A 57,671-nucleotide genomic window follows, 5' to 3' on the forward strand; every position below is an offset into this window, starting at 1 on the left:
CAATGCTAAAATTAAAAATAGGCAACTGTAGTTGTTTGATATTTTCCCCATAAGTTGCATCTGCTAATACTTGTTTATGTGCATAATCTATAGAAAAATTAGAGAGTGTTAGACTCTTTTCTGTTCCATCATCTTGATGGCGTGAGTAGACCATGGTTGTACCTTTTGCTCGTCCAAGTACAACTTTCATTTTGGAACCAATCACTATACTTGTCACAGGGTAATTAAACTCACTTGAATTTCCACCGATACTTGGTTGATCTAATGCTATTGCTGTACCTTTCGCTTGTGCTTTTATCCCAAATTTATCCCAAAAATCATGCCTTAACGCTTCTGGAAAAGTATGAATTGAATCTGATGCTGTAAAACCAACTGGGACTGTTAATCCAGCTTGTACTTTTGCTGTACCAATGAGGGCTAGAATAACAAAGCTTAATTTAGTGAATAATGCTTTCATATATGCTCCAACGAGAGTTTTTTGGTCATATGTGAGTAGATTTTCTACTCCGCTTGAAAGGCATCTTACTACTCGCAAAATTTTAGCTGTAGTGGCAAACTAACCCTATATTATTGTCATTTGTGGCCATGTTGTTTTAAAGGAATTGAAAATGAAAGGGGAGCATAGGTTAAAGATTTCAGGGGTTTTTCCTGTAGAATACTTAATGATAGCTAAAGAACAAGGTGTAGATATCAATCACTTATTAAGTTCTTTGGGTATGAGCCCCAACGTTAATATTTTAAGAGAACATGGGATATTGTTTGAGCAGATGTTGCAAATGATGCATGCATTATGGCAGGTGACTAACCATGACTTATCTATTGGTTTCCAAGCAGGATGTCGTATTACACCAACCGCATTTGGTTATTTTGGGCAAGCAATATTAAGCTGTAACACATTTCAAGAAGCGATTGTATTTTGTACTCAATATTGGGAATTGATTGGAAAAGGTATACAAACCACTCATCAAGAAAACGATAAAGAACATCTCATTATTATTGAAACTGAAATGCCGACAGAAGGGTATTTACAACAGTGGATGATTGAATCTGCAATATTTTCCTTTTGGCGTACGTTGGTTGCTATACTACCAAATGCGAAACATGAACTAAAAATAACCTTAACTTTTGCTGAACCACCCCATGCTATAGACGTTTATAAAGAGGTTGGTAACGTTAAATATAACTATCCAATCAACAGTATACAAATCCCCATTCAATATTTGTCAGATAAACTCCCTCTCAGGAGCTCATCAGCTTTTACTATTGCAATAGCACAATGTGATGCACAGTTAAACTTTGAAGATCAATATTCTATATTAACAAAAAAAATTAAAAATATTATAGGTTTGGATAAAAATGGATATCTTTCATTAGATGAAATGGCTGCATATTTATCTATGTCAGCGCGAACTTTAAGAAGAAATTTAGCTGACGAAGGGAGTAAATATTCTGAATTACTCAAGCAAGTAAAACTAAAAGATGCGACTCGCCTATTGCAAAATACACAATTAAGCATTGATGAAATCGCTAGTAAAATGGGTTATGAGGATGATGCTAACTTTTGCAGGGCCTTTAGAAAATGGTTTGGGCAAACACCAAGTGAAGTTCGTAAAATTAATTAATCTGAATCTTGGATAAAATTTAATTTGAAAGAAGATAACTGAACTTCGACTAACAAACTGAATTTTATATATTTTTGATATTGATTTGGAATGTTGTAGATCAAAATAAACCATAAAATGGTGCGCCCTGCGGGACTCGAACCCACGTCGGTCGCTTAGGAGGCAACTGCTCTATCCAGTTAAGCTAAGGGCGCAAAGGTGGGGTTAATGTAGCTGATTTTATTCAAAAAAAATAGTTATTGCCGAAACAATAACTATTTTAAAGTGGCTCAAGTATAGATTTTAAGCTTTATTTTTGTTTAAAGACTTAAACAGTACCAACATGGCGATAATCCAGATCGGAATCATATAGACAGATTCTTTGAAACCTTGAGTCCACATGATGTAGAGCACAGTCAAAATAAATGCCAATACAACATAGTTACTTACAGGTGCCCAAAGTGCAGGGAAGCTGGTCTTTAAGCCTTTTTGCTTCATTGCTTGCATGAACTTTAAGTGCGTCAAGCTAATCATGGCCCAGTTGAGAACCAAAGCACCGACGACGACATACATTAAGTGACCTAAAGCATCTTCTGGAACAAAATAGTTCAACAACACGCAACCAAAAATCAGGACAGCAGAGAATAACACCGCAGGAATAGGCACGCCTTGTTTATTCACTTTTAGGAAAACTTTAGGTGCATTGCCTTGTTCAGCCAAACCAAACAACATACGGCTATTGGCATACATACCACTGTTATACACAGACAGTGCAGCAGTTAAGATAATGAAGTTCAGTAAATGAGCTGCCCAACCTATGCCTAATTGACTAAAGATCATCACAAATGGACTTTTATCTAAACCGCCCAAATCTAGTTGATTCCAAGGCACTAAAGACAACAGAATAGTCAATGAACCTACATAGAAAATCAGGATACGGAACACAACCTGATTAATGGCTTTAGGAATCGTCTTTTCCGGATCTTTTGCTTCAGCCGCAGCCATACCAATCAGCTCAATACCACCAAAAGCGAACATGAGGAAGGCTAACATATAGAACAAGCCATCAAAGCCATTCGGGAAGAATCCGCCATGACTCCATAGGTTGCTAAATGAAGCGGTAGAACCTGCATCTGCGGTAAATAATAAATATAAACCGAAAACAATCATGGAGATAACAGCTGCAACTTTAATGATGGCTAACCAGAACTCAGATTCACCATAGAATTTAACATTGCCTAAGTTAATTAAGGTAATGACAATAAAGAAGAACAGTACAGATGACCAAGCAGGAATATGAGGCCACCAGTAATTAATATATTTGGCAACTGCTGTGAGTTCGGTCATGGCAACAAGGATATATAAAATCCAATAGTTCCAACCTGCCAAAAAGCCCGGAAATTTGCCCCAGTATTTGTTTGCAAAATGACTGAATGAACCAGCAACTGGCTCATGTACAATCATTTCCCCGAGTTGACGCATAATTAAAAATGCAATCAAGCCACCAATAGCATAGCCCAGAATAATGGATGGACCAGCAGATTGGATGACCTGTGCGGAACCTAAAAATAAGCCAGTACCAATTGCACCACCCATGGCAATCAATTGAATATGACGGTTCTTTAAGCCACGCTGAAGTTGAGACGACTCTTTATTCAAGTTATTTCAGCCCGACAATGGATAAGTGTTTCCGATTGTAATAGATCGAGAAGAAATCGCATAGTAGCTCAAAATGCATGAAAAAAAGTTATTATTCATATGAAAAATAATGTGTGAAAAATAGTAAATAAAAAAGATACGAATCAATATATTAATTTTATTTAAATTGTCGGATTGTGGATTATTTTAGGAAACTCTCCGTTCACAAATGATGTTTTTTTATACTTGTTTAGACTTAAGTCCTGTATTTTACGCATGGATCTGGAAAAAAGGTATGATGAAGCTGAGTTAAATCAGGTTGTTTGACTTAACACAATGATAAATATGAAGGATTCAATAAAAATGAGTTTTGCACCGCAAATCAAGATTCCAGCAACCTATATGCGTGGAGGAACCAGTAAGGGCGTATTCTTTAAACTTGATGATCTTCCTGAGGCTGCGCAACAAGTAGGTCGCGTTCGAGATCAGCTTTTACTTCGTGTGATTGGTAGTCCGGATCCTTATGCAAAGCAGATTGATGGCATGGGAGGTGCGACATCAAGCACCAGTAAAACGGTGATTCTAGCCAAAAGCCAGCAAGCAGAACATGATGTTGATTATTTGTTTGGTCAGGTTTCAATTGATCAGCCTTTTGTCGACTGGAGTGGAAACTGTGGCAACTTAACGGCAGCAGTGGGCTCATTTGCAATCTCAAATGGTTTGGTCGATGCTGCGCGTATTCCAGAAAGTGGCATCTGCACAGTCCGCATTTGGCAGGTGAATATTCAAAAAACTATTATTGCTCATGTACCTGTTACAAATGGACAAGTTCAAGAAACAGGTGATTTTGAACTTGATGGTGTGACATTTCCTGCTGCGGAAGTGCAAATTGAATTTTTAGATCCGGCCGACGATGGTGAAGATGGTGGTGCAATGTTCCCTACAGGGAATTTGGTCGATATTTTAGAGGTACCTGAGATTGGTCGTTTCCAAGCCACATTTATCAATGCGGGTATTCCCACGATTTTTTTAAATGCAGAAGACATTGGTTATACAGGTACTGAATTACAAGACGCAATTAATGGCGATGCCAAAGCTTTAGCACGCTTTGAAACTATTCGAGCTTATGGTGCAAAACAGATGGGGCTGATTCAAGATATTTCTGAAGCTGCCAGCCGTCAACACACGCCTAAAATTGCCTTTGTTTCTCAACCAAAACAATATGTATCTTCAAGTGGTAAAACCATCACAGCGCAGGACACGGATTTATTGGTTCGTGCACTGTCTATGGGTAAACTCCATCATGCCATGATGGGTACAGCAGCTGTTGCTATTGGCACCGCAGCAGCGATACCAGGAACCTTAGTTAATTTGGCTGCAGGTGGCGGTGAGCGCGAGGCAGTACGATTTGGTCATCCGTCAGGGACATTACGTGTAGGGGCGCAAGCGATACAAGAAAATGGTCAATGGGTCGTGAAAAAAGCGGTCATGAGTCGTAGTGCCCGCGTGCTGATGGAAGGTTGGGTCAGAATTCCTGCTGAAAGCATAGATTAATCTTGTGTAAGCTATGTAAAAGCCTCTATGTTTAGAGGCTTTTTATATTTCTCCTAATTTTAAAGTGCGAAAGGCTAAAACAATGAATTGGGGTGGGGAGTTTTGGATCTAATTTCTCAGAGCCATTTTTTAGCGTAGTCGCTGTTTAAAACAGCCAAAAAGGGCTTCATATTGATCAGTATGTGAAATTTAATAGATTAGCGCATATTGTTTGAGGTTTCGGCGTAGAGAAAGCGGGCAGAAAGCAGTATGATGCCAACAGATCATGTTCATGTTTAACTCAGTGTAAACTGAGCTTTAAATCATTTTATTCTATTGTTATTCGAGGCGAATGTGTCAGTACTAACCGACGTATCAGCAAATGCGCTCCAACAGGCTCAACAACGTATTCACGATGATTTATTGACTGCACTGGATGCTTTTTCAATTCCTGAACCGTTAAAAAGTGCCGTGCATCATGCTGTAATGTTAGGCGGAAAGCGTGTGCGCCCCGCACTGTGCTATGCCACGGCCCATTTGAACCCAAACTTCAATTGGGCTGCTGTACGCCGTGCTGCTGTGGCAGTAGAATTGATTCACTGTTATTCCTTGGCACACGATGATTTGCCATGTATGGACAATGACCTATTACGTCGTGGTCAGCCGACTTGTCATGTGGCTTATGGTGAGGATACCGCTTTACTGGCAGGTGACATTTTACAGTCTATGGCTTTTGAAATTCTAGCTAGCCGACTATTTGATGCGGGTCCTATGGTGGATCAAGGTATTGTATTAAAGCAGATGCAAATTTTAGCAACAGCCAGTTCTAAAATGGTGTGTGGTCAAGTCCTCGATTTACAAGCAGAAGGTAAGCGGGTTGATCAAACTGCACTAGAAACCATTCACCGTAATAAAACGGGTGCATTGATTTCAGCAGCAGTGATGATGGCTGCGGTCACAGTCTTTGAGGGTGGTGATCAATCGATTCCAAAGTTACGTGAATATGCACAGGCGATAGGCCTCGCTTTTCAAGTACAAGATGACATTTTAGATATTACGTCAAATACAGATGTACTGGGTAAAACTGCGGGCAAAGATGAGCAAGTTGAAAAGTCGACCTATCCAGCTTTGATGGGGCTTGAAGCTGCGCAGAACTATGCGAAAACGCTACATGATCAAGCTTTTGCAGCGTTAGCTTATTTCTCAAGTGACGCGGCTTCCGAATTGAATCAAATTTCCCAATTTTTATTGGCGCGTCAAAGTTGAGTTTGGGTTTTGTTGAATAATTGCAGTCGTCTTTGTTGTATAAACCTTCAAAGAGCTAAGGTTCGGCTAAGTGACTTAAGGTTTAAGTAATGACATTGGTAATGTAATCTACTAGATTTGGTGAATCTTTGTATTTTTACTAGCTGAGCTGGCTGCATCTGTCAGATACCCAGCAGATATGTAGGTTAGTTTTTCTTATGTTTCGATATACATTGCTAGAATTTTCAAACCATTCTTGTAAATGAGTAGATGAAGCTAGGCACTATTTTTTAGATAGCTAAGCCCAGTATTCGTCTATTTAGGCTTTTTAACAAAGGCATGAAAACCGCAGGCTTTATGAAATTCTGAATATAGCCAGTGATTATATCTACAGATAGGCGAAATAAAAATTCAATTCCCAAATAACATTAGGTCATTGTGTCTGGATCATTGCGATTTTAACCATGTTGACTTTGTGATTTAGCATAGTACTTATGAGTATGCAACCAAATCACATATCTCTCATTTGATTCGAACTTACGTATACGCATAACCACCGACTAGTAGTCTGCTAAATTTCAGGTTCGAGTGTATTTGTGTTGCAAGTGTAGGGTTGAATCAGTATTTATCAGATGATTTATATAGCAAGGATGAGTTTTCTAGTAACGAACTTATTTGCTTAACTCACTTGCATATTTTTTCACATCTTGTAAATTGGGTATATCGGTCTACCTACATAAAGCATTATGAATACCAAAACAGCAAAACAGAAAATTTTAGATGCAGCTGCAATTTTGTTTTATAACGATGGCATTACAAATACTGGCATTAATACCATTACGGACAAAGCGAAAGTTGCCAAAATGTCTTTATATAATAATTTCCCGACCAAGTCGGATTTGATCAGTTCTTATATTGAAGCGCGGCATCAAGAATGGCTAGAGCTGTACGCTGTGCGAAATCATGATGCACATACACCAGTGGATAAAATTATTGCGGTTTTTGAAGCCTACCAAGATCATGCTGAATTTGCCTATGAGAAGGGCTTCCGCGGATGTGGTTTGTTGAATGCTGCGGCCGAGTTTCCTGCACACAGTGCTGAGCGTTTGGCGGTGAAGCAGCATAAAGATGAAATTGAAAGGATTATCTCCACACAACTGGTGCTGTTAATTGAAGAGCCAGAGCGAGTACAGCAAATTGCTTTGATGCTGTCTTTTTTACTCGAAGGTTCAATTGCTCGTGCGGGGCTTGAGAGTTCCAGTGAAAAAGTTTTAGCTGCAACGCAAATGGTAAAAACGATTTTAGCGCGAGAGATCATAGCGTGAGTCAGTCTATTTCTGCTGTTCCAAATTATGGTTTCATTGCGGTTCTTCTAGCCGCTTTTTTGTGGGGAACTACAGGAACGGTGGCATCCTTTGCACCTCATTTGAGTCCGCTGACAATTGGGGCTGCCGCGATGGGTGGTGGTGGTTTATTACAAGCACTGTTAGCACGTAAAAGTATCATCAGCCATCTGCCACACATCAAAGCCAATAGTGTGATGCTTAGTGTTGGTGTGATTTCTGTGTTTGTTTATCCTCTGGCTTTTTATTCGTCGATGCACTATGCGGGGATCACTATTGGCACGGTGGTTTCGATTGGCACAGCACCATTATTTACTGCGCTTTTAGAACGGGTATTTGACAGAAAACCGCTTTCCATGGCGTGGTTGGTGAGTTTTGTTTTGGGGGTAACGGGGGTGGTATTGTTGTCTTTGGGAGAGTCGGATACTACAGCAAATACAGAAGGCTTATCTCAACATAGACAGATATTGGGTATCGGCTTGGGTGGAGTGGCAGGCTTAACTTATGCTTTATATTCTTGGGCTGCAAAAAGAATGATTGACCAAGGATTAGATGCAAAAGCCACTATGGGAATGATTTTTGGACTCGGTGCTTTATTATTACTTCCCACTTTATGGATGACAGGCTCAAACTTGTTTGAAGAAAACATCAACCTGTATGTCGTTGGTTATATGATGCTTATTCCGATGTTTTTGGGTTATGTCTTGTTTGGTTATGGTTTAAAAACCGTGCCTGCCAGTAAAGCCATTACCTTAACTTTATTTGAGCCTTTGGTGGCTGCGGTATTGGCAATTCTGTTGGTGGGAGAGCAAATTGCACCAATTGGCTGGTTCGGGATGTTGCTAATTTCGATTTGCTTGGCACTGCTGAGCAAAGCAAAGTAAGTTTTTTGAAGCAGCCTGAAACAAAGAACAGCACTCAGTCATGCTATTGTAAATTTTAGCTTCAGAAATTTACTGGTGTAAAAAACATTTTAGTTAGGTGTTGGAAAAGCCGATACCCATTGATGCTTAGTTGAGCTAAGCATCAAGATGTGTACGGTAAATTTTATGATGCTTTATCCATAATTATAGATATTTCAAAATACGGATATGCTTGTTTTTATGTTTAAATGCGGAGAATTTCAACATCAAAGGATAAAGTGCCACAGTCAAAATAATTGAGATCAGCCAAAGGGTAGAAACGTGATCTACACCAAAATATTCACCATGAGTTTTGCCAAATAGTGCGAGGGCAATGAGATAGAGGGCTTTAAGTGCATATAAATGGACGATATAAAAGAACATAGGTACGGAACCAAATACAATCAAGGGCTTGATCCAACCTTTACTTTCAAGTTTTTGAAGTAACACTAACAGGACTAGCCCTAGCCCGACATTCCATAAAATAAACAGTAGTGATGGTGGGTACTTGGTCAGATTCATAAAACTCATAATCGTTTCAATATTGGTCGGCATGCTAGACCATGCTTGATCGCCATAGATATTGAGCATTCTTAAAACGATAAATAAAGCAACACTGCCAAGTCCGAAGAACAAGAGGGTTTGATTTCTTTTTGTGATGTCTTGAGTCGTATTAAATACGCTATAGCCGATACAATAACCCAAAGTAATCACGCCAACCCAAGGTAGTACAGGGTAAGAGGTTCTAAAACGAATTAGATTTCCAAACTCAATCCAACCGCGTTCATGCAAAATAAACCAAAGGTTCTGTACGATAGGCAGATGTGGAAATGACACTTGATCGAGTAAATTATGTCCAAAAATAATGCTGAGACTGATCACCCAGAGCCATTTTTGCGACAAGCCAATTAAGCCCGCCAAGGCCACCATACTTAAACCGATAGCCCAAATTACCTGTAAATAGATGACATCGGGCGGGAACTGTCCTGTCCAAGCGAAATTAATCACAATCAGTTCGAGAAAAATCAAGAAGAGTCCACGCTTGAGTAAAAATTCGCGAGTCATTTGAACGCTGTTGTTTTTTGCTTGATAGAGATAAGCCGATAGACCCGTTAAGACCACAAAAACAGGAGCACATAAGTGAGCCAAAATTCGGCTAAAGAACAGGGGTTCTTCAGTGCCAGGGATTAGCATCGGGTCGGGGACTTGTTGATGGAGATAAAAAGTTTCTCGGACATGATCGACCATCATGATCAAAATGACGAGTCCTCTGAGGGCATCAATGGCTTGTAAACGTTGTGAAGGTGTAGACATAAATAAAGTTGAAAATGTTGTTATGGTATAATGTAACATTTGTTTTAATTCTTTGTAACTTAAATATCATCATTAAAACTTATATGTATGAACTAAATGGATTATTTAGAACGAAAATTTTTCTATTATTTTTTATAGACGACTGGTCTATTATTGATTTATAGTGTGGACATGAAACGATCAGACAAAAGTGAAGCCACACGACAACATATTTTAAATAGCAGTTTCGAACTGGTATTACAGAAAGGTTTTGTTGGCGTAGGCTTACAGGAAATTCTCAAAAACTGTGATGTGCCGAAAGGTTCATTTTATTATTACTTTGCTTCAAAAGAGGCATTTGGCTGTGCGCTTCTGGAACAGTACCTTGCTGACTATAAAGTCAAAATTGACCAACTGATGCAGCAAGAGCAAGGATGTGCTTATGCCCGTTTGGTTGCGCTTTGGCAGGCATGGATTGATAACCCATCTCATATTGAAAGTGATGTTGAACATCATAGCGATGGGGGATGGGCGCAGAACTGTCTGATCGTCAAATTGGCAGCAGAAGTCTCAGATTTATCTGAAGATATGCGTCGGATTTTGAACTTCGGGGTACGTAAGTTAACAGAACGCATATCAGGTCTAATCAAAGCAGGGCAACAAGACGGTTCAATTCCATCGCATATTGATGCTGAAAAGATGGCACAGACGATGTATCAGCTGTGGTTGGGCGCAGCTTTATTGGCAAGACTTGCACAAGATAAGCAGCCCCTTTATTTGGCTATGGAAACTACTCAACAACTCTTACAACCCATCAAGGAATAAATAGATGCAAAGTATTATACATCATCATTTTGGTGAGCCTGTCGACGTATTGGAAGCAGCAGATATGCCAATGCCTGAGCCAAAAGCAGGTGAAGTGCGTATTAAAATGATTTTATCACCTATGCATAATCATGACGTGTGGACAGTGCGTGGTAGTTATGGCTATAAGCCAGCACTACCCGCGATTGGTGGTAGTGAAGCTGTTGGTGTGGTTGATGCACTTGGTGAGGGTGTGCAAGGTGTATCATTGGGTCAGCGTGTGGCAGTTGCGGCGGTTCATGGTAGTTGGGCGGAGTATTTTATTGCACCAGCACATGGCATTGTCCCTTTAACGGATGCAATTGAGGATGAAACGGCAGCTCAGTTGATTGGCATGCCGATTAGTGCCTTGATGCTGCTTGAATTTGTTGACTTAAAAACAGATCAATGGATGATTCAAAACACCGCCAATGGTGCCGTAGGGAAAACTGTGGCAATGATTGCCGCAGCACGTGGTCAAAAGGTAATTCATTTGGTACGACGTACTGAGGCTGTGGCTGAAATGCATGCTTTGGGCATTCAAAATGTCGTGGCAACAGACCAAGCTGATTGGAAAGCACAAGTCAAAGCTATTCATGCAAATCAGCCCCTGATGGTAGGGGTGGACTCGATTGGTGGAAAAGCCAGTGGTGAAATGTTGGCTCTACTGAGTGAAAATAGTCTCTTGGTGTCTTTCGGTAGCATGTCGGGAGAAGTGATGCAGATTTCTTCGGGAGATTTAATTTTTAAACAAGCGACCGTCAAAGGCTTCTGGGCAAGCGTGGTGAATAAAGAGTTGTCTTCTGAGCGTAAAAAAGCCTTAATTGTTGAGTTATTGACTTTAGCTGCCCAGAAAAAACTGTTATTACCTGTTGAAGGGGTGTTTAGTTTTACACAAATCAAAGATGCTGCCCTAAAAGCGACGCAAGGTGCGCGTCAGGGTAAAGTGCTTTTGAAACCTTAATCATTTTTGACCTAGATCAGCGAAGTTGTTGATCTATCTATCATTCATAAAAATAAAGGATAAAGTGTATGGTGGGACAAGTTCTAATTGGCTTAATTGCACTGTTGCATGTGTATATTTTAGTTTTAGAGATGTTTTTATGGGATAAGCCCTATGGCTTAAAAGCTTTTGGCAATAGCCCTGAGAAAGCGCAGTTAACGAAAGTTATGGCTCAAAATCAAGGCTTATATAATGGTTTTCTGGCTGCAGGTCTATTTTGGTCATTATGCGCACCTGAAAGCTATGCACTTGCTCTGGCGAACTTCTTTTTAGGCTGTGTTTTGGTTGCGGGAATTTATGGTGGACTAACCGCTAGTAAGAAAATTATTTACATTCAGGCAGTTCCTGCCATTTTGGCACTGCTTGCAGTGAATTTTCTTTAAGTCGATTGAGTAGTCACTTATTGAATACACATGGAAAAGCCAACGTGAAGACGTTGGCTTTTTTGATGTGTGGCTAGTTATTTTACTTCAGGTAAGTCAAACCAAATGACCTGAGCATCGTCCAGTGCTTTGATTTCAGTAACATCTATAAATGCAATCGCATCACCTGCATGGATTGTATGTTCAGCCACTTGGATTGAGCCAGAAATCACATGTACATAGTTAACATGTTGTGTGGCTTTAATCGAAAGGGTCTGATCTTTTTCAAGTACAGCCGTTTTCACTTCTGCATCTTGACGAATATGCATTGGTGCATTGTCGTTTGGACCACAAATCAGATGCCATTGGTTGGGTTGCTCATGCGGATCGAGACGAATCTGTTGATAATTTGGGGCTGCATCTCGTTCATTTGGAATGATCCAAATTTGTAGTAAATGCACTTGCTCATCACTTTGATTCATCTCACTGTGTTGTACGCCAGTACCTGCACTCATCAGTTGCCATTCCCCCGCAGAAATACCGCCATGGTTGCCCATGCTGTCTTTATGGGTAATCGTGCCTTTGAGCACGCAGGTTAAGATTTCCATATTGTCATGAGGGTGTTGTCCAAAACCTTGATGTCCTGCAATGAGGTCATCGTTGATAACACGTAGAGCACTGACGCCCATGTATTTCGGATTATACCAACTGCCAAATGAAAAGCTGTGTTTAGACTCTAGCCAACCAATATTGACATGACCACGGTCTTGGCTACGATGAATGAAAGCATCCATTTTGAACTCCAATCTTATTTTTAATCTATGGCGTAATTTTAGTGTTTTATATTTGTTGATGAAATGGTGAATTTGCAATGTTGCGTTTCAATATTGAAATGATAGCTCTGTCTTAATTTAGATCACAATACTGTTCGCGAAAATCTTTCCAAATGTAGTTTTTGCCTTGCGCATATTCAGCTAAAAATTGTTGATGTAGCTTCGGTTGGGCTTGCATCCAATTATTTCCCCATTTCACACCGAGTGGGGCCGCTTTATCTTTAAAAACAAAATAATCATCAAGGCAAGTACTGCTTTCAACGTAGAAGGCTGTATCTTGATCGTCGAGATAATTTTCGTAATTAATAGAATTGGGTGGGTTTTTTAAGAATACTTTATCACTGGCGGTGAGTAGAATTTTCTGTTCAAAGCGCTGCAATTGACCTTGTTTGTACTCATAGCGGGTTTCAATATTATAAGGATGTACGGTTTGATAGTCACCTGGGGACTTGGTGCTGTATTCCAGTATTGCGTTATTGTAATCTGATAAATCTTTATCCCATTTGGGGCCAAAACTCATTCCATCTTCAATAACAGGAGCCACGAATTGCACGCGGTGGAGCTGTTGACCATTCGTGTCGATTTCAATAATTTCGTAGCTGTATCGGTAGCGATTGTTGGCATAGATAGAGTTTATCTCTGCATTGGCTTTTAATTCCGCAGGGGTATAGGCATAGCGGGTACGAAAGATCAGAGCAATGTATTTGTCTGTTGGCATAATTGCAAATAGCTCATGGTCTTTGACGGTGTGTTTGAGCTGTGGTTGTAGAGTAATTTTTTTTCGATTTTCCGCATAAGCATCGCCAATAGCGAATATGGCTGAGTGCGGCTGGTTTAAATAAAACAGTTTAGGCTTTTGCCCTGTTCGAATCGCGTAATAGTGAATCGGAGATTTGCCTGCGATGACATAATAGCGTGTATTCAAAAGTGGCTCTCTGAGACTATCTTGCTCTGGAATGTATTGGGGATGACGGATTTTTTCCTGATCCTCCAGACTGTCAAATGGGTTGTCAGATTCCACCGCATAAGCAGAAGCATCCACGCTGGTCACGATTTCCTCATCTAATTCAGCAAAAGTCGGTGTCGAAAGTGACAGTAAGCAAGCCAAAGGCATTATTCTTTTTAAAGTGTTCATCGTCATTTTTATGTTGTTATGATTGATAAAAAAGGTGTTCTCTTGAGAACACCTTTTATAGCGTAAATACCTTAGAAAACCAATTATTCTAAGAATTTAACCGTTACACCTGGCTTCACTTTTTTACCTAGATCGTTCGCATCCCAGTTGGTCAAACGAATACAACCGTGTGAAGCTGTCTTGGAAATGGCCGATGGGTTTGGCGTACCATGAATACCAAATGATTTTTTACTTAAACCAATCCAGATATTCCCAACTGGGCCATTTGGACCTGGTGGTAAAGAAAGAGGTTTTAAGTTTTTACCTTGAACAAAGTTGCTTGGTGAGTAGCTATACCATGGATTTGGTGCAACACCTGTAACTTTATAGGTACCTGCTGGTGATGGCGTGTCCGAGCTACCGATGGTTGCAGGGAATGAACCGATCATTTGGTTGCGGCTGTTAAATAAATACAGCTGTTTTGCGCCTTTGTGCGCAACAATCAAGTGAATATCTTCTGGCACTTCATTACGAATGTTGGCAACGATAATTTTTTCGCCTGCTTTTTTGAAAGTTGCTTTTGGATTCAACTTTTTCAAAAAGTCTTCATCCATGTGGAACTTTTCACCGAACATTTCAGTCACACGCGTGTAATACAAACCTTTCATTTTTGACTGTAAGGCATAATCGTGTGGAATTGACGCTGCATAAGGCCCTTTCAGGTCTGCATCGGTGATAGTGTATTCAATAAATGCAGGTTTAGACCCTTGACTAGCAAGTAACGCATCCCAAGTTTCTTTGGTGAGCGTACCCGTTGCTTTTAAGCCACTCATTTGTTGGAAAGAGGCAATTGCTTTAAGGGTATTTTTACCGCTCATGCCATCAATTGCGCCTGGAGATGCATGTGCATTGTTGAGCATGACGTGAGCACGTGCATAAACAGGAAATTGACCTTTACCAATATTGTCATACCAATCTGCACTGTTTAAACCATTTAAAGTCCACGATGCTTTTGCAGCAGCAGGATTCGTCGGGCTTGTTGTCGGTGCAGTCGTTGTTTTGCTTGGTGCAGCGCCAACGTCAGCAGTTTTATCTTCAGACTGTTCAAGTTGGTCTAAAGTTTGTGAAGCTTGGTTTAAGTCTGCTTGTTCTTTTGCTGTAATTTGAGTGTTTGCAACCGCAGTAGAAGCTGAAGCGACATCTGTTGCTAAAGGATCAATGGGATCTTGGACTGAAGTATCAATGATCTTTTTTGGCGTCAAGGGTTGTTCAGTAGTAGATGCAGCAAACGCTGTACCAGCAAGAATGCAACTTAAACTCATCGCGAGTATTGTGCGAACGAACATGTAATTCAACCTTAAGAATTATTCATTTACAAAGTAAAAACCAGCCAAGTATTACAGAAAAAAGATAGAGATGCAGTATTTGTTTTGTGTAAATATCTGTTTTAAGCATCAACTGGATCTAATTTTAGTGTGATGAGAAGTTATTAAAAATTCGACCTTTTTGTTATGATGGTGAGCAAATTTAATTGAGATGGGAAAGTAAATGACGACCCTTAAAAATGATCGTTTTCTACGTGCTTTATTACGTGAACCTGTAGATACCACACCCGTCTGGATGATGCGTCAAGCAGGACGTTATTTACCAGAATATCGTGAGACCCGTGCTCAAGCAGGTGATTTCCTCTCATTATGCAAAAATACTGAATTTGCCTGCGAAGTGACGCTACAGCCTTTACGTCGTTATGAGCTTGATGCAGCTATTTTATTTTCAGATATTTTAACTGTACCCGATGCTTTGGGTTTAGGGCTTTATTTTGAAGCGGGTGAAGGACCTAAATTTCATAAAACGGTTCGCACTGAACAAGATGTAGCGAATTTACCTCAGTTTAATGCTGCATCTGATCTCGACTATGTGATGAATGCGGTCAAAACGATTCGTTCGGCCTTGGGTGGTCAAGTGCCATTAATTGGTTTTTCGGGCAGTCCTTGGACACTAGCAACCTATATGGTTGAAGGTGGTTCAAGCAAAGATTTCCGTTTCACCAAGCAAATGATGTATGCGCAACCCGAAGTTTTACATGCGTTGCTCGATCGTTTAGCAGATGCAGTAATTGACTATTTGAATGCGCAAATTGATGCAGGTGCTCAAGCTGTACAGATTTTTGATAGTTGGGGTGGGGCGTTAGCGCACCGTGAATATTTAGAATTTTCTTTAAAATACATGCAAAAAATTGTTGCAGGTTTAAAACGCGAAAATGAAGGACGTAAAGTACCTGTGATTTTATTCACGAAAGGCGGTGGTCAGTGGTTAGAACCGATGGTGGCAACAGGGGCTGATGCTTTTGGTCTGGACTGGACAACGCCATTAAATGTGGCTCGCCAAACGGTGGCGGGTCGTGCGGCACTGCAAGGTAACTTAGATCCTGCTACTTTATATGGTTCGCATGAGACCATCGTGAAAGCGACCAAAGCCATGCTAGATGATGCTTATGCAGATGGTGAGAAAACGGGTTATGTTGCAAACTTAGGTCACGGCATTACCCAGTGGGTTGATCCAATTAATCCGAAAGCCTTTGTCGATACCGTGCATGAATATAGTGCTAAATATCTCTAAGTTTCACTGGATCAATTTAATTAGGATTCATACGTGATCACGATTTTAAAATCATGTTTTGAGTTCTCATCTAAGGCAGCTTCGGCTGCCTTATTTGGGATATTGTTGTTGTTGGCTTTCGCATTCACAGCAAGTATGGCAAATCAGGAATATTGGGGTTTTTTCCGTTATGACTATTTATTGTTCTATGCGGTGCTGATTCAGATTTGTTTACTGTATTTAAAACTTGAGTCTTGGGCCGAAGCCAAAGTGATTGCGCTATTTCACGTGATGGCAATGCTGATGGAAATTTTTTTGACCCATCCGCAGATTGCATCATGGCAGTATCCACATCCCGCCGTGTTTAAAATTCTCACCGTGCCGTTGTTTGCAGGTTTTATGTATTCGGCTGTGGGCAGTTTTTTTGCGCGCTCATTACGTCTTTATCATGTTTCTTTTGAATACTTGCCTCGTTTTTCCTCCATGTTGATATTGGCTGTGTTGTCTTATATCAACTTTATGTCCAAGTTTTTTATTCCAGATATTCGTTATCTATTATTTGCATGGAGTGTAGTGCTGTTTTGGAAAACCAAGATTGGCTTTGAGTTACAGCAGCATCGTTTTCAACTGCCGATGTTACCTGTACTGCTCTTGTTGGCTTTCATGATTTGGATTGCGGAAAATATCAGTACGTTTTACCAAATTTGGTTGTACCCAAGTCAAGTCGATGCATGGCATATGGTGGGTTGGGGTAAATTAGGCTCTTGGTATTTATTGCTACTCTTGAGTCTTGTTTTGGTGCTAAAAATTTTAGGGAAACGAGACCTACGTGGCAACTGGGCGCTACACCGTTAAAATTGAGATTTAATGTCTGTTTTACTTTAGTGTAAATTGTTTTGCGTTATGCGCTTGTTACAGCTATCTTACAAGTGTGTAGCTCAAAATATACACAAACAATAGGAACAATAAAAATACTCGGAGATAATCGAGTCTGGAGAAACCTTATGTTGAAAAAAATGGCATTGGCTGCAGTTTTGGCCGTTGGTTCTACCGCTGCATTTGCAGATAAAGATGTAGGTTGTGGTATTGGTTCACAAATTTGGGAAGGGCAGTCTGGCAAAGTCGCTAAAATTTTAGCGGGTACCACAAACGGTCTTTTTGCTAACCAACTTTTCGGTATCACCTTTGGTACTTTAGGTTGTAGCGGTACAGGTACGGTGACTGCTCAGGCAGTAACATTTACCAATGAAAATGCAGAGTCTTTGGCACGCGATATGGCAGTCGGTGAGGGTGAAAGTCTAAATGTACTGGCTGAACTGCTCAATATTCAGTCTGAAGATAAAGCGCGTTTCTTTGAAGTATCTAAACAAAACTTCGCAAAAATCTATTCGGCTGAAAACCAAGATGCACTTCAAGTGTTAGCATCTTTACAAGCCGTTATGGCAACAGATAGCGTATTAAAAGCATACGTTTAATTGCACTATAAGACCCTGTCTTTAAAGGCAGGGTTTTTCATATCTAAAAAGAAGAAGACTCAACTCTGCATGAAATCGCTTCTCCTCTTTTCCAGTGCGCTGTTTAGCACCACGATCTTTGCTCAGGCACCCCGCTCAGCAGAGTTTTATATTGAAAAAGCCCATCAGCTTGAGCTTGCCTCAAATGTGACTTGGCAACGTTTGATGTATGCGAATACTTCGGGAAATAGTGAAGTGACCTATCGCCCGTTCTTCTATAGCGAACACGGACAAACCCAACTCAAGCAAGAACTTGATGCAAATATTGTGGCACTTTTTACACAGGCTGCCGTGAATGAATCCATTCAGTGTCGCTTTCCTGCACGTTCAAAATGGCTCATAAGACAACTTGATATTGCACCGAATCAACTTCCTAAAGCATCCTGTCCTGAACTGGATGAATGGATTGGGCAAATTAAGCCGTATAAGGCGACTTTAATTTACGCCACAGACTTTATGGGTAATCCCAGTTCGATGTTTGGACATACTTTGTTAAGGCTCGATCCTAAAGACCAAAAACAACTAAACTTAGTCTCTTATGCGGTAAATTACGCAGCGACAGTGGCCAATAGCGACAGTTTTTCTTTTGCGTGGAAGGGATTAACTGGGCAGTATCCGGGTGAGTATTCGCTCATGCCATACTACCGAAAAGTGAAAGAATATGGTGATTTGGAAAGCCGTGATCTGTGGGAGTACGAGTTAGCCCTGACTCCTGAAGAAACCAAAACCATGGTTGAGCATATTTGGGAGCTCAAACATGTGCAATTTCCTTACTACTTTATCAGTGACAATTGTGCTTATCGTTTACTGGGTTTAATTGATTTGGTTCGTCCAGATATCAATTTACAACAGCAATTTAAAACCGCAGCCATTCCAGTTGAGACCATTAAGGCTGTGGATGACAATCATTTAATTGCAGAAAGTGCTTACCGTCCTGCCTTAGAAACTCAATTACTCGCACAGGCTAAACAACATGGACAGAGCCTGGCTATGGCTGCAAATCATATTGTGCAATTAACACCTGCTCAAATGCTAACTTTTTTAAATCAGTATTCTTTGGTTGATCAAGCGCGTATTTTAGAGATGGCTTACGATCATCTATATTTACAATTGATTGCGCAAAAAGTTACAGCAGAAGAGGCTCAGCCCCGCATTCGAGAATTATTGGGTTTGCGTAGTCAAATTGATTTGGAAAAACAGCGAAAAGTTGTTGAAACTCCCAAAGTAGACCCTGTCAAAGGACATCATGCACGGACTTTGCAACTGGAGGGAGGTAAGTTACAGGGAGACTCGTACTTCCAACTGAGCCATCGTCAGGCCTATCATGATTTGATCGACCCACAAGGCGGTTTTCGTTTAGGCACACAGCTTAAGTTCCTCGAAGGTAGCCTAGAGTACCGTGATGACCGACTGAAATTACAAGAGTTAAATTTGTTAGAAGTGAATGCTTATAGCCCATTAACTGCATTTAAAACCCCTTTAAGTTGGGGCTTTAATGTGGGATGGCAGCAAGAATCATTGGAGCGAAATGGTGAATTTAGTGAGCAGGATCAACACGGTGTATTCAATCTATCCAGTCAGTTTGGTTATAGTGTAGCAGACCAAGATCGCAAGCATTTATGTTATGTCCAATTGCAAAACCGGATTCAAGTTGGTAAAGCGCTAGAGCGTGATTGGCGAATGGGGATTGGACCAACATTGGGCTGTCAGAACATTTGGACTGAACATGTCAATAGTTTGGTACAGGTAGAATTGCCATATTGGGAAGATAGTCATCAATGGCAAGTCAGACTGAACACTCAACTGCAATATGTCTTGAACCAGCAAAATGCATTACGGATTCATTGGCAGTATCAACAGCAAAAAGGCAAAGATTGGGATCAGACTGGGCTGAGTTATATCCGTTTTTTTTAGTACGACTTAGTTTTAGAGCTCCACGAATGGAGCTTTTTTTATGTCTAGAATCGCTGTTAAAACACACAAATATCAGTGTTTGATTTTTATAAGACCTTGAAAGCTTACCTTGATGATGAAAATAGGCATTAAAATTTGTTATATTAATCACATAAATTTCGAGCGATTCTCAAAATATATAAATAGGTAGGCTTTATGAATGATGAATGCATGGCTAAGTTGGCCGAGCAGTGGGGTAAAATTTGCCAACATTATTCAGTGAATGATCACATTAAAGCGCAAAATTTCATACAGCAGCATTCATTTGTATTGGTCAATGAATTTTATCGCAATATTGTTTTGGAGCCTGAAGCGGCTGATTTCTTTAAAGATGACATTATTCAACAACGCTTAAAAAACAGTTTAAACCAATGGTTGATTGAAAGCTTTGATGTAGCTTTGAATCAAGCTTATTTTACTGCAGTCGAAAAACAACAAAAAGTGGGACAGGTACATGCGCGGGTAGGCATTCCTTCATGGTTGATCATGCGTGGTATTCGTGAGATTGAAATCAAGATTTTGCAACTACTAGATGAACTTCAGCTCAAAAACAGTCATCAAATGCTCAGTTATATGCTGCAAATTATGGGTTTTGCCACTGAAATTATGTGTAGATCTTATGAGGCAAATACCGAACAGAGCCATGAAGTAAAACATAGCTACCGTTTATTTTCTGCAATGCAAGATGTAGCCGTGCAAAAAGATAAGCAGCGCAGTATTTTACTCGATTGGGAAAATGAGTTGATGTTCAAGGTTTTTTCCGAGCATCCGCAGTTACAGCATATTGCTTTGTCCAAGTCTGAGTTTGGTTTGTGGTTTGTGCATAAGGCCGCGTATGCGTTCACAGGTGCAGAACAGGTTGAGACTATTATTGGTTTGATTCAGCAAGTAGATGCACTGAATTTACATGTACTTGACTGCCAGGATCAAACACAAAAGATCGAGCGTATTCAAGACATTCGTGAAATGAACCGACAGATTCAGCACTTGGTCGATCAACTGTTTCAAGTGACTGAATATATAGACTCAGGTAATGACTCTCTGACTCAGCTTCTTAATCGCCGTTATTTAAGTACAATTGTATCTCGTGAAATTAATTTTGCTCGTAGAAATGATGCACCTTTAAGTTTGCTGGCGATTGATGCAGATTATTTTAAAGGGATTAATGATAAATATGGCCATACCGCAGGGGATTTGGCCTTACGTTTTATTGCTGAAGTCTTGTTGGATGTGGCGAAGGGGAGTGACTACGCTTTCCGAGTTGGCGGTGAAGAGTTTTTATTACTTTTGGTTGACAGTAATCTCCAAAGGGCTTCGGATGTTGCTGAAACGATTCGTAGCCGTATTCAAGAGACATCCATTCGAACGCCTTTAGGACAAAGCTTTAGCTTTACGGTGAGTATTGGTTGCACCATTTATAATGGTCATCCTGATTATCAGCGCTTTTTAGACACCGCTGACGCAGCACTGTATACGGCTAAAAATAATGGCCGTAACTGTATTCATGTAAGTGAAAAACTTTTGAGTGTTTAAGGTATAGGCTAAAAACTCAGAACACAAAACAATTCTAAGTCGTTTCTTGAGGCACTTATACCTCAACAATTACATAGTATTTTTTGACAGCTTCAACGACTTCAAATGTGCCAATAAAACTTGGTGGAATAATGCCTGCCTGTCCTGCTTTTACTTCAATGACGTTTTGTGTGTGGGCATCATGAATACGGACACATCCCTCCATGACTTGAAAGAATTCTTGTTTATTGTCTGCAAAGTGAATATTCCATGCCCCAACTTCACAATGCCAAATTCCGCAAGCCATATGCGGATGTTCATATAGGCTGTAGGTTTGGCGTTCAGGATTTCCTTGCACTAAACGGTCTGGACGTGGAAAATCAATACTATGTTCGCCTTGGGTTAAACCATGACCTGCTAACCAAATTACTGACATTGTTCATTTCTCTAAACAAAAAAGAATCATGTGATAAGTTTTGCATAAAAAAGCCCCAACATCCGTTGAGGCTGAATACCGCAGAGATTAATAACTTTCAGGAACCGCACTTAAAAACTCGCGACGTTCTTCTTTATTGGTTTTAAAGTCGCCAATAAAAGAAACCGTACGAGTCGTCGATTCTTGCTTACCAACACCACGCATCATCATGCACATATGAGCTGAGTCAATCATAACAGCAACACCACGTGCACCTGTCACTTCTGCAACTGCTTCTGCAATTTGTTGGGTGAGGTTTTCTTGGATCTGTAGGCGACGTGCAAACATTTCGGTAATACGTGCAAATTTAGACAAACCAAGTACATGGCCTTCAGGCAAATACGCAATATGTACGCGACCATAGAACGGTAGTAAATGATGTTCGCACAATGAATAAAATTCGATATTTTTAACCAATACCATTTCACGGTTGTCCGATGGGAAAACCGCATTGTTGGTCACTTCTTCTAAGCTTTTGCTATAACCAGACGTTAAATACGAAAAAGCTTTAGCAGCACGCATAGGCGTATCGAGGAGACCTGGACGATTTAGGTCTTCACCAACGGCAGTTAGAATGTTAGCGTAGGATTGCTGCATAGACATAAGACGTGTTCACTTACACTGATATTGAACAAGGACGGCATTGTAGCAGAAAACTATTGCAATGCCTTGTTTTGGACTAAAATCCGATTACTGTTTAAACTTTGGATTTTTCTCGCTGCGTTTAAGTAAGACTAAAACAGCACCAGTACCACCTTGTTTTTCTGGAGCGCTTACAAAAGCGAGGACATCACGGTGTTGGCGTAGCCAGCCATTCACATAGGTTTTTAAAATGGCTTCTGGACCTTTACCATGTACAATTTTAATCACATTTTGATTTTCATCTTTTGCCATTTGAATAATTTGCAAGACAGCCACACGTGCTTCTTCAACGGTACAACCATGCAAATCAACAGCTTCAAACCAGCGGATGTTACCTGCTTTTAAGTCTTCAAATACTTTATGTTGTAGCGTAGCAATACGATAACTGAGCGCTGCTTGGCTCGCTACAGGGTTGAGCATCGCTTGAGTATCGGACAGCTCAGTTGCATCAGTTTGCATTGGACCTTCGGCTGCCGCACGTTTAGCTAAAGTTTGTGCATCCATTTTTTTCTTTGGATTTTTTTCTATTTTGGCAATATTTGCAGTCTCCATTTTCTGGACACCGTGCATTTGTTTTTGAAACAACGCGAAATCATCTTCTGGCTCAGCTTGAGCGACTTGAGCTTTGGCTTCAGACTGTATGATGGCAGTCGAATGCGGGTTGGTGATCTGCTTTTTAAAGTCTTTCAGTAAATTAAACTGCTCTTTAGAAAGCGATGAATCATGTTTGCTCATAGGGTCAGAAAAATACGCAAAATAAGGAATGAGACAGTAATTATAGTCTGAATTTGCAATGATTTGAACTGAATTGCACTTATAGGGAATAGTAATCAATTGAAGGGAAAATGATAGGTTATTTTAGAAACATGAGATTAAGTATCGCTTTTATCAGAGGCTGAAAATCATTGAATCTAAGTCAATGTTGTCCCGATAGGGCTCAACACATGACGTAGATTCAAGTTTGGCGTATTGCTTATACTTTTAAGTGGGGGCAACTTAGCTTGCGTGTAAGCGACTGATGATTTTATCGAGCTTTTTATCAATTTGACCACGATACACATCAGGCAAAACACGTGAAATTTTTGCAAGTATACGGGCTTGAGTGCCAGGGATGATCATAAATTGAGAAGATAAAATTCCATCGTAAATTTCTGCGCAGGCTTTTTCAACGGGCATGCTACCTCCGAGTTGCTTTAAGGCTGCTGTAATTGGAGAACCATTTTTACGTTCCTCTGCCACGAGCGGCGTATCCACTTCTGGTGGACAGACTACAGCGACATCAATATTTTGACTGCGAAGTTCCATACGCAATACTTCAGCCAAGCCAACCACCCCAAATTTAGAAGAACAGTAGCCTGTATAGCCATAGCAACCGACTAAACCTGCAGCAGAGGCAATAAACACCAGTTTAGGGTGTTTACCTTGTTGAACGGCTTGCTTGAGATATGCTAATGCAGCATGGGCTACGTTTCGGCTCCCGACAAGGTTGATGTTGATCTGACGTAAAAACTCCTCAGCACTCATGTCTTCAAAGGATTTGGCAACCACGATTCCAGCTGAGTTAATCAGTAGATCAGGCGGACCAAAGGCAGTAACGGCTTCTGCAAATTTTGCCTGTAGGGTATTTTCATTTTGTACATCAATTTCAAATCCACATACAGCAGGTGAGCGTTTTTGTAAGCCAATAACCGCTTCTTCAATCCCTGTATGAGCAAAAATACATACTTGATAGCGATCTTGAAGTAAGCGTTTGCTGAGTTCAAGACCGATACCACTACTACCGCCAGTAACCCATGCTGTTTTCATATTCTTTTTCATTTCAATCTCCTGATGTGTATTTTAATTGTTAGGGCGATCAGATCACTTCACTTGGGAGTAATGCATCTGCAAACAGTGTACGAAGTTCAGCTTTTACAATCTTCCCCGTACCATTAATGGGTAAAGCATCCACAAAAATGACTGCATCAGGAATCTGCCAACGCGCAAGTTTATTTTCAAAATAGGCCCGTGCTTCTTCTTCGGTTAGCGTTGAGTTTTCTTGTTTCACGGCAATTAGAATTGGACGTTCATCCCATTTTGGATGACGCGCGGCAATCGCTGCTGCCATACGAATTTCAGGGTGGCCGACGGCAATATTTTCAATTTCAACTGAAGAAATCCACTCACCGCCTGATTTGATCAGATCTTTGGCACGGTCGCAAATGGTCATATAGCCATCTGTATCAAGGGTAGCGATGTCGCCTGTATCAAACCAACCATCTGCTGTGGTGGCACTTTTTTCTTGATTGAAATAGTGATCAACAATCCAAGCACCACGGACTTGTAGATTGCCTTGGGTCTGACCATCGTTTGGCAATGGGCTCAGGCTATCACCATCCACAATACGGAGTTCAACACCAAAAGGTGGACGACCTTGCGTCAAACGCAGTTGTTCAAACTCTTCAGCACTTAAAGAGGCATGTTTTGCTTTAGGCTGGTTGACTGTACCAAGTGGGCTAGTTTCTGACATGCCCCAAGCATGAATGGTGTCACATGCGTAATTGTCTTTAAAATCGCGAATGATGGATGGTGGGCAAGCGGCACCGCCAACGACATTTCGGTTCATACTGGCTAAAGTTGTGCCACGCTTTTTCGCCGTTGCCAGTAAACCTTGCCAAATGGTTGGAACGCCTAAAGCCACGGTTACTTTATAGTCGTCAATTAAGCTGACTAGGCTGTCCCCATCAAGATTTGGTCCAGGAAGGACAACACTTGAACCTACCATGGCTGCTGCATAGGGGACTCCCCATGCATTTACGTGGAACATTGGCACCACAGGCATGACCGTATCATTGGCAGATAAATTTAAAGAATCTGGCAAAGCAATTGCCATGCTATGCAGTAAAGTAGAACGATGGCTGTACAACACTCCTTTAGGATTACCTGTTGTACCTGAGGTATAACATAATGAACTTGGAGTTTCTTCACTCAGCTGCGGCCAGTTAAAGTCAGTAGATTGATTTAGAATTAACTCATCATAGAAAATGACATTTGGTAGCACGGCCAAGACTTTTTCATCAGGTGAACCGTAGCAAATGAATTTTTCTACAGTGGGTACCTTGTCTTGAATCGCAGTGATTAAAGGTAAAAAGGTTGAGTCAAAGAAAATCACTTTGTCTTGCGCGTCATTAATAATAAAAATCAGCTGTTCGGGGAATAAGCGTGGATTAATGGTATGACAAACATAGCCACTCCCTGAAATTGCATACCAAGACTCTAAATGGCGGTGATTGTTCCATGCGATCGTGGCAAGGCGGTCACCTAAGTCAAGGTGAAATGATTTCAATGCGTGAGCAAGACGTTTGCTATTTTGTTGAACTTCGTGCCAATTGGTCGTGGTGATTTGTCCAGTGACTTCTCGAGAAATAATGGTGGTATCAGCATGATATCTTGCAGCATGCTCAATTAAGTTACTAATTAACAAAGATTGGTGCATCATTTTGCCAAACATTTCGGTCATCCTTGGATTGAGTCATTGTTTTATAAATGAGGTTTTTAAGGTGAGTTAAAAACCTTTCGGCTGTTATTGAGCGCTCATTACAACTTCTGAGCCAGGCTTGATATAACCTGGCATTTTCTGTCCTGTTTGTTCTGCTATCACATGCAGTGTGCGCTCAATCCAGCCTGCATCCATAATGAACATGAGTGAGTCATCATCATTCAAATTCACATTTGCACCATCAATTACCATAAAGCCTTCAGCCCCATCAGGTGTTGCTAAGGTGTGGATGGAACCTGCAGGTTCGAATAAATAGCTGCCCGCAGTTTGAACATCTTCTGGATATTCGACATAATGCCAAGAACCTGCTGTGGTGTAAAAATGTACAACACCTGTATGGAAATGGCGCGGTAGCACTGTACCTGCATCAAAGCGTGCATAAATCACCCATTTACCATTATCAGGATCTAAAAAGCACGGTGTTACGTGTACACCTGGTAAAGCATTTTTGATCTCGCCATCTTTAATGTTCATTGTTAATAAGCGATCTTGATGTTTGATTGACTGTGCAATGCTCATGACAAACTCCATGTATGTCTTCAATTTTAAAAAACAGGTATCAATTTCTTGAAATATAGATAACTGTGATTTCCACTTTTTGAGCATAACAATCTTGTAGAGGATGCAAACCATTCGAAAGAATGGATTTTCTATGCTTTAGCTAAACTCCAAAAGAATGGTTTAAGGTATAGGGGATCATGATTTTGGCTCAATATCACCTTATTCCATCAAACAGGCCAGACTAATTTATCAATGTATTTGGTGTAGAATCGACTTAAGATGACCACTCCATGACAGTGTTGTGTTTTATGCAAAATTCAGGGAAATGAAGGTTGCTGCAACAATGTAATCAGAAAGATTGGATGAATAAAAAATGCAAGTGTTAAAGACCAAACTCAGTCGCCCAAGCATGGCAAGTGACCGAGCCATGCAACGCCCTCAACTGCTCAGTCAGATGGTGAATTATTGTCAGTCTTCCTTGGTTTTTATACATGCTGCAGCTGGGTATGGAAAAACGACACTCATGTACCAACTGAGTGAAAGGCTTGCTGCAAATGGAAAAAGAGTGGGTTGGTTAACTTTAGATAGTGATGATAATGACCCCATTCGTTTATATCAGTATTTACAATTGGCACTACTTCCCAGAGAGCAGTTAGTCGCCATTGCACATGGTCAAATACATAAGCAACATATTATTGAACTCGCCCAACAAGTCGCTTTAATAGAGATTGATACCGTTTTATTTATTGATGAACTCGATGTTTTAGACAACCAAGAAAGCTTAAATATCCTGTGGTGGTTATATCAATATTTACCTCAAAATGCCCATTTGGTGATTGCTTCAAGGGTTAAACCAAACTGGAGTTTTGTCAAAGAGTATCTCTTAGGACGCTTAAAATGGGTAACGGAAGAGCATTTAAGTATCAAGTCGCAAGAAAGCCCTGAGTTAATTTACTTTTTACAACAACAAAATTTCGATCATGTAAGTTTAAGCCCTGAATTGGCGGAACAACTGATCCATAAAACAGAGGGGTGGTTTACAGGTATTCAGCTTACCAATTTATATTTGAAGGAAAATCAAGATATTCATGGGTTTATTCAAAATTTAAATGGTGCGCATCATCAGATTGTTAATTATTTGAGTGAGCAAGTTTTTTTACAGCAGGATGCTGAGATTCAACAATTTTTATTGCAAATTAGTGTCTTGAGAAAACTGAATGTGGCATTGGTGATTGCACTTACAGCGAACAATACTGCACAGCAAATGCTAGATGCTATCAGTCAAAAGAGTCTATTTATACAAGCTTTAGATGATCAAAGAATGTGGTATCGCATACATCATTTATTTCGAGATTTTCTACAAGCGAAGTTTAAACTTTTACAACCCGACTGCTATAAACAAATGCATTGTAAAGCAGCAGAATGGTTTAAGCAGCAACGTTATTTGATGGACGCGATCTATCATGCTCAGCAGGCAGAAGATCAACAACTGATTCTGTCTTTGCTCAATTCAGTTTGTCGTGAATTAATTTTAGAAGGGCGACATTATACTTTTTTGGAGTTAGTCAAACAGTTACCAGATGCTATTTTGCTGCAAAATCCTAAGTTACTCTATGACATTATTTGGTCTCTGGTGCTGACTCATCAAGCGACTTTAGCCAATCATTATCTACAGCTTTGGCATAGTGTTGATCAGCATGAAGCTCTGTTACAACATGAAGACCAATTGGGTTTAGCGCCTTTAATTGCCGTCTTGGAAGATAAGTTGGAACTCGCTTATACACAAGCACAGCAAAACTTGGTACAACTGGCAAGCACAGCCTATTTTTCTCGTGCTCCGCTTATTGGGATTGGGGCGCTCTATCAGATTTGTTCAGGACATATGACTGAAGGGCGGAAGCTACTCTTACAGACGCGTATTCTCTATTTGCAAGGCCATAACTTATATGGTTTAGCGATGGTCGATTGTGTTGATGCTTTATGTGACTATTTGCTTGGAGATTTAACACTTGCAGCAGAGAAATTTAGTCAAATTGGGCAAAGTGACGAATACCGTAATCTAGGCTTAGATGCGGATAATAAAGCGGCCATTATGAATATTCTGAGTAGTTTTAAAGCCGATCTATATTATGAAATGAATCGAATATCGCAGGTTGAAGATGCATTAATTGATTTCAATAGCGGTGACCATTTGGCCATGCCTGATATGGTTATGGTCGGCTATATTCTTCAGATGCGTTTAGCGACTTTGCGCCAAGATCAGGTTGCAATACAGCTGTGTTCAAATCAAGCCCATACCCGTAGTAGTCAATGGTCACTTCCACGACTTGCACATACGGTGCAACTTTATGTGCAACAACAGTTAAACCCTTATTCAGGCTTGGCGGACGTTGGACAAGGCACCTTTAAACCTTTTCTAAATTTTACTCATTTGCTACGTGGGGACGATTTAATTCCTATTCGCACGCAAATTTTTACAGGCCAAGTACAGCCCGCTGTAGAGTATCTTAGTCAACAGTTAGACTTTTTTAAGATTTATCCTATACGGCAGGCACGAGTTCAAGTTTTACTGGCATTAGCACTATATCAGTTGAAACAGGCTGAACAGGCTTTAGACCATTTACAACAAGCGCTTGAGCGACTCATGCCCACACACGCTGTGCGCGTCATTTTAGATGAGCATCCGCTCATTTGGGATATGTTAGCTGATTTAAGTCAGCATCTAGCTCGACAGCAACAAAAACATCTGACCATGCTTATAGCGTATATCCAGCACTTACAAAAGTTGCATCAAACTGAAACCAGTGGGGGTGTTTCGTTAAATAGCACGAAGGTTGAACCTTTATCGAAGCGTGAAATACAAATTCTGGAAAAATTAAGTCAGGGCTGTACTGATGCAGAAATATCCGAGTCGATTTTTTTATCCATCAATACGGTGAAGTGGCATTTGCGTAAAATCTATAACAAGCTACAGGTACGATCGAGAATGGAAGCAGTGAATGAAGCCAAGAAGCAGGGTTTAATTGAATAATTTGAGATCGCATCAGTTTTGTAGGTGGTGTTATTTGACAAGATCTTCAACAGCTTTTTGAAAGGACATATCACAAAGTATTCAGGGCAAGACTTAGTTCTTACCCTGAAATTTTGATTAGAGTGTTTCGGGTGCTCCAAACAGCTCAGTGAAAGCGTGGTCAGGTCGTGGTTGTTTCATAAAACTTTCACCGACCAAGAAAGCATGAATGTCATGCTCTTGCATCATTGCCACATCTGCAGGTGTTGCAATACCGCTTTCAGTGACCAGTAAACGTGAGGGTTCAAGCAGTTTTTTCAAACGAATCGAGGTGTTTAGGTCGACATCAAAGGTTTTTAAATTGCGATTATTTACACCTAACAAACAACGTTCAGAGAGGCGTAGTGCACGTTCAAGCTCTGCTTCATCATGTACTTCAACCAACACATCCAAATTCTGCTCAAAAGCTGTTTTGGACATTTCTTCGAGTTGTTGATCAGATAAACACGCCACAATCAGAAGAATACAGTCAGCATGTAAAGCACGTGCTTCAATCACCCCATAAGGGTCAATCAGAAAGTCTTTACGCAATGCTGGTAGGCCACAGTGAGAACGTGCAATTTGGATGTTTTCATCGGCGCCTTGGAAGAAGTCGGCATCAGTAAGCACAGATAAACAGGCTGCGCCTGCTGCTTCATACTGTTGCGCAATTTCAGCAGGATCAAAGTTTTCACGAATGATCCCTTTAGACGGAGATGCTTTTTTAATTTCAGCAATCACACCAGGTTTTTTACTTAGTAAAGACTGAGCAAAACCACGCACTGGCGTTGCCTCAAGTGCCCATTCTTCAACATCTTTATAGCTACGTTGTTTGAGGCGTGCAGCAAACTCTTCCTGCTTACGATCTACAATTTTGCCTAAAATCGTATTTGCGATATCTACCATGACAAAATCCTGTCTATCAAGCGTCGTATTGTTTAAGAGTTTTAGTGAATTCAGCAAGGATGCTCATTTTTTCTAAAGCCTGACCACCATAGATAATGTCGTGTGCCAAAGCCACACCTTGCTTATAGCTGGTGCAAAGTCCTGAGACATACAGACCAGCACCTGCGTTTAAAGCAATCATATTGGCTGCTTTTTCACCTTTTTCAGATTTCTTTTTACCTAAAGCATCTTTAATCAAAGTCAGGCTTTCCGCAGAGTCTTGGATCATCAAACCGGTTAAGGTTTGCGATTCGATACCAACATCTTCAGGTTGGATTTCCCACTCGACCACCTCACCATGTTTTAGTTCAGCCACATAGGTACTTGATGCAAGGCTAATTTCATCCAAACCATCTTTAGAATGAACCACCATGACATGTTCTGCACCCAGTTGTTTCATGACTTCTGCAATTGGACGGCACAATTCAGTCGAAAAGACGCCAATCACTAGACGTTTTACCCCAGCCGGATTCGTAAGCGGGCCGAGTAAATTGAAAATACTGCGGATGCCTAACTCACGACGTGGGCCGACTGCATATTTCATGGCCTTATGATGATTTGGTGCAAACAAGAAACCAACGCCCATTTCACGAATACAACGTTCAGTTTGTTGCATGTTTAAGTCAAGCTGGATGCCTGCTTGTTCTAACAAGTCAGATGAACCTGATTTGGTTGAAACACCACGGTTACCATGTTTAGCAATGGTTGCACCTGCTGCTGCAATCACAAACGCCGATGCGGTCGAGACGTTAAATAAATTCTGACCGTCGCCACCTGTACCTACAATATCGACTAAATAAGGCACATCACTGACATCAATTTTGATGGCAAACTCGCGCATGACACGAGCTGCGGCGGTAATTTCATCAATACTTTCGCCTTTTAAGCGTAAACCCATCATCAGTGCACCAATTTGGGCATCTGTTGCTTCACCATTCATAATGGTACGCATGACCTCTTCCATTTGCGGTTGGGTCAATTCAATATTTTTGGTGATGTTATTTAAAGCCTGTTGAATATTCATTTTTCACTGCACTCATTTATGCATAAATTTCTAAAAAGTTCTTAAAGATTTGATGGCCATGCTGACTCAAGATAGATTCAGGGTGAAACTGAACGCCTTCAACGGCAAGCGTCTTATGTTTTACACCCATGATTTCTTCAATGGAACCATCTGTTTCATTGGTCCAGCAGGTCACTTCTAAGCATTCAGGCAAAGTTGCTTGATCAATCACCAGTGAGTGATAGCGCGTCGCTGAAAATGGAGATGGCAGGTTGCTAAAAATGCCTTTATTGGAGTGATGCATATCAGACAAACGACCATGCATTACTTTTTTGGCACGAATGATATCGCCGCCAAAAGCTTGACCAATTGCTTGATGTCCTAAGCACACACCTAATAATGGAATTTTTCCAGCAAAGTGCTGAATAGCTGGAATGGAAATTCCTGCTTCTGATGGTGAACATGGGCCAGGACCAATCACCAGATACTTAGGTTGCCATCGCTCAATATCTTCTAATGTCACGGCATCATTACGCACTACTTTTACTTCTTGATTTAACTCGCCAAAATACTGGACGATGTTGTATGTAAAAGAGTCATAGTTGTCGATCATGAGAAGCATTTTGAGCATAACCTCTTGAAATTTATTATAGTAATTAACATTGCTAAATAGTGTTTCTCACAATGTTACTCACTTTGCATAAAGTTATTAATAAGTGAAGGCCTGAAAAAAGCCACTTATTAGGCGGCTACTTTAGCATTTTTACTTTGTTTTGTGACAATTTCATTCACATAACTATCGAGCCAATAACTTCTATTAGGTAGCAATACCGCTATTTATAAAGATGAACTTGTTGGGAATGTCATCGAAGCTATTCAAAGCAGATCTAAACTTCAAAATCTACAAGAAGACATCAAGAAAAATTTGAATGACTATTTTGGCTTTAGGTATAGACAAAAATATTTAAAAAACTGAAGTCAATACTATGAACAGAATAGAAATCGAGCTGGCTCGCCCATACTGGTCATTGGTCTATAACGCTAGCGATAAAACCGTATATGATGGCTACTTAGGGTACTTAAAGGTATTTGCGTCCCATAGTGCAGATAAGTTTACTGCGAGTTTCAACCTGAATAACAAAGGGTATTTATAGCAGTGAAGTACAACCACTAGCGACATGGAAAGAAAATGATTATGTGCTGGTCAAAGTTCATCGCGATAAAGCCAAAGAGGCTTGTACTCAAAGCTGAAAGTTCATTTTATATCGGTCAAATGCTTGGCTAAATGTCGGTCTTTTTATTGATGTTGTTGTATCTCACTATGCAAAGCGAGCTTAATGGTAGGGCGAAAGTGCTTATGAAATTTTGTATAATTCAGTCTATTGTCTGCTTTGTGATTGCTTTCATTATAGTCTTGGGGCAAACAGCAACTGGACTTGATTTTATGTGTGATTTCGGTGTGTGAATGGCGATAAAGTCGAGTGAAGGTGTAAGAACAGTTCAACCACCAGTAAAATGTCACCAAAACAGAGCATATTTTTTTGAATAGACTGAACTATTCGGCTTGTAGCTACTTGTGTATTATGCTTTGTTGTTTTTTTATTTTATATAAAAACATATACTTATAATCAATATGCAATTTTTTTTAGATACTCTTCATTTGGAAATACGTGCAATATATAGAAATAAAGATCAAAATAATGGACGATATACTCGCATATTTTAGAAAAAATGAGTAAAAAAAGCACAGAAAATACAAAAACGCACCATTATGAGTCATGCTGAAAATCTTTTAGATTAAATATCATGAAGCATGCGTGAATATGGTGCATTTAGTTTTTAGCTCAGTATAATAGAGTAAAAGCAAACGCTTCAAAACGGTTATTCTAATAAGGAATTCAACATTTTAGCTAAGCTTTTTAAAGTTGGTACGGTAATTGCTTTAAAAGAACCAACTACTAACACGCACTTAAGAGTGCAACAAAAAATCATCGGAGTAAAATGAGCATGGCGAATAAGGTCCTACAACTCATCCAAGAAAGTGGTGCAAAATGGGTCGATTTCCGTTTTACGGATACGAAGGGTAAAGAGCAACACGTAACTTACCCAGCAGATACTATCGATGAAGATACTTTTGAAGACGGTAAAATGTTTGATGGTTCTTCAATTGCGGGTTGGAAAGGCATTGAAGCATCAGACATGATCTTACGCCCAGATGCTGCAACTGGTTTTATTGACCCATTCTTCGCTGAGCCAACAGTAGTTGTTACTTGTGATGTTATCGAACCATCAACTGGTCAAGGTTATGACCGTGATCCACGTTCGATTGCTCGCCGTGCTGAAGAATACCTAAAATCGACAGGTATTGGTGATACTGCATTCTTTGGTCCTGAACCAGAATTCTTCGTATTTGACGAAGTGAAGTGGGAAGTTGATATGTCTGGCGCACGCCATACATTGATCGCGGAAGAAGCTGCTTGGTCTACAGGTAAGGATTACGAATCAGGTAACTCTGGTCACCGTCCACGTGTGAAAGGTGGTTATTTCCCAGTTCCTCCAGTTGACTCTTCACATGACATGCGTGCTGATATGTGTGCGCGTATTGAAGACATCATGGGCCCAGGTCGTGTAGAAGTACATCACCACGAAGTTGCATCTTGCCAGTTAGAAATTGGTGTAAGCTTCAATACAATGGTTCGTAAAGCAGACGAAGTACAACAGTTCAAATATGCTGTTTGGAACGTTGCACATCAATATGCAAAAACTGCAACTTTCATGCCTAAACCAATGGTGGGTGATAACGGTTCTGGTATGCACGTTCACATGTCTATCTCTAAAGATGGCAAGAACTTGTTTGCTGGTGATGAATATGCTGGTCTTTCTGAGATGGCGCTTTACTTCATCGGTGGTGTAATCAAGCATGCTCGCGCATTGAACGCAATTACTAACCCTTCTACTAACTCGTACAAGCGTTTAGTTCCACACTTCGAAGCACCAATTATGCTTGCTTACTCAGCACGTAACCGTTCTGCTTCTATCCGTATTCCTTACGTTTCTAGCCCGAAAGGCAAACGTATTGAAGCTCGTTTCCCAGATCCAATGATGAACCCGTACTTAGGTTTCGCAGCATTATTGATGGCGGGTATCGACGGTATCCAAAACAAGATTCACCCAGGTGAAGCTGCTGACAAGAACTTATATGATCTTCCTCCAGAAGAAGAAGCAAAAATCCCTACAGTTGCGCACAGCCTAGATATGGCTCTTGAAGCGCTTCAAGCGGATCATGAATTCTTACTGAAAGGTGGTGTATTCACTAAAGAAATGCTTGATGCATATATCGAACTTAAAACTGAAGAAGTGCGTCGCTTGAATACGACAACTCACCCGGTTGAATTTGATATGTACTACAGCTTGTAATTCTGAACTGAATTTCACTGTAAAAAACCCGCGCTAGTCGCGGGTTTTTTTGTATCATCTGTTTAACTTGAAAAAAAGTGATGAGAGTGATGGCACAACGTAAGAAGCACACCAGTTTTTATCCTTGGGTTGACCCTAAGAATCATGACAAAGGGTTTAAGTTAAATTTTTCGATGGTGACGTATATCGAAGTTGGTCGTACCTCTGAAGGTTATAAGCAGGCAGAGTTTGTTGCATTGAAAAGCCCTGAGTTGGCATTGGATTATGATTATCCCCAAAGTTTTTATTTGAGTGCCGAAGGTTTTATTTTAGTGAAAACACCACAAGGTACATTTGAAACCATTGCAAAGACAGATAATTGTTAGTGGCTGATCTTAGAGTAGAATCAAAGGCATTTTCATAACTCAATAAGCGTGAAGTGCGCAGTAAAATCAATGGTACAGGTAGGCTTATGCAGCAGATTCCAACGGAACTAAAAACATGGTTATATGCTTCAGGTTCACTTACGCAACAACTAACGGATTTGGCAGATGGGGCGTTTAAGGTTCAACCCACCAAAGAGCATTTTCAGCGTCTTCAATTTATTGATGCTAAATGGATGAATATGCCGTATCAGCATATTTCATGGGTGCGAGAAAGTTTTTTATATGGCAGTGATGCAGAGCCTTGGGTTAAAGCTAAAAGTATTTTTCCGATTTTAAGTTTACGGGGTCGTGCTCGACTATTTAAACATATTGGAAAAAAACCTATAGGTTGGTTTTTATTTCAGCGTACCAATCCAGCATGTGAACGCCGTGTTATTTGGTTGGATGATGGCTGGACAAGACAGAGCTGTTATACTTGGCACGGCTGTAAGTTTATTGTTCAAGAAACGTTTTTAGCGAGCTTTGAACAGTTCTTGCAGAAGCAAAATTCAGCAAGTGAAGGACAGTCATGACCGCTGCACATCAGATTACTTGGCGTGAACGTTTAGAAGCCTATTATTATTTATGTCGTTTTGACAAGCCAATTGGTACGGAGTTGGTATTTTGGCCCACCATGTGGGCATTATGGATTGCTAACCGAGGTATGCCGACTCTAAACATCTTAATTCCGATGATTTTAGGCACAATTTTTATGCGTGCAGCAGGCTGTGCCATCAATGATTTTGCTGACCGTAAAGTTGATGCACATGTAGAACGCACCAAGACACGTCCATTAGCAACAGGGATTATTAGCGCTAAAGAAGCAATTTATGTGTTTTTAGCTTTGGTTTTCGCTAGTGCTTGTATGCTGTTGTTTTTACCAATTGAAACGTTCTATTGCTCCTTTGGCGCGTTGTTCCTTGCCTTTATTTATCCTTTTATGAAGCGCTATACCCATTTGCCACAGGTGTTTTTGGGTGCGGCATTTTCATGGTCAATTCCTATGGCCTATACCGCTGTTGGAGAGCCTTTAGGTCTTACATGTTGGTTATTGTATTTTGGCAATCTTGCTTGGACAGTTGCTTACGATACTCAGTATGCAATCACTGACCGTGAATATGATTTAAAAATTGGGGTAAAATCAACAGCCATCCTATTTGGTCGTTTTGATATTCAAATTATTGCGCTATTACAAGTTGCGAGTGTTGTCTTAATTGGGACGGCACTTTACTTAGAAAGTTTATTGATACCGTTTGGTTTAATAGCATTATTTATGGTTATGCTGGATTTTCTTTACCAATGGACTAAAACCAGAGACAAAAATCCACAGCGTTGTTTTTGGGCATTTCGTCATAATCGTTGGGTAGGTTTGATTATTTTTGTTGGAATCTTTTTAGAGTTAAATATTTAAAATAAACTTTTGTTCAAAAAGCATCCTATACAGGGTGCTTTTTTTATGCCTTAATAAAATGGCATGTAGTTTCATGCTTAAAAAAACAATGATTAAAAAAGGATATTTTATGAAACATTCGAAAATAGCTTTAGCCCTGACAGTTGCTGTTTCAACACTGTCTTTAACCGCTTGTAATGACGATGACAATTCGTCTAGTTCACATCAACAATCAAGCTATGTGTCTGAAGGGAACTATGCTTTAGATACCGTGGAAAATAGTTCATCTATTAAAGTCATGACTTATAACATGACGAATGTGCAGGGGAAGACAGCGACCGCAACGGCAATGGTTTTATTTCCACAGGTAACTCAACCTAAAGATGGTTATCGTGTGGTGGTCTGGGAGCATGGAACGGTTGGAGGTGCAGATGATTGTGCCCCAAGTAAAAATGTCATTCATCCTCGCTTCAAAATTTTAGCAAATAGCTTATTGGCTGCAGGTTATGTCATTGTTGCCCCTGATTATGAGGGGTTGGGTACACCAGGTGTACATCCTTATTTGAACTTATCTAGTCAGGCTAATTCCGCAATTGCAGCGGTAAAAGCAGTAAAAGAGCATTATGGTACCCAGTTAAATGGCGCTTGGATGTCGATTGGTCAATCTCAAGGTGGGCATGCATCATTGGGTACAGCAGAATTTGCCAATACAGATACAACTTATAAGGGGGCAGTAGCAGGTGCACCTGCATCTAGTCTAGGGCAAATTATTCAAATTTATCTTGATCCACAGTTTAATCTGGATACGAATGGCGTGCCCAAAGCACATGGTCTTAATAGGTTAGATGAGCAATTACAAAAGGTTCGTTATGCAGTTACAAACAAGATCATTACAGCAGAACAAGGACAAGCGACAATTGATCAAATTGCAGATGGTTATGCTGAACTTTTGGCTTATGCAGCACTGGCAAGCTCAGGTATTAAAGCGTATCAACCTGATTATGATTTAAAAAATATCTTTACCGCTGGTGCTGCTGATATTGCAGAAAGTGCGTATGGTCGTAATGGTAATGATGGTGCCTGTTTGAGTTATCCAGAACCGAATAGTGCTAATGGATTACAAGAACAATTTAAAGCTGGCGTTGTAGAGTTTTTGGCAGATCCGACCCATTGGACTTCACAGTATGGTATTGATTTAAATAAAATGAAATCAGATCCAGTGGTTCAGAAATTCTTAGTTGATAATCAGCCTGCAACCAATGCGACTGCTGCGAAAGTGATCAAAACTCCTGTATTTATTATTCAAGGTGCAAATGATCAAGCCGTACTGCCTGTGGTAACACAAGCCTTATATGCAAACATGAAAGCGAACGCGACCAGCTACTTCCCGCAACAAGCTTATGCTGATGGTTATAAATTAACGATTGTACCGAATGCGAGTCACACCCAAGCTATTGTTTGTCAAAATGCAAATGCGGTTGATTTTATACAGACTTATATGTCTGCGGGGACAGGTATAGTGTTAACTGATGCAGAAAAAGATGCGAGTAGCAACCAACATTGCACAGGTATCGTGCCATCATAGTATAGATGGAATGATTTGATTGTAGAAAGAGCCTCATGATTAAGGCTCTTTTTGTTATAGTGTTGGCCCATTGAAATTTTAATATGTGAAAAATAGGCTTATTATGGTGAAATCAGCAAAAAAATTAAGCCCAAAAGTCATACTGGTGGCAAGTCTAGGAATTGTGATCCCGCTTTTTATTTTGACGATGGCCTATTTAGCAGTAAAAAGTGATGCGAAAAACCAGGCTGAATATCAACGGATTAAAGAGAAGCAGCAGCAACTCATTCAAGAAAAAATGGCGGCTGAAAAGCGATTAGCAGAACAAAAGGCGAGTGGAGCAGTAGAGCGCTAGCTCATGCGCTTTTTGCAGAAGCAAAATAATCCAGTTGTTTGTGTAATTGTCGTATGCTGGGAATTTCAGTAAAACGTAGAACCATATAACCTGCTTCATTCAACATCGCATCACGCTCAGCATCTTCTTGTTCTTTGCCTAGGTGGGAAGGGTCATCCAACTCAATAATGACCACCACATCCAATTGCTCATTCAATAAAACAAAATCGGTAACTTTACGGTTAAATTTGGCCCGTATTTTATAGTGATCACTGGTAATCAACGAACTAAATGAAACTTGAGCGAGGATATGATAGCGCGGAAAGGCTTCTTTTAAGCGAATAAACATTTTACGTTCAAACGGCGTAATGACGTGTTTGGCATAAAATTTTTGCTTAGAGCGAAACAGGTCAGGGTAGACCATCATCACTAAGATAATAGTGGCGAAGCAGCCGATGATAAAAAAGATGATTTGACTCAGATTGAACACAATATTTTCTATCGCAAAGAAAAAACCCACTCGAATGGAGTGGGTTTTTAGAATTTTGGCTCTCCAACCTGGGCTCGAACCAGGGACCTGCGGATTAACAGTCCGTCGCTCTACCGACTGAGCTATTGGAGAATCTGCACGCATTCTATGTGCCAAAGCACGCAGGGTCAAGTCTTTGCGCTGATATTTTTATGAAATTTACGTTAAATGATTTAAAAATAAACGCTTTAGCTTTTATCGAAGCTGTGCTGAATACTATATCTTTAGCGTCATCAACTTAGCTTAATATTTAATGGTATTGGTCAGTTCTATGAAAACATGGATTGAGAAGGAGTAGATATGGGTTTCTTGATTGCACACTGATGATATAAAAGAAAAAGCCCAAGGCATTGTGCTTGGGCTTTTTAAAATTTGGCTCTCCAACCTGGGCTCGAACCAGGGACCTGCGGATTAACAGTCCGTCGCTCTACCGACTGAGCTATTGGAGAATCTGAAATGCAGTATAGAGAAATTTATACATGGGTCAAGTTACAAAGCCAAAAAAAGCTAAATTTTAGATTAATTGTTTTTTTTCTAAGCAGATTGATAGGCTTATCTGCATTTTTAGGCAAAAGAGAAGGCGCTGATGTTTGAAAAAGTTGATCTATAAAAAAAGCCCAAGTCATTATGCTTGGGCTTTTTAGAATCTTGGCTCTTCCACCTGGGCTCGAACCAGGGACCTGCGGATTAACAGTCCGTCGCTCTACCGACTGAGCTATGGAAGAATAGTGGCTCTCCAACCTGGGCTCGAACCAGGGACCTGCGGATTAACAGTCCGTCGCTCTACCGACTGAGCTATTGGAGAATCTGATGCGCATTTTAGGGAGGAAAGGGAAATGGGTCAAGTAAATAATATAAAGAAATGAATTGTTTGCTTTATAAATATGCGTTTAGGCATCAAAAACAAAAAACCGCTCAAAAAGAGCGGTTTTTTTCAAATAAGACGAATCTTATTTTTCAACGCCAGCAGCTTGACCTGCATATTTCGCGTTTGCATAATCCCAGTTTACAAGGCTTTCAAGGAAAGTCTTGATGTAAACAGGACGTGCATTACGGAAGTCGATGTAGTAAGCATGTTCCCAAACGTCAATGGTTAACACTGCAACTTTACCGTGTGCAAGTGGAGTGTCTGCATTTGAAGTTTTAAGGATAGAAAGGTTGCCATTTACTTCGTCAGCAACTAACCAAGCCCAACCTGAACCAAATTGAGTTGTAGCAGCAGCAGCAAATTCTTCAGCGAATTTTTCGTAAGAACCGAATGCTTCATCAATTTTAGCAGCTAAAGCACCTGTTGCTTTACCACCACCGTTTTTAGCCATACAGTTCCAGTAGAATGTGTGGTTCCAAACTTGCGCTGCATTGTTGAAGATACCTGCTTTAGATGCATCACCAGCAGAAGCTGTGATGATTTCTTCTAAAGTTTTACCTTCAAGGTCAGTACCCTTGATTAGGTTGTTTAGGTTAACAACGTAAGTATTGTGGTGTTTGTCGTGGTGGAATTCTAAAGTTTCTTTGCTGATATGCGGAGCAAGATCTTCGTAGCCATATGGAAGTGCAGGTAAAGTAATGGTTGTCATGTTTCATTCCTTGCAAATTTGCTGGGTTTTACTTTAAGTGCATTTATTGTAAATGATTCTAGAGACAATAGGGCAGTCTTTTAATACACAAAATATGCAAAAATTTTCGCAAGGAGACATATCGGATACACAAGATGTAGTTAGAGCCTTTTGCACGAAATATGTGCATTTGAGCAGGCTCTAAGCTACTTTAATGGGTTTACTGATCTGAATAGACTGCGATCAATAACTAATCTTTAGATTGTAGAGCCATATCATAACGACGATTAACTTCATCCCAATCGACCACATTATAAAAGGCATTGATATATTCAGGACGACGGTTCTGATATTTCAGATAATAGGCATGTTCCCATACATCTAAACCGAGAATGGGGGTATGCCCCCACATAATCGGGGAGTCCTGATTTGCACTACTTTCAACAATGAGTTTGTTTGTAGGGGTCACGCTCAGCCATGCCCAGCCACTGCCAAAACGGCTAATCGCTGCTTTGGTAAATGCATCTTTAAACGCATCAAAACCATCGAGTTGCTCATCAATAGCCGTTGCCACAGCTCCTGTAGGTTGTCCACCGCCTTGTGGACTCATGACGGTCCAAAACAGTGAGTGGTTGGCATGACCACCTGCATTATTGATCACCATATTTTTAAGATCAGTAGGAACATCATTCACTTTTGCAACCAGTTCCTCTACTGAAAGTTTCTCCCATTCTGTGCCTGCAATCGCGCCATTAATGTTATTGATATAAGTTTGGTGGTGTTTACTGTGGTGAATTTCCATCGTTTTTGTATCAATATTAGGTTCGAGCGCATCGTATGCATAAGGAAGAGTGGGTAAAGAATATGCCATGTGTTTGATTCCTTTAATCATTCAAAATTGTTTATGGATGTTTTTCAAAGCAGTTTTATTATCCGCTTAAAAGTAAATGAGAATCAATATGTTTATTATTTACAATTTTATGGTATGAATTGAAATAAATTTTATGATTCATATTCGTTTGAATCTTAAGCGTATATGAAACAATGATTTTTTGAGTTGATGCTATGCTCTGATACAAGAATAAAAATATTGAAAATAGTATTTTAAATTAATGGCTTGTTTAAATTATGGTTTGGGCTGATATGGTCAGTAAAAGCTTATGGGAGAGTGGGATGAAAAGAGCTTCATCCCAGTGATTGCTTAAATCGGGTTATTTAATTCGAAATAAACATACTCAACATCAAATTGTGCTGCAAGGGCTTGACCTAATCGTTGTACGCCATAGCGCTCAGTCGCATGGTGTCCGCAAGCAAAGTAATGCACATCGAGTTCTTTGGCTTCATAGAAAGTACGTTCACTGACTTCACCTGAAATATAGGCATCACAGCCTTGTTCAGCGGCTTTGACAATAAAATCTTGCGCACCACCAGTACAAAAACCGACTTTTTTGATCATGGTCTTGTCTGCAGGAAGATGGGTCACATCAAACTTTAATTTCTCAGAAATGAATTGTTTAAAGTCTTCCACAGGCATCGGTTGTTTTAAATAACCGATATTGCCAATAGGATGACGTTCAGAGGGGTCAAGCGCTTCAATCTGTTCTAGATCGAGCAAATCAGCAATCGCTGCATTGTTTCCAAGACTTGGATGGCTATCGAGTGGAAGGTGATACGCAACTAAAGAAAGATCATGCTGAATGAGGCTCTTAATACGTTTACCGCGCATCCCTGTGATAGGGTAAGCTTCACCTTTCCAAAAATAGCCATGGTGCACCAGTAACAGATCCGCATTTTCTCGAACCGCAGCATCAATCGCATCTTGTGATGCTGTCACCGCAGCTAAAATTTTACGCACTTCAGCCCTACCCTCAATCTGCAGACCATTGGGTGCATAGTCCTTAAATTCGGGAGATTTTAAGGTTTGGTCACACCATTGGATAATGTCTTTTAATTTTGCCATATCGACTTAAAAACTCATTTAAATTGATTAGATCGGAACTTATTGTTTATTGTAACTAAAGCATGACAAAACTCTTGCTTATTTTTGTGCTAGAGGTTGAATTTCGCTTTACAATAGGCATAAATTACTTAGTCATCAATGAATTAAAACATTTTAGAGGGTGAAATCGTGCGCAGGACTTTTTCCTGGTTACCTTGGGTATTACTCATTTTAGTCATTGCTGGATTTTTTGCGTGGCAGCAGTATCAAAAACCAAAAGCGCCTGTAGCTTCGGACGGTATCAAAATGCCTGCTGAAAAGGTCGAACCTTTAATTAATACGACGCGTACCGGTGGGGTGGTTTCTTATAGTGCTGCGGTAAAAGTGGCTGCGCCAGCAGTGGTGAATATTTTTACTACACAGAAAGTTAAACAACTCGATCATCCTCTACTTAATGATCCTGCATTCCGTGAGTTTTTTGGTAATCAAATTCCAGATCAGTTTAGTCAAAATAAAAATGAAAACAGTTTGGGGTCTGGAGTAATTGTTCGCCCAGATGGTTATATTTTGACAAATAACCATGTGATTGCTCAAGCAGATCAAATTGTGGTCGCACTGAATGATGGCCGCCGTGCAGTGGCAAAGGTGATTGGTACAGATCCTGATACGGATTTGGCTGTGATTAAAATAGAACTATCCGATTTGCCTGTCTTACCGTTTAAGTTGAGTGGTAATGAAGTCGGTGATGTTGTATTGGCGATTGGTAATCCCTTTGGTGTGGGTCAAACAGTAACTCAGGGGATTGTGTCGGCAACTGGGCGTTCTGATTTAGGCATTAATACCTATGAAGATTTCATTCAAACCGATGCTGCGATTAACCCAGGTAACTCAGGTGGCGCGCTGATTGATGTTGCAGGGAATTTAATCGGGGTCAATACCGCAATTTTCTCGCAATCTGGCGGTTCTTTAGGCATTGGTTTTGCGATTCCTGCAAAAATTTGTCAACAGGTACTAAATTCTATTCTCAAAGATGGTCGTGTTGTTCGTGGCTGGTTAGGTATTAGCTTACTTCCTGTCGAGCAAGTGAATATTTTAGAGCCGAAAGGACCAGGTGTGGTTGTAGCGGACGTATTGAAAAATGGCCCAGCTGCAAATGCTGGTTTAAAGAAAGGCGATAAAATTATTAAAGTAAATGAAGAGGTGATTACTTCAACTTCACATTTAATTAACTTTGTTGCGTTACAAGCTCCCAATAGCACCATTCAAATCTCGATTGAGCGTGATGGAAAACCAATGAATGTTGCTGTGGTCGTGGGGGAAAGAAAAGAGCAAAGTCAAGATTCACAGTTTATCCCCTTACCAGAATAATACTGTAAATCATAAAACTAGAATGCCTCTGTACTCAGAGGCATTTTTTATGGATGCTATGAATCAATGTAATTAAAGTTGCGGGTGGGTATAGGTTCTGGGCTTAAGAATCATTTGGTTATTTAGAGTTAAGGAATCGAAGACACTTACTGACTTTTTATGTCATTTTGTATGAGTTGTCCTTAACAAGATCGAGATGCTTTGGATACTTTCTGCAATTTATAGTGAAATCTATACGAGCCTGTGACAGACAGAGCAGTCTATTTACTTGCAGTTGACTGAAATATTAATTCAAGTTCTTTGAAAAATTGTCTGGGTGGAGACTTATCGAATTTTCATGCAATTTATCATTAGCTTTATTGGATTTAGCTGAAATTTTAACAACTTATCATGATGATGAATCATCTTCGCCATACGGTAAGGCTAAAACTATATTTGAGTATAAACGAATCCCTTTGTGTGTCTTGAGCTACGTTACAGTTTGGAGATATTTAGGTTACAGATGCCTTTTCTAAATATATTCTTCATCGAATTCAGTTTGTTAGTACAGCGGATGGTTTCCGTTATAGGCAATTATGGCTCGATTTTTAGATAGAACAGTCTCTGAAGAATTGCTATTTATGAGGTGTTTTATATAAGTGAAGTTGGAGGGTGTTTTGAATCGACAAGCCTGTTTTAGAGATACGATGCGTAAAAAAATAGCGACCGAAGTCGCTATTTTTTTATTTAAAAATTAAGCTTCTTGTTGGATACCTGCAACTAACCAGTCTTGGCTAGAACCCGCAGGTTTTACAAAATGCCAAACTTCAGTAAACGGCTGAGGTAAGCTGTTAAGATCTTCACTTACTGTACCCGTAAAACGTACACTTACTACGTATTGACCATTTTTAGTTGCAGAATCTGCAACCATCGCATTCAGGTTTGAAAATTCAGCTACATCTTGATCTTGATTTGCCATGATATCTTGATACATAGACTGATAAAGATCTGGTGTTAAATAACGCTGAATCTCAGAAATGTTACTTGCTGTATTCATAGATTGAATATGGTTAAAACGTTGACGCGCGATACGTAAGAACGCAGCGGGCTCTGTACCATCAGGAAGCTGACTGCCACTGTTGGTATATGCTGCGCCAAAAGGTGCATTGTTCTGCGGAGCAGCAGTTGAGCCACCTACGGATTGACCAAAGATGTTGGTACTGTCGTTAGATGTACGTGGTGCAGCTTGTTGGCCAAACGGTGATTGATTAGAACCACTGTTTGGCGCATAAGGATTAGCCGCTACTTTTTTTTTTGCTCCCATTTTACGGAAAATGAAGAAAGCAACAGCAGCGGCAAGTAAAATCCAAATCCAACTTGGAATGCCGCCTTTTTCTTCCTGTGCTTGCGCTTGAGAAGCAGAATTGTCATCTGCCAATGCATTTGCAGCAACAGCACCAATTGCAGCACCCGCCACACCTGCTGCAACCATACCCCCTACGCCTGGGCCAGATTTAGCTGGAGCCGTTGCAGGCGCAGTAGGTTGTTGAGCTGGAGTTGCTTGACGAGGTTGTTGATAAGACTGAGTTGGTGCAGCTTGACGGCTCATGCCGTGGCTTTTACCACCACCTGCACGTTTAGCTTCTGCAGCTAAAGGTGCAACTAAAAGAGCCGCTGTTAATAAACCAGCAATCAAGCCACGCTGTCGAACTTCCATCAAATTTTCCTACTCTATAAAAAATAAATATTGACTCTACCTTTATGCAGTCTTTTATCCTAAATTTCAATAAAAAACGTGTATATTTTAGTTGAGTTCATCACTTAAGCTCATTGCTTCGGTTAAAGCTTCATGTAAGCGTGCAACTGAAATGACGGTAACACCTGCAATATCTTTTTGTGGTGCATTACCACGAGGCAGAATAATGTACTTAAATCCATGTTTAATGGCTTCTTTTAAACGTTCTTGACCATTAGGAACAGGGCGAATTTCACCTGAGAGTCCGACTTCACCAAAAACAGCTAACTGTTGTGGCAAGGCTTTCGCTCGAAGACTAGAGGCACAGGCCAATAAGACGGCTAAATCAGAGCCTGTTTCGGTGATCTTTAACCCTCCAACCACGTTCACGTAAACATCTTGTCCAGATGTTTGCACGCCACCATGACGATGCATGACTGCCAAAAGCATATTTAAACGGTTTTGTTCTAAGCCTAAAGCGACCCGACGTGGTTGACCATGCGCATCATCCACCAAAGCTTGCACTTCGACCAAGAGTGGGCGAGTACCTTCACGGCTAATCATCACGATTGAACCGGGAATCGCCTCATCATAACGGCTTAAAAAAATTGCCGATGGATTCGCTACTTCTCTTAAGCCTTTATCTGTCATGCCAAAAACACCGAGTTCATTGACTGCACCAAAACGGTTTTTAACGGCACGAATCATTCGGTAACGGGAGTCGGATTGGCCCTCAAAATACAACACGCAGTCCACCATATGCTCAAGTACGCGAGGGCCAGCCAGTGAACCTTCTTTGGTTACATGCCCCACAATAAACAGTGCGGTTCCACTATTTTTAGCAAAACGTGTCAGTAAGGCTGCAGATTCTCGAATTTGAGATACACCACCCGGTGCGGATTGGAGCGTCTCGGTGTAAAGCGTTTGGATCGAATCCAAAATAGCCACAGCAGGGCGCTCATGTGCGAGTACTTCACAAATACGCTCAACACAGGTTTCTGCCATAACTTTGAGTTTATCTGTTGGTAGGTCGAGGCGGCTTGCACGTAAAGCAACTTGAGAGAGTGATTCTTCACCTGTGACATACAATGCTGCGCTATTGGCTGCCGCCATATGGGTCGCTGTTTGCAGTAAAATGGTCGATTTACCAATCCCAGGATCCCCCCCGATCAGGACGACAGAACCTGTAACCAAGCCCCCCCCTAACACCCGATCAAATTCGCCTATCCCTGTTGCTAGGCGTGTTTCATGCGAAACTGAAATTTGGTTTAATGTGGTAATTGCTGCAGCTTGACCTGCATACCCCCCGCCCATTTTAGGCTGTGCGCGATGGCTGACAGCAGGGGCAATACTGACTTCATTTAAGCTGTTCCATTCACCACATTCTGAACATTGGCCTGCCCATTTTGGGTGATCTGCGCCACATTGTTCGCAACGATATACACTTTTTACTTTTGCCATGCTCGATTGGGTGCACTATTTGAAGATTAGACTGCTTCACAGCATACAGAGGATTGGATTTGAAATGAATGCTCAAAATCAAAAAGCCACCCGAAGGTGACTTTGACGTATAGACTTAAAATGAAATTTTGGAATAGGTTTAGTACAACTCACCTGATTTTCTTTTTGCCACAAAGTCACGGGATTCTTTCACAATGACAGTTGAGAGTAATAACAATGCAATTAAGTTTGGAACCGCCATCAAACCATTAAAGGTATCGGCAAATAACCACACGAGATCAAGCGATGCAACACAGCCAATGAAAACAGATGCGATGTAAATAAGACGGTACAAGAGGACATACTTTTCACCGAGTAAATAAGTACAGCATTTTTCACCGTAGTAACACCAACCTAAAATGGTCGAATAAGCAAAGAACACAATACCAAAAGTCACGATCCAACCACCGACTCCAGGAAGTAACCTATCGAAAACATGGGTGGTTAAAACTGCGCCTGTTTCGCCTCCAAAGCTATTGCCAGCCATGATAAAGCCCATGACCAATACAATCCCAGTAATACTACAAACAATAATAGTGTCAATGAAAGTACCTGTCATAGAGACCAAACCTTGACGTGCAGGGTGATCTGTTTTTGCAGCAGCAGCGGCAATGGGTGCTGAGCCCATACCTGCTTCATTTGAGAAGACGCCACGTGCGACACCGTAACGAATCACCGCACCAATTGCACCACCCGCTACCGCTTCACCAGTAAAGGCATCACGGAAAATTAGCTCAAGTGCAGGCATAACCAACTCAAGATGGTTAAAGATAATGATCAGACCGCCGAGGACATAACCGATAGCCATGATGGGAACAATGAAAGAAGCTGCTTTGGAAATAGACTTAATTCCGCCTAAAATCACTAATGCAGAAAATACAGTAATGACGATGCCTGTGATCCATGTTGCAACTCCTGTGCTGTTTTCTATCGCCAGTGCAACGGTGTTAGACTGTACGGAACTACCAATACCAAATGAAGCCAATGTACCAAACAGAGCGAAAATTAGGGCCAACCATTTCCATTTTAAGCCGCGTTCGATGTAGTACATTGGACCACCCGACATTTCGCCTTTTTCATTTTTGATGCGGTATTTTACGGCCAGTACACCTTCACCATATTTGGTGGCCATACCGAACAGCGCAGTCATCCACATCCAAAACACAGCGCCAGGGCCACCTAAAACACATGCTGTTGCCACACCTGCAATGTTACCTGTGCCAATTGTGGCTGATAGTGCGGTCATCAATGACGCAAAATGAGAGATGTCTCCTGTATGTGATTTGGCATCTTCATGTTTTCCAAAGACTTGTTTAAAGGCTAGAGGCAACATGCGAATTTGCCAAAAAAATAAACGAAGGGTAAGAAATATACCTGTCCCAACAATGAGGACCAGCATGTAGGGCCCCCAAACCCAGCCACTAATCATTTCCATAAACGTTTGTAAATTTTCTGTATTCATTTTTCTTTTGATCCTCTTATGTTTTAAAACTTGAATTTTTATAAAAATTTTGAGTTTTATTTAGCAATTGATATGCCATTGTCATGCATCCTGCACGATTTCTTGTCTTTTTAGTCTTGGTCTATTTGTTGCATGGAATTTACTTGTTGACAAGTATTTTGAGAGTTTTTTCTGAACAGCCCTTGGAGCATGATTCATTCCAAGGGAAATATAAGAAAAATTAATTAACTTTTCAAAATATGTTGAAAAAATAGATTAATGCAATTTTGTTTTTATTTTTGTGTTTTTTTCGGGTAATTTTGGCGGTTGGATATATAAGATGACATCAAGAATGAGTTTAGAAAATACAGAATCGACCTCTGAACAAGGCGATTTAAAACGGAGTTTGTCCAATAGGCATTTACAACTCATTGCGATTGGCGGTGCAATTGGTACAGGTCTCTTTATGGGGTCGGGGAAGACCATTAGCCTTGCTGGGCCGTCTATTCTCATCATCTACATGATTATTGGTTTTATGGTGTTTTTGGTCATGCGTGCGCTTGGCGAATTACTGCTATCGAACCTGAAATATAAGTCATTTATTGACTTTTCAACGGATTTGATTGGGCCGTGGGCAGGTTATTTTGTCGGCTGGACATACTGGTTATGTTGGATCACGATTGGTATTGCTGACTTATCAGCCATTATTTATTACCTGCAGTTCTTTAATGGAGGCTTGCCTTTCACTCCAGGTGAAGGGGTGATGATCAGTATTGCCGCCATTGTCTTCATCATGGGTTTAAACTTGGTGACAGTGAAGTTGTTTGGTGAGCTTGAATTTTGGTTTGCATTGATCAAAATTATTGCAATTGTTGTGCTCATCGCTGTAGGTTTGTGGATGATCTTCACCGGATTTACGTCAACTACAGGTGAAGTTGCATCCTTTACGCATCTTTGGTCACATGGTGGGATTTTTCCTACAGGCGTGACGGGCTTCCTTGCTGGTTTCCAAATCGCTATTTTTGCCTTTGTTGGGGTGGAATTGGTAGGTACGACCGCTGCTGAAACCAAAGATCCTGAAAAGAATTTGCCTAAAGCAGTCAACTCGATTCCAATTCGTATCATCATTTTCTATGTATTGGCTTTAGTGATTGTGATGTCTGTGACCCCATGGAACAGAATTGATCCTACAGTTTCTCCATTTGTAAACTTGTTTAGTCAAGCGGGGATTGCTGCTGCTGCCATCATCATGAACTTGGTGGTGTTATCTTCAGTCATGTCATCTATGAATAGTGGTGTGTTTTCTACTTCACGTATGCTGTTTGGTTTGTCACGTGAAGAGCAAGGTCCAAAAGCATTTGGTCATTTAAACAAACGTGCTGTTCCTGCAAATGCACTATATTTTTCCGCAGTGTGTTTATTGTTGGGTGCGGCGCTTCAATATTTTGTTCCAAATACAGTCGAAGCCTTTACTTTGGCAACCACACTTTCGACGATTTTGTTTATCTGTGTTTGGATTATGATTATCTGGAGCTACATTGTTTACTATAAAACTCGTCCAGAATTACATGCAAAATCAACCTTTAAACTACCAGGCGGTTTATTTACCTGTTGGTTTGTGATTATTTTCTTCATTGGCGTGATTTATGTGCTGTCTTTAGAAGCCGACACCATGAAAGCTTTAATGGTGAGCCCAATTTGGTTCATTATTTTAATTATTGGTTATTTTGGTTTTTACAAACCGAAAAATAAATAATCACTGTGATTGAGAAAAACACCAGTCTTTAACTGGTGTTTTTTTTTCACACACTATAATCTTTAGCGCTTAGTGGTTTGGTCATGTCTCTTGATCAGGTTATACTTCTTCAAAATATTAAATAGGTGGTCAGATGCGTTCTGTCATTTGCTGCATCAGTGTCTTGGTGATGAGTACTGCATTCATTGGTTGTGGTCAATCTGGTGCATTACATATGCCAAATGATCCAAACTACGACAAACGGGCAAAATATTTGCTTTATAAAGATGCCGCTGAAAAACCAGTTGCACAAAAGGAAGACTCAACATCCGTTAAGCAAGAGTTTGCTGCACCTTTAGTTGAAACCAATCAACCTTAATCCCTTAAACGCTTCATAGAAAGGATACATTCATGAGTTTTACCCGCAATCATGGGGTTTTGCAGGCCGAGCAATGCTCACTGCAACAGCTTGCGCAGCAATTTGGTACGCCACTGTATGTTTATTCAAAGGCCACTTTTGAAAAGCATTACACAGAAATGGATCGTGCTTTTGATTTTATTGATCATCAAATTTGCTTTGCGGTCAAGTCGAACTCAAACATTGCAGTATTGAATGTTCTTGCGAAGCTGGGTGCCGGTTTTGACATTGTGACGGGTGGGGAACTGGCTCGAGTGCTAAAAGCTGGCGGTGATGCTTCTAAAATCGTATTTTCGGGTTTAGGTAAAACTGAAGCAGACGTTCAAAAAGCCTTAGAAGTGGGTATTGCATGCTTCAATGTCGAGTCTTATGCAGAGTTGGATCGGATTCAAAAAGTTGCAGCCAAGCTCGGCAAAAAAGCACCGATTTCACTGCGCGTCAATCCAGATGTAGATGCGAAAACGCATCCTTATATTTCAACAGGCTTGAAAGAAAATAAATTTGGAATTCCGTCTGATGCGGTCTTTGAAACCTATGCCTATGCTGCAACCCTACCGAATTTAGAGATTATTGGAATTGACTGCCATATTGGTTCACAGTTGACTGAGACACAACCTTTTGTTGATGCCTTAGATCGTATGATTTTAATGATCAATCATCTGAAAGCGATGGGCATTCAGTTGAAACATATCGACATTGGTGGTGGTTTAGGCGTGACTTATAAAGATGAAGTCCCACCAACTGTGTTTGAATATGCCAATGCAATGAAGCCTGCTTTAGAAAAATTAGGTTTGAAAGTGTATATGGAGCCAGGACGTAGTATTTCTGCAAATGCAGGTGTGTTACTGACCAAAGTTGATTTATTGAAGCCGACTGTGCATCGTAACTTTGCCATTATTGATGCCGCTATGAATGACTTGATTCGTCCTGCGTTGTATGAGGCGTGGATGGATATTCAGCCCGTTACACCTCGTTCGGATGTTGAGGAACAAGAGTGGGATGTGGTTGGTGCGATTTGTGAAACGGGTGACTTCTTAGGTAAAGAGCGCATGCTTGCACTGAAAGAAAATGACCTGCTTGCTGTATTGGGTGCTGGAGCCTATGGTTTTGCCATGAGCTCAAACTATAACAGTCGTGGCAGAGCTGCTGAGGTGATGGTGGATGGTGATCAAGCGCATTTGATTCGTGAGCGTGAAACCATTGAGTCACTTTGGGATAAAGAACGTTTATTGCCTGAAGGATAATGCAGATGTTTTTAGAATTTACCAAAATGCATGGTCTAGGCAATGACTTTATGGTGGTTGACCTCATTAGCCAAAGAGCTTTTTTGGATACGGTAACGATTCAACGTTTGGCTGACCGTCATTTTGGCATCGGGTTTGATCAGCTTTTGATTGTTGAACCACCTGACTTACCCAATGTTGACTTCAAATATCGCATTTTTAATGCCGATGGTTCTGAAGTTGAACAGTGTGGTAACGGGGTTCGCTGCTTTGCACGTTTTGTACATGAGCGTCAGCTCACTACAAAGACCAAGATTAAAGTGCAAACAAAGGCTGGAATTGTAGAGCCTGAACTCGGTCAAAATGGCTGGGTACGTGTAAATATGGGCTATCCAAAATTCTTGCCGCAGGAAATTCCATTTATTGCGGATGCGCCTGAAGCTTTGTATGACATTGCTTTGGCAAATGATGAACAGCTTACAATTGATGTGGTTAACATGGGTAATCCGCATGCAGTCACTATTGTTCCTGATGTGATTAGAGCTGATGTTGCAAGGATTGGTCCTCAGGTGGAGTCACATGAGCGTTTTCCACAACGTGTCAATGCTGGTTTTATGCAGATTATTGATGAAAAACATGCGCGTTTGCGTGTGTTCGAGCGTGGTGTAGGCGAAACACTTGCATGTGGTACAGGGGCATGCGCCGCAGCAGTTTCTGGTATGCGCCGTGGCTTACTGGCACCATCAGTTGAGATCGAGCTAGCTGGTGGTAAGTTACATATCGAATGGCGTGACGGTAATGTGGTTTGGATGACAGGTCCAACCGCAAATGTCTACGAAGGACGTATTGATCTGAGTTATTACCAAAACTAATTGAGACTCACATAAGAAGCACTGATTCGTCAGTGCTTTTTTTATGCAAAATGAAAGACACATCTAAAAAGCTTAGACAGTGTTACTATGCAAAATATAAGCATTCTTTATTTGACTGAACAATAGAGGCGATTTGTGACCTTTGAGCCCATACAACTGCTCGCGATGTGGTTAAAACAACGAGAAATACAAAACCAGTCTGCGCATACTTTGCAGGCTTATGAGCGTGATGTGTCTGATTTTTTACTGTTCTGTGGGCAGAAAAAACTTCAACTTAATGATGTTGAAGCAACCGATTTGCGTGAATATGTGGCACAAAAAGTTGAACATCAACAACTTAGTTCTAGCAGTTTACAGCGGATGTTGTCTGCGATTCGTCAATTTATGAAATGGGCTGAGCAAGGGCAATATTTGGCTTTTAATCCTAGCGATGACTTTCAGCTTAAACGTAAACCACGTCCTTTACCGGGCTTGGTCGATATTGAAACCATCAATCAAATTTTGGATCAGGCTTTACCTGAAAAAGAAGTCGAACAGCAAATGTGGTACCGCGACAAAGCATTGCTTGAGTTGCTCTATGCCAGTGGATTACGCCTAGCAGAAGTACAAGGCTTAAGAATTAAAGATATTGATTTCAATCGACAGTTACTACGTATTACAGGTAAAGGGAATAAAACTAGAGTCGTGCCATTTGGTTCTAAAGCCAAAGAGGCAGTGATGAAATGGCTAAGCATTTATCCACTGTGGAATGGGGACTTTGTTCCTGATGCACAAGTTTTTATTACACAAAAGGGCAATCCTTTGGGGATGCGCCAGATTGAAAATCGGGTCAAGTTTCAAGCACAGCGTGCAGGGGTAAATATTGATCTGCATCCGCACTTACTCAGGCACTGTTTTGCCAGTCACATGCTGTCAAATAGTGGTGACTTACGCGCGGTGCAGGAAATGTTAGGGCATAGTAATTTAAGTACTACACAAATTTATACGCATGTTGATTTTGACCGCCTAGCGCAGGTGTATGACCAGACGCATCCCAGAGCACAGCAGAAATCTAAAAATTAGTGCATTGGTTTTTTAAAAATACAGTCACAAAAGTTTGGTAATATTTCGTTGAATGTTTTCAGCCAAAAGTTGATTTAAGTGAGCTAAGAATAAAGTAATACAAAAAAGCAGAATATTAATAAAAAAATTCGGCATTATTTTTGCTTTGTAATCATTGAAATAAACCCATTTGGTGACTGCGCTTAACTCGAAAAAACACTATTATGAACTTTTGTAGAATAATCATTTAGCAAAAATTAGAGTATAAACTTAAAAATAGGATTGGCTTGTTGTTCCCTGTTCAGAAAAATGGTGACTTTAAGCTTATATTGAAAATGACAAGTGTGAATATAGGTCAGTAGATGATTTCAGATATACAAGCAAAGTATGATCAACTTAGTTCAGCGCAAAAAGATATTTTTGCGGGTTATGGACTACGTCAAGTTAAACACTTTGTTGAAATTAGTTTAGCCAATATTGAGCCAGTACTGCCTGAAAATGCATTTGTTCAAGGGGTTAATGCTGCGGGTAAAGTTCAGGCGTTCAATCCAGAAACTGGACAATATTATCTTTGGATTTCTGACTTACAGTGGCAAGCAACAACTCAGCCATCAAATAGCATTGATTTGAAAGAGGACTTTCTTGAAGTCTGGAAAATTTTTAATCTTGAACAATATGAATTGATTGATTTAAGTCATATTCATCGTGATTTTTTAGAAAGTCAGTTGGCTTAATGCTATAGAGTGTATGCTCAAATAGCGGGCTGTTTTGATCGAGTTTTGGATGATTAAAATAGCCACGATATTGCATGGCCAGACGTTTCATCACGGCTTCAGAAGCTATGTTCTGAACTGCGGTAAAGGCAACGATTTCATTTAATTTTAAAATAGAAAAAGCAAAAAATAAGCAAGCCTGTGCCGCTTCAGTTGCATAACCTTGATGCCAAAACTTTGGATCAAATCGTCAACTGATTTCAATACAAGGTGAAAATCAAAGCGTTCAGGTTGAATGTGTAAACCTGTATATCCAATAAACTTTCGCTTGTACTTCAATTCAACCGCTCAAAAGCCCAACCATTTTGATTGATGAATTGTTGAAATGTTTGCGTGAGCGGACTTGGAAAATATCCTATCACTTGGGCATCGGCATTTAACTTTGCAAACGCATCAAAATCATTTGCATGCCATGATCTTCAGCGTAAACGCTGAGTTTCAATGCTAAAAGGTTTTGACCTGGTCATCAAATTTCATCAAGCGGGAGTTGAAAACTTTGCTTAATAATTTGGCTAGGCAGGTCTGTTTTGACACTGGTAATGCCATTCTTTTTAGTTAAATGTGTCGATTGGAACTTGCGATAGCTTTCTAAATCAGGTACCACGACTTTCAGCATTGCATCGCATTCTCCTAAAATAATGTAGCATTCCATAACTTGAGGGAGTTCTTTCATTGCCTCAATAAAAGTATCAATGGTTTCCGCATCCTGTCCCACCAACCAAATACGTGAAAACAGAATCAATTGCAGACCAATTTTTTGCGGGTCGACCACAGTTGTATAGTTTTGAATGACACCTGCTTCTTCTAAAAGTTTGACACGTCTTAAACACGACGAGGGTGAAAGGCCAATTTCACGGGCTAGGTCATTATTTTGAATACGGCCATTGTCTTGCAAATAGCGAATGATATTTTTATCAATACGATCAAGTTTTATACGCACAGACTTTGGTGATTGTTTCATATCTTAGAATATAATTTGAAAAATACGTTTTATTATAGAATAAATTGAAAGCCAATTTTGTAATATTTCGCACATACTAATTTTCACTTTCTAAAACATGAAAGGGGAAAGGAAATGTCTGTATATGTACTCTTTGCACTCACAGTGCTGCCGCTGATTTTTACACCTGGGCCAGATATGTTATTTATTTTGTCTCAAGTTATGGGCAAAGATGCAAAAGCAGGCATGATGGCAACAGTTGGTGTGTGTACAGGCTACTTACTCCATTCCATTTTAGTGGCTTTGGGGATTGCAGCCATTATTGTATCGTTTCCTGTTTTGTTTGAAACTATTCGTTGGTTAGGAATTGGCTATTTATTGTATTTGGCCTTTGGTTTATTAAAGTCAGTGTATAGTAGCAAAAAACTGCAACTGGAACGTCAAGTGGAACGTAATCCAATCAAAAAAGGCTTTTTTACCGCGCTATTAAACCCTAAGGGAATGTTGATTTACTTTGCAATTTTACCGCAATTTATAGATAAGTCAGGTCATACAGTTAGCCAAGGCCTGATCCTTTCTTTGCTGTTTATTGCGATGATTTTTGTGGTGTACTGTAGTTTGAGCTTTGTTTTTGCAAAAATCACACAGAAGTCTCAAATAGATGCGCGTAAACAAAAATGGATTGATGGCACTTCTGGAAGTTTGTTGGCTTTGGCTGCAACATGGCTCATTGTGAACTAAGCTGAGATCAAAAGCATGTCTGAATGACATGCTTTTTTTTTAATTGCGCTTTCAATAAAGCGTCATAAATAGCTTATATGATGTGATGTGGAAATGCAGAGAGTGTGACTTTAATTTACTTGAAAGCATTTCTATCTTAAATGACAAATTTCAACACCAAGACAAAGATGTGAACAGACAGTCAATAACTCGTAGTTGAAGCAAATTCGCAGAAAAGAAATCAGATCTGCCAATAATACAAATCAAATAAAAACATAATAAAAATCAATCCTTAATATATGTATGATTTTGTGCAAATAAACTGCGTATAAAAAAGTATGAACGCGACGTTCAGCTAAAATTACGCATTTTTACAGCTCTTTGATGAATTGTGACTTGACCGAAATGCCGTACACATTGCAAGATAGGGCACCTAAAAAAATTTAAGTGAAGAGTTAAACTAACTTTTCTCAACATTTACATTTGCTAAAACAGCCGAGGATTACATGAAGGCTCTTGTTGCTGTAAAACGTGTGGTTGATGCCAACGTTAAAGTTCGCGTTAAGCCGGACAACAGTGGTGTTGACTTAACAAACGTTAAAATGTCAATTAACCCATTCTGTGAAATCGCAGTGGAAGAAGCGGTTCGCTTAAAAGAAAAAGGAACTGTTTCAGAAATCGTTGTTGTTTCTATTGGTCCTAAAGAAGCGCAAGAACAGATTCGTTCTGCAATGGCGCTTGGTGCAGACCGCGGTATCTTGGTTGAAGCTGATGACAGCCAACTGGGTGCTTTAGAAATTGCGAAAGTGTTGAAAGGCGTTGTTGACGCTGAACAACCTCAGTTGATTCTTCTTGGTAAGCAAGCAATTGATGATGACTCTAACCAAGTGGGCCAAATGCTTGGTGCACTTCTAGGCGCAGGTCAAGGTACTTTTGCTTCTGAAGTTAAAGTTGATGGCGACAAAGTACAAGTAACGCGTGAAATCGACGGTGGTTTACAAACTGTTGAACTTGCACTTCCAGCGATCATCACGACTGACTTACGTTTGAACGAGCCACGTTATGCAGCTCTTCCAAACATCATGAAAGCGCGTAAAAAACCGCTTGATACAAAGTCGCCTGCTGATTTTGGTGTTACGACAACAACTAAACTGAAAACAGTTAAAGTTGAAGCACCTGCTGAACGTAAAGCTGGTGTACAAGTGAAGTCTGTAGACGAGCTTGTAGAAAAACTAAAAAATGAAGCGAAAGTGATCTAATACAGAAGGATAAAATCATGAGTATTTTAGTTATCGCTGAGCACGACAACAAAGCACTAAATGGTGCAACTTTAAACGTTGTTGCTGCAGCTCA

The 57,671-nt window shown here is 40.3% G+C and carries 53 protein-coding genes, 5 tRNA genes and 1 pseudogene (1 of these 59 running past the window's edge); 30 read left to right on the plus strand and 29 right to left on the minus strand.

The window, feature by feature from the left end; genetic code table 11:
* The coding region (locus tag DPG01_RS05895) for a hypothetical protein (RefSeq protein WP_110974479.1) at positions 1 to 457 on the minus strand (457 nt) is incomplete at its 3' end.
* 151 nt (positions 458 to 608) lie between these two features.
* Between DPG01_RS05895 and DPG01_RS05900 the strand changes: the two genes are divergently transcribed.
* A complete protein-coding gene (locus DPG01_RS05900) occupies positions 609 to 1,622 on the plus strand; it encodes an AraC family transcriptional regulator (protein ID WP_110974480.1) in 1,014 nt (337 codons plus the stop codon).
* Positions 1,623 to 1,740: 118 nt separating this feature from the next.
* On the opposite strand, the gene DPG01_RS05905 is transcribed toward DPG01_RS05900, so the two are convergent.
* Both DPG01_RS05905 and DPG01_RS05910 read right to left on the minus strand, forming a co-directional pair.
* Positions 1,741 to 1,816, minus strand: a tRNA-Arg gene (locus tag DPG01_RS05905).
* Between the two features lie 88 nt (positions 1,817 to 1,904).
* Positions 1,905 to 3,260: an amino acid permease gene (locus DPG01_RS05910; protein WP_086208562.1), complete on the minus strand. Its 1,356-nt coding sequence runs from the start codon at positions 3,258 to 3,260 to the stop codon at positions 1,905 to 1,907.
* 342 nt (positions 3,261 to 3,602) lie between these two features.
* On the opposite strand from DPG01_RS05910, the gene prpF reads away from it, so the two are divergent.
* The 4 genes from prpF (at position 3,603) to DPG01_RS05930 (ending at position 8,244) form a co-directional block, all read left to right on the plus strand.
* Entirely contained in the window at positions 3,603 to 4,793 is a 1,191-nt protein-coding gene (gene prpF, locus DPG01_RS05915) for a 2-methylaconitate cis-trans isomerase PrpF (RefSeq protein WP_110974481.1), read from the plus strand.
* Positions 4,794 to 5,126: 333 nt separating this feature from the next.
* The gene (locus DPG01_RS05920; RefSeq protein WP_110974482.1) at positions 5,127 to 6,038 is read left to right on the plus strand and encodes a polyprenyl synthetase family protein; all 912 of its coding nucleotides are present in this window, start codon (positions 5,127 to 5,129) and stop codon (positions 6,036 to 6,038) included.
* A gap of 725 nt (positions 6,039 to 6,763) precedes the next feature.
* Entirely contained in the window at positions 6,764 to 7,342 is a 579-nt protein-coding gene (locus DPG01_RS05925) for a TetR/AcrR family transcriptional regulator (protein ID WP_110974483.1), read from the plus strand.
* Complete coding sequence (locus DPG01_RS05930) at positions 7,339 to 8,244, plus strand: DMT family transporter (protein WP_110974484.1); 906 nt, start codon at positions 7,339 to 7,341, stop codon at positions 8,242 to 8,244. Before DPG01_RS05925 ends, DPG01_RS05930 begins: the two co-directional genes overlap by 4 nt.
* Before the next feature lie 183 nt (positions 8,245 to 8,427).
* Here the strand turns inward: DPG01_RS05930 and DPG01_RS05935 are convergent, their stop codons facing one another.
* Positions 8,428 to 9,576, minus strand: coding sequence for a DUF1624 domain-containing protein (locus tag DPG01_RS05935; RefSeq protein WP_110974528.1), 1,149 nt, complete (start codon positions 9,574 to 9,576; stop codon positions 8,428 to 8,430).
* A 171-nt stretch (positions 9,577 to 9,747) separates the two neighbouring features.
* Between DPG01_RS05935 and DPG01_RS05940 the strand changes: the two genes are divergently transcribed.
* The 3 genes from DPG01_RS05940 (at position 9,748) to DPG01_RS05950 (ending at position 11,784) form a co-directional block, all read left to right on the plus strand.
* Entirely contained in the window at positions 9,748 to 10,380 is a 633-nt protein-coding gene (locus DPG01_RS05940) for a TetR/AcrR family transcriptional regulator (RefSeq protein ID WP_110974485.1), read from the plus strand.
* A 4-nt stretch (positions 10,381 to 10,384) separates the two neighbouring features.
* Positions 10,385 to 11,362 (plus strand): zinc-binding dehydrogenase, encoded by a 978-nt coding sequence (locus tag DPG01_RS05945; protein WP_110974486.1) that lies wholly within the window; start codon positions 10,385 to 10,387, stop codon positions 11,360 to 11,362.
* 68 nt (positions 11,363 to 11,430) lie between these two features.
* The gene (locus tag DPG01_RS05950) at positions 11,431 to 11,784 is read left to right on the plus strand and encodes a DUF1304 domain-containing protein (protein WP_086208025.1); all 354 of its coding nucleotides are present in this window, start codon (positions 11,431 to 11,433) and stop codon (positions 11,782 to 11,784) included.
* A 77-nt stretch (positions 11,785 to 11,861) separates the two neighbouring features.
* On the opposite strand, the gene DPG01_RS05955 is transcribed toward DPG01_RS05950, so the two are convergent.
* The 3 genes from DPG01_RS05955 to DPG01_RS05965 form a co-directional block, all read right to left on the minus strand.
* Positions 11,862 to 12,557, minus strand: a complete 696-nt coding sequence (locus DPG01_RS05955) for a pirin family protein (protein WP_110974487.1) — start codon at positions 12,555 to 12,557, stop codon at positions 11,862 to 11,864.
* A 112-nt stretch (positions 12,558 to 12,669) separates the two neighbouring features.
* Positions 12,670 to 13,731 carry a hypothetical protein gene (locus tag DPG01_RS05960; protein WP_228156968.1) on the minus strand — a complete coding sequence of 354 codons (1,062 nt, stop codon included), beginning with the start codon at positions 13,729 to 13,731 and terminating at the stop codon, positions 12,670 to 12,672.
* Positions 13,732 to 13,814: 83 nt separating this feature from the next.
* On the minus strand, positions 13,815 to 15,056 hold the full coding sequence (locus DPG01_RS05965; protein WP_086208022.1) for a L,D-transpeptidase family protein: 1,242 nt from the start codon (positions 15,054 to 15,056) through the stop codon (positions 13,815 to 13,817).
* 202 nt (positions 15,057 to 15,258) lie between these two features.
* Between DPG01_RS05965 and hemE the strand changes: the two genes are divergently transcribed.
* The 5 genes from hemE (at position 15,259) to DPG01_RS05990 (ending at position 21,308) form a co-directional block, all read left to right on the plus strand.
* Entirely contained in the window at positions 15,259 to 16,329 is a 1,071-nt protein-coding gene (hemE, locus tag DPG01_RS05970; RefSeq protein ID WP_086208021.1) for a uroporphyrinogen decarboxylase, read from the plus strand.
* A gap of 36 nt (positions 16,330 to 16,365) precedes the next feature.
* A complete protein-coding gene (locus DPG01_RS05975; RefSeq protein ID WP_171327366.1) occupies positions 16,366 to 17,163 on the plus strand; it encodes a DUF817 family protein in 798 nt (265 codons plus the stop codon).
* Between the two features lie 149 nt (positions 17,164 to 17,312).
* Entirely contained in the window at positions 17,313 to 17,783 is a 471-nt protein-coding gene (locus tag DPG01_RS05980) for a DUF3015 family protein (protein WP_110974490.1), read from the plus strand.
* A 69-nt stretch (positions 17,784 to 17,852) separates the two neighbouring features.
* Complete coding sequence (locus DPG01_RS05985) at positions 17,853 to 19,736, plus strand: DUF4105 domain-containing protein (protein WP_110974491.1); 1,884 nt, start codon at positions 17,853 to 17,855, stop codon at positions 19,734 to 19,736.
* A 195-nt stretch (positions 19,737 to 19,931) separates the two neighbouring features.
* On the plus strand, positions 19,932 to 21,308 hold the full coding sequence (locus tag DPG01_RS05990; protein WP_086208017.1) for a diguanylate cyclase: 1,377 nt from the start codon (positions 19,932 to 19,934) through the stop codon (positions 21,306 to 21,308).
* Positions 21,309 to 21,363: 55 nt separating this feature from the next.
* Here DPG01_RS05990 and DPG01_RS05995 read toward each other — a convergent pair whose 3' ends face one another.
* The 6 genes from DPG01_RS05995 to DPG01_RS06020 all read right to left on the minus strand — a co-directional run bounded on the left by DPG01_RS05995 (position 21,364) and on the right by DPG01_RS06020 (position 26,461).
* Entirely contained in the window at positions 21,364 to 21,723 is a 360-nt protein-coding gene (locus tag DPG01_RS05995) for a cupin domain-containing protein (protein WP_086208016.1), read from the minus strand.
* Between the two features lie 87 nt (positions 21,724 to 21,810).
* On the minus strand, positions 21,811 to 22,359 hold the full coding sequence (gene folE, locus DPG01_RS06000; protein WP_171264403.1) for a GTP cyclohydrolase I FolE: 549 nt from the start codon (positions 22,357 to 22,359) through the stop codon (positions 21,811 to 21,813).
* A 93-nt stretch (positions 22,360 to 22,452) separates the two neighbouring features.
* Positions 22,453 to 23,139: a Smr/MutS family protein gene (locus DPG01_RS06005; protein ID WP_110974492.1), complete on the minus strand. Its 687-nt coding sequence runs from the start codon at positions 23,137 to 23,139 to the stop codon at positions 22,453 to 22,455.
* A gap of 261 nt (positions 23,140 to 23,400) precedes the next feature.
* Entirely contained in the window at positions 23,401 to 24,222 is an 822-nt protein-coding gene (locus DPG01_RS06010; RefSeq protein ID WP_228156969.1) for an SDR family NAD(P)-dependent oxidoreductase, read from the minus strand.
* A 37-nt stretch (positions 24,223 to 24,259) separates the two neighbouring features.
* A complete protein-coding gene (locus tag DPG01_RS06015) occupies positions 24,260 to 25,894 on the minus strand; it encodes a long-chain fatty acid--CoA ligase (protein WP_110974493.1) in 1,635 nt (544 codons plus the stop codon).
* A gap of 72 nt (positions 25,895 to 25,966) precedes the next feature.
* Positions 25,967 to 26,461: a 2,4'-dihydroxyacetophenone dioxygenase family protein gene (locus tag DPG01_RS06020; protein ID WP_086208249.1), complete on the minus strand. Its 495-nt coding sequence runs from the start codon at positions 26,459 to 26,461 to the stop codon at positions 25,967 to 25,969.
* 355 nt (positions 26,462 to 26,816) lie between these two features.
* On the opposite strand from DPG01_RS06020, the gene DPG01_RS06025 reads away from it, so the two are divergent.
* Positions 26,817 to 29,474, plus strand: coding sequence for a LuxR C-terminal-related transcriptional regulator (locus DPG01_RS06025; RefSeq protein WP_162622325.1), 2,658 nt, complete (start codon positions 26,817 to 26,819; stop codon positions 29,472 to 29,474).
* A 117-nt stretch (positions 29,475 to 29,591) separates the two neighbouring features.
* Here DPG01_RS06025 and trpC read toward each other — a convergent pair whose 3' ends face one another.
* The 3 genes from trpC to DPG01_RS06040 are packed head-to-tail and all read right to left on the minus strand — an operon-like array spanning position 29,592 to position 32,062.
* Complete coding sequence (gene trpC, locus DPG01_RS06030) at positions 29,592 to 30,398, minus strand: indole-3-glycerol phosphate synthase TrpC (RefSeq protein ID WP_110974494.1); 807 nt, start codon at positions 30,396 to 30,398, stop codon at positions 29,592 to 29,594.
* 16 nt (positions 30,399 to 30,414) lie between these two features.
* Positions 30,415 to 31,461 (minus strand): anthranilate phosphoribosyltransferase, encoded by a 1,047-nt coding sequence (trpD, locus tag DPG01_RS06035; protein WP_086208010.1) that lies wholly within the window; start codon positions 31,459 to 31,461, stop codon positions 30,415 to 30,417.
* Positions 31,462 to 31,477: 16 nt separating this feature from the next.
* The gene (locus DPG01_RS06040; protein ID WP_086208248.1) at positions 31,478 to 32,062 is read right to left on the minus strand and encodes an anthranilate synthase component II; all 585 of its coding nucleotides are present in this window, start codon (positions 32,060 to 32,062) and stop codon (positions 31,478 to 31,480) included.
* Between the two features lie 1,379 nt (positions 32,063 to 33,441).
* On the opposite strand from DPG01_RS06040, the gene glnA reads away from it, so the two are divergent.
* From glnA to DPG01_RS06075, 6 genes are all read left to right on the plus strand, one after another.
* The gene (gene glnA / locus DPG01_RS06050; protein WP_171264393.1) at positions 33,442 to 34,857 is read left to right on the plus strand and encodes a type I glutamate--ammonia ligase; all 1,416 of its coding nucleotides are present in this window, start codon (positions 33,442 to 33,444) and stop codon (positions 34,855 to 34,857) included.
* An 89-nt stretch (positions 34,858 to 34,946) separates the two neighbouring features.
* Positions 34,947 to 35,222, plus strand: a complete 276-nt coding sequence (locus DPG01_RS06055; protein WP_086208006.1) for a hypothetical protein — start codon at positions 34,947 to 34,949, stop codon at positions 35,220 to 35,222.
* An 86-nt stretch (positions 35,223 to 35,308) separates the two neighbouring features.
* Entirely contained in the window at positions 35,309 to 35,794 is a 486-nt protein-coding gene (locus DPG01_RS06060; RefSeq protein WP_110974496.1) for a chorismate--pyruvate lyase family protein, read from the plus strand.
* Positions 35,791 to 36,672 (plus strand): 4-hydroxybenzoate octaprenyltransferase, encoded by an 882-nt coding sequence (ubiA, locus tag DPG01_RS06065; RefSeq protein ID WP_086208004.1) that lies wholly within the window; start codon positions 35,791 to 35,793, stop codon positions 36,670 to 36,672. The genes DPG01_RS06060 and ubiA overlap by 4 nt, the downstream gene beginning before the upstream one ends.
* A gap of 109 nt (positions 36,673 to 36,781) precedes the next feature.
* Positions 36,782 to 38,236, plus strand: coding sequence for an alpha/beta hydrolase family protein (locus tag DPG01_RS06070; protein WP_110974531.1), 1,455 nt, complete (start codon positions 36,782 to 36,784; stop codon positions 38,234 to 38,236).
* 103 nt (positions 38,237 to 38,339) lie between these two features.
* Positions 38,340 to 38,570 (plus strand): hypothetical protein, encoded by a 231-nt coding sequence (locus tag DPG01_RS06075; protein WP_110974497.1) that lies wholly within the window; start codon positions 38,340 to 38,342, stop codon positions 38,568 to 38,570.
* Position 38,571: 1 nt separating this feature from the next.
* Here the strand turns inward: DPG01_RS06075 and DPG01_RS06080 are convergent, their stop codons facing one another.
* The 8 genes from DPG01_RS06080 to DPG01_RS06115 all read right to left on the minus strand — a co-directional run bounded on the left by DPG01_RS06080 (position 38,572) and on the right by DPG01_RS06115 (position 42,594).
* Positions 38,572 to 39,039: a DUF2726 domain-containing protein gene (locus tag DPG01_RS06080; protein WP_162622326.1), complete on the minus strand. Its 468-nt coding sequence runs from the start codon at positions 39,037 to 39,039 to the stop codon at positions 38,572 to 38,574.
* Between the two features lie 56 nt (positions 39,040 to 39,095).
* Positions 39,096 to 39,171: transfer RNA gene (locus tag DPG01_RS06085), tRNA-Asn, on the minus strand.
* A gap of 280 nt (positions 39,172 to 39,451) precedes the next feature.
* Positions 39,452 to 39,527: transfer RNA gene (locus DPG01_RS06090), tRNA-Asn, on the minus strand.
* A gap of 200 nt (positions 39,528 to 39,727) precedes the next feature.
* Positions 39,728 to 39,803, minus strand: a tRNA-Asn gene (locus DPG01_RS06095).
* Between the two features lie 4 nt (positions 39,804 to 39,807).
* Positions 39,808 to 39,883, minus strand: a tRNA-Asn gene (locus DPG01_RS06100).
* A gap of 145 nt (positions 39,884 to 40,028) precedes the next feature.
* Positions 40,029 to 40,655, minus strand: coding sequence for a superoxide dismutase (locus DPG01_RS06105; RefSeq protein WP_010327236.1), 627 nt, complete (start codon positions 40,653 to 40,655; stop codon positions 40,029 to 40,031).
* A 229-nt stretch (positions 40,656 to 40,884) separates the two neighbouring features.
* Positions 40,885 to 41,505, minus strand: coding sequence for a superoxide dismutase (locus DPG01_RS06110; RefSeq protein ID WP_086207999.1), 621 nt, complete (start codon positions 41,503 to 41,505; stop codon positions 40,885 to 40,887).
* Between the two features lie 330 nt (positions 41,506 to 41,835).
* Positions 41,836 to 42,594, minus strand: coding sequence for a Nif3-like dinuclear metal center hexameric protein (locus tag DPG01_RS06115; RefSeq protein WP_110974499.1), 759 nt, complete (start codon positions 42,592 to 42,594; stop codon positions 41,836 to 41,838).
* 168 nt (positions 42,595 to 42,762) lie between these two features.
* Between DPG01_RS06115 and DPG01_RS06120 the strand changes: the two genes are divergently transcribed.
* Positions 42,763 to 43,941 (plus strand): S1C family serine protease, encoded by a 1,179-nt coding sequence (locus tag DPG01_RS06120; protein WP_086207997.1) that lies wholly within the window; start codon positions 42,763 to 42,765, stop codon positions 43,939 to 43,941.
* A gap of 733 nt (positions 43,942 to 44,674) precedes the next feature.
* On the opposite strand, the gene DPG01_RS06125 is transcribed toward DPG01_RS06120, so the two are convergent.
* From DPG01_RS06125 to DPG01_RS06135, 3 genes are all read right to left on the minus strand, one after another.
* Positions 44,675 to 45,637 carry a Tim44 domain-containing protein gene (locus tag DPG01_RS06125; RefSeq protein ID WP_110974500.1) on the minus strand — a complete coding sequence of 321 codons (963 nt, stop codon included), beginning with the start codon at positions 45,635 to 45,637 and terminating at the stop codon, positions 44,675 to 44,677.
* Between the two features lie 87 nt (positions 45,638 to 45,724).
* Positions 45,725 to 47,116, minus strand: a complete 1,392-nt coding sequence (gene radA / locus DPG01_RS06130; protein ID WP_086207995.1) for a DNA repair protein RadA — start codon at positions 47,114 to 47,116, stop codon at positions 45,725 to 45,727.
* 139 nt (positions 47,117 to 47,255) lie between these two features.
* The gene (locus DPG01_RS06135; protein ID WP_110974501.1) at positions 47,256 to 48,617 is read right to left on the minus strand and encodes an alanine/glycine:cation symporter family protein; all 1,362 of its coding nucleotides are present in this window, start codon (positions 48,615 to 48,617) and stop codon (positions 47,256 to 47,258) included.
* Between the two features lie 331 nt (positions 48,618 to 48,948).
* Between DPG01_RS06135 and DPG01_RS06140 the strand changes: the two genes are divergently transcribed.
* The 6 genes from DPG01_RS06140 (at position 48,949) to DPG01_RS06165 (ending at position 54,619) form a co-directional block, all read left to right on the plus strand.
* A complete protein-coding gene (locus DPG01_RS06140) occupies positions 48,949 to 50,352 on the plus strand; it encodes an amino acid permease (protein ID WP_110974502.1) in 1,404 nt (467 codons plus the stop codon).
* 133 nt (positions 50,353 to 50,485) lie between these two features.
* Positions 50,486 to 50,710 (plus strand): LPS translocon maturation chaperone LptM, encoded by a 225-nt coding sequence (gene lptM / locus DPG01_RS06145; protein WP_086207992.1) that lies wholly within the window; start codon positions 50,486 to 50,488, stop codon positions 50,708 to 50,710.
* Between the two features lie 32 nt (positions 50,711 to 50,742).
* Positions 50,743 to 51,993 carry a diaminopimelate decarboxylase gene (gene lysA, locus DPG01_RS06150; protein WP_110974503.1) on the plus strand — a complete coding sequence of 417 codons (1,251 nt, stop codon included), beginning with the start codon at positions 50,743 to 50,745 and terminating at the stop codon, positions 51,991 to 51,993.
* Positions 51,994 to 51,998: 5 nt separating this feature from the next.
* Positions 51,999 to 52,844 carry a diaminopimelate epimerase gene (gene dapF / locus DPG01_RS06155; protein ID WP_110974504.1) on the plus strand — a complete coding sequence of 282 codons (846 nt, stop codon included), beginning with the start codon at positions 51,999 to 52,001 and terminating at the stop codon, positions 52,842 to 52,844.
* Positions 52,845 to 53,009: 165 nt separating this feature from the next.
* Positions 53,010 to 53,906: a tyrosine recombinase XerC gene (locus DPG01_RS06160; RefSeq protein ID WP_110974505.1), complete on the plus strand. Its 897-nt coding sequence runs from the start codon at positions 53,010 to 53,012 to the stop codon at positions 53,904 to 53,906.
* Positions 53,907 to 54,247: 341 nt separating this feature from the next.
* Positions 54,248 to 54,619 carry a hypothetical protein gene (locus DPG01_RS06165; RefSeq protein WP_086207989.1) on the plus strand — a complete coding sequence of 124 codons (372 nt, stop codon included), beginning with the start codon at positions 54,248 to 54,250 and terminating at the stop codon, positions 54,617 to 54,619.
* On the opposite strand, the pseudogene DPG01_RS06170 reads toward DPG01_RS06165, so the two are convergent.
* Together DPG01_RS06170 and DPG01_RS06175 are read right to left on the minus strand one after the other, a co-directional pair.
* Positions 54,546 to 55,125: pseudogene (locus DPG01_RS06170) on the minus strand (GNAT family N-acetyltransferase). The gene DPG01_RS06165 and the pseudogene DPG01_RS06170 overlap by 74 nt on opposite strands.
* On the minus strand, positions 55,125 to 55,619 hold the full coding sequence (locus DPG01_RS06175; RefSeq protein ID WP_086207988.1) for an Lrp/AsnC family transcriptional regulator: 495 nt from the start codon (positions 55,617 to 55,619) through the stop codon (positions 55,125 to 55,127). Before DPG01_RS06175 ends, DPG01_RS06170 begins: the two are co-directional and overlap by 1 nt.
* A gap of 114 nt (positions 55,620 to 55,733) precedes the next feature.
* Here DPG01_RS06175 and DPG01_RS06180 point away from each other — a divergent pair, with 114 nt between their 5' ends.
* The 3 genes from DPG01_RS06180 to DPG01_RS06190 all read left to right on the plus strand — a co-directional run.
* The gene (locus DPG01_RS06180) at positions 55,734 to 56,339 is read left to right on the plus strand and encodes a LysE family translocator (protein ID WP_110974506.1); all 606 of its coding nucleotides are present in this window, start codon (positions 55,734 to 55,736) and stop codon (positions 56,337 to 56,339) included.
* Between the two features lie 485 nt (positions 56,340 to 56,824).
* Positions 56,825 to 57,577, plus strand: a complete 753-nt coding sequence (locus tag DPG01_RS06185) for an electron transfer flavoprotein subunit beta/FixA family protein (RefSeq protein WP_110974507.1) — start codon at positions 56,825 to 56,827, stop codon at positions 57,575 to 57,577.
* 17 nt (positions 57,578 to 57,594) lie between these two features.
* On the plus strand, positions 57,595 to 57,671 hold the 5' portion of the coding sequence (locus DPG01_RS06190; RefSeq protein WP_086207985.1) for an FAD-binding protein. Its footprint extends 859 nt past the window's final position; 77 of the gene's 936 nt are visible here — the first part of the coding sequence; it begins with the start codon at positions 57,595 to 57,597; its stop codon lies off the right edge, out of view.

Source organism: Acinetobacter sp. WCHAc060042, from assembly GCF_003231195.1.
GTDB lineage: Bacteria > Pseudomonadota > Gammaproteobacteria > Pseudomonadales > Moraxellaceae > Acinetobacter.

Bases quoted from the DNA above. Each gene is read 5' to 3' on its own strand.
- DPG01_RS05950 (WP_086208025.1), top strand. From the start codon at position 11,431: ATGGTGGGACAAGTTCTAATTGGCTTAATTGCACTGTTGCATGTGTAT.
- DPG01_RS06055 (WP_086208006.1), top strand. From the start codon at position 34,947: ATGGCACAACGTAAGAAGCACACCAGTTTTTATCCTTGGGTTGACCCT.
- DPG01_RS06125 (WP_110974500.1), bottom strand. From the start codon at position 45,637: ATGGAAGTTCGACAGCGTGGCTTGATTGCTGGTTTATTAACAGCGGCT.
- DPG01_RS05985 (WP_110974491.1), top strand. From the start codon at position 17,853: ATGAAATCGCTTCTCCTCTTTTCCAGTGCGCTGTTTAGCACCACGATC.
- DPG01_RS06115 (WP_110974499.1), bottom strand. From the start codon at position 42,594: ATGGCAAAATTAAAAGACATTATCCAATGGTGTGACCAAACCTTAAAA.
- DPG01_RS05900 (WP_110974480.1), top strand. From the start codon at position 609: ATGAAAGGGGAGCATAGGTTAAAGATTTCAGGGGTTTTTCCTGTAGAA.
- folE (WP_171264403.1), bottom strand. From the start codon at position 22,359: ATGCAGCAATCCTACGCTAACATTCTAACTGCCGTTGGTGAAGACCTA.
- DPG01_RS06105 (WP_010327236.1), bottom strand. From the start codon at position 40,655: ATGACAACCATTACTTTACCTGCACTTCCATATGGCTACGAAGATCTT.
- DPG01_RS06015 (WP_110974493.1), bottom strand. From the start codon at position 25,894: ATGTTTGGCAAAATGATGCACCAATCTTTGTTAATTAGTAACTTAATT.
- DPG01_RS05995 (WP_086208016.1), bottom strand. From the start codon at position 21,723: ATGTCAGTAATTTGGTTAGCAGGTCATGGTTTAACCCAAGGCGAACAT.
- trpD (WP_086208010.1), bottom strand. From the start codon at position 31,461: ATGAATATTCAACAGGCTTTAAATAACATCACCAAAAATATTGAATTG.
- DPG01_RS06185 (WP_110974507.1), top strand. From the start codon at position 56,825: ATGAAGGCTCTTGTTGCTGTAAAACGTGTGGTTGATGCCAACGTTAAA.
- DPG01_RS06025 (WP_162622325.1), top strand. From the start codon at position 26,817: ATGCAAGTGTTAAAGACCAAACTCAGTCGCCCAAGCATGGCAAGTGAC.
- DPG01_RS05925 (WP_110974483.1), top strand. From the start codon at position 6,764: ATGAATACCAAAACAGCAAAACAGAAAATTTTAGATGCAGCTGCAATT.
- DPG01_RS06040 (WP_086208248.1), bottom strand. From the start codon at position 32,062: ATGCTTCTCATGATCGACAACTATGACTCTTTTACATACAACATCGTC.
- DPG01_RS06135 (WP_110974501.1), bottom strand. From the start codon at position 48,617: ATGAATACAGAAAATTTACAAACGTTTATGGAAATGATTAGTGGCTGG.
- prpF (WP_110974481.1), top strand. From the start codon at position 3,603: ATGAGTTTTGCACCGCAAATCAAGATTCCAGCAACCTATATGCGTGGA.
- dapF (WP_110974504.1), top strand. From the start codon at position 51,999: ATGTTTTTAGAATTTACCAAAATGCATGGTCTAGGCAATGACTTTATG.
- ubiA (WP_086208004.1), top strand. From the start codon at position 35,791: ATGACCGCTGCACATCAGATTACTTGGCGTGAACGTTTAGAAGCCTAT.
- DPG01_RS06075 (WP_110974497.1), top strand. From the start codon at position 38,340: ATGGTGAAATCAGCAAAAAAATTAAGCCCAAAAGTCATACTGGTGGCA.
- radA (WP_086207995.1), bottom strand. From the start codon at position 47,116: ATGGCAAAAGTAAAAAGTGTATATCGTTGCGAACAATGTGGCGCAGAT.
- DPG01_RS05945 (WP_110974486.1), top strand. From the start codon at position 10,385: ATGCAAAGTATTATACATCATCATTTTGGTGAGCCTGTCGACGTATTG.
- DPG01_RS06180 (WP_110974506.1), top strand. From the start codon at position 55,734: ATGTCTGTATATGTACTCTTTGCACTCACAGTGCTGCCGCTGATTTTT.
- DPG01_RS06175 (WP_086207988.1), bottom strand. From the start codon at position 55,619: ATGAAACAATCACCAAAGTCTGTGCGTATAAAACTTGATCGTATTGAT.
- DPG01_RS05935 (WP_110974528.1), bottom strand. From the start codon at position 9,576: ATGTCTACACCTTCACAACGTTTACAAGCCATTGATGCCCTCAGAGGA.
- trpC (WP_110974494.1), bottom strand. From the start codon at position 30,398: ATGGTAGATATCGCAAATACGATTTTAGGCAAAATTGTAGATCGTAAG.
- DPG01_RS05980 (WP_110974490.1), top strand. From the start codon at position 17,313: ATGTTGAAAAAAATGGCATTGGCTGCAGTTTTGGCCGTTGGTTCTACC.
- hemE (WP_086208021.1), top strand. From the start codon at position 15,259: ATGACGACCCTTAAAAATGATCGTTTTCTACGTGCTTTATTACGTGAA.
- DPG01_RS06110 (WP_086207999.1), bottom strand. From the start codon at position 41,505: ATGGCATATTCTTTACCCACTCTTCCTTATGCATACGATGCGCTCGAA.
- lysA (WP_110974503.1), top strand. From the start codon at position 50,743: ATGAGTTTTACCCGCAATCATGGGGTTTTGCAGGCCGAGCAATGCTCA.
- DPG01_RS06070 (WP_110974531.1), top strand. From the start codon at position 36,782: ATGAAACATTCGAAAATAGCTTTAGCCCTGACAGTTGCTGTTTCAACA.
- DPG01_RS06140 (WP_110974502.1), top strand. From the start codon at position 48,949: ATGAGTTTAGAAAATACAGAATCGACCTCTGAACAAGGCGATTTAAAA.
- DPG01_RS05955 (WP_110974487.1), bottom strand. From the start codon at position 12,557: ATGGATGCTTTCATTCATCGTAGCCAAGACCGTGGTCATGTCAATATT.
- lptM (WP_086207992.1), top strand. From the start codon at position 50,486: ATGCGTTCTGTCATTTGCTGCATCAGTGTCTTGGTGATGAGTACTGCA.
- DPG01_RS05960 (WP_228156968.1), bottom strand. From the start codon at position 13,731: ATGAACACTTTAAAAAGAATAATGCCTTTGGCTTGCTTACTGTCACTT.
- DPG01_RS06165 (WP_086207989.1), top strand. From the start codon at position 54,248: ATGATTTCAGATATACAAGCAAAGTATGATCAACTTAGTTCAGCGCAA.
- DPG01_RS06020 (WP_086208249.1), bottom strand. From the start codon at position 26,461: ATGAGCATTGCACAGTCAATCAAACATCAAGATCGCTTATTAACAATG.
- DPG01_RS05965 (WP_086208022.1), bottom strand. From the start codon at position 15,056: ATGTTCGTTCGCACAATACTCGCGATGAGTTTAAGTTGCATTCTTGCT.
- DPG01_RS06005 (WP_110974492.1), bottom strand. From the start codon at position 23,139: ATGAGCAAACATGATTCATCGCTTTCTAAAGAGCAGTTTAATTTACTG.
- DPG01_RS06010 (WP_228156969.1), bottom strand. From the start codon at position 24,222: ATGAAAAAGAATATGAAAACAGCATGGGTTACTGGCGGTAGTAGTGGT.
- DPG01_RS06060 (WP_110974496.1), top strand. From the start codon at position 35,309: ATGCAGCAGATTCCAACGGAACTAAAAACATGGTTATATGCTTCAGGT.
- DPG01_RS05990 (WP_086208017.1), top strand. From the start codon at position 19,932: ATGAATGATGAATGCATGGCTAAGTTGGCCGAGCAGTGGGGTAAAATT.
- DPG01_RS05940 (WP_110974485.1), top strand. From the start codon at position 9,748: ATGAAACGATCAGACAAAAGTGAAGCCACACGACAACATATTTTAAAT.
- glnA (WP_171264393.1), top strand. From the start codon at position 33,442: ATGAGCATGGCGAATAAGGTCCTACAACTCATCCAAGAAAGTGGTGCA.
- DPG01_RS06160 (WP_110974505.1), top strand. From the start codon at position 53,010: ATGTGGTTAAAACAACGAGAAATACAAAACCAGTCTGCGCATACTTTG.